Raw genomic sequence first — 57,671 nt, forward strand, 5'->3', positions numbered from 1 at the left:
GACTACAGTAAAAAGGTGAAAAATGCAGCCAGAAACTTTTCGGTGGCAACAAAGATGGCACTTACCATACTAAAGAATGAAAAAACAACAAAAGGAAGCATGAATCTGAAAAGACTAAAAGCCGGATGGGATGAAAAATATTTGTCACAACTTTTACAGGAAAATAATTTTTAATGCGTCTGCCCTGTAGTAATTAATCCATTAATAACAGAATATGAGTGCTTTATATGACTTATTTGAAAATCCACCGTCACCTGACGGAGAGAAACAACCGCTACATGCCCGTATTGTCTCCAAAGGAACCGTAGATAAAGAAGAGTTTCTGGATCGTGTCCACAAATTTACCGGTATCAGCAGAAGTTTATTGGCAGGAGCCATGGAAGCCTTTGCCAATGAAGCACGGGATTTACTAGCCGACGGCTGGAATGTAGAAATGGGAAACTTCGGATTCTTCTCTACATCGTTGCAATGTCCGCCGGTTAAAGATAAAAAAGAAATTCGGGCAGCGTCTGTTCAAATGAAAAATATTAATTTCCGCGCAAGTCGTCCATTCAAGAAAGAAGTAGGCGACAAAATGAGGCTGCAACGAGGAGAATCTATCACACGCCCTAAGAAAAATAGTATCTCCCGTGAGACGTGTCGCGAGCGCCTCAACACATATTTGGAAAATCACCTATTCATCAGCCGGACAGATTATAGCCATCTGACAGGACGAAATAAAAAAGTAGCTATTGAAGAATTAAATTCCTTTATCACTGACGGAATAATACGGAAAGAAGGGGTTGGAAAGTTGACTGTATATATAAAGGTATAAACTCTTGGAACACAGAATTAAGAGCCACAACAAGATTATTGCTGTTGTAACTCAAGTATGATTTCATCAGTGATGTAGGCATCACTCAACGTTATAAGCGGATATTGTTTATTAAGAAGCAATGCATATACCTTACTATTATAGAACAAGTGCAATGCTTTTTCGGGAGAAATATTCAAACGCTCCGCTAATTGCATCACCACACGAGTGTATTTATTCCATACTAATACATCTATCATAAACGCAGGTTATTTTATTGTTATATATTCTTTGAAAGAGAGACACTCGTCAATGAGACGTTGATTGAGAATCCTTTACCAAAGTCGAGGTTTTCGCGTCCGACACCGACCAAAGGATACTCTACGGCCTGCGTACTACCATGATAGACCTTCATACAGATTCTCCTTTTTCTTTATAATGGGCTTCCCAGTTTTCAAGAGCTTCTACCAACGTATCGGCTATGTACTCACGACTCTGGGTGTGAAGCATGTCATATCCACTTATCAGGTATTGACGGATAAGATTCAGTTTTTCCAAACGGTTATAGAGAGTAGGAGCCGGAATACCCAACTTCTGGGCGGCACTCTCAATGGCAAAAATCACAAACTCCATGACTTTGCCATCAACAACGGGGGCTGATTGGCTTGAATGTAGCATACTATACCTCTATTATCTTAGTGTAATATGTACAAATATAGTGTTTATTCTTGCAACGTTCATCGTTTTTCGGCATATTTTATGATTATCAAGAACATTTGAGTATCGTGAAACTGATTGAAATACTCCCTATTTGGAAATGGCTATTAAAGTAGAACATCTAAGAATCTATAAATCAGAATCATACAAACAAAATAAATAAAAGTGAATCAAAGTACGTACATCTAGGATCGTTAAAGCACCTCCCCGGAAAGTGCCCATAGTATCTTTGCATCGTGATCACAAAGAGAATTGATAAGTAAAGTAACTAATTAAAAAAAACAAAAAACTATGGCACTTAGATACGTCATTAAAAAAAGAACATTCGGCTTTGATAAAACTAAAGCTGAAAAGTATGTAGCACAAAATGTAATCACCAATACGGTGGATTTCAGAGATTTGTGCGAGGAAATCACCAAAGTAGGAATGGTCCCCAGTGGAGCGGTAAAATTTGTACTTGATGCTTTGATCGATACATTGAATCTCAACCTTAGAAAAGGCATCTCTGTTCAATTAGGAGATTTCGGATGCTTCCGTCCAGGTATGAATTGCGAAAGTCAGGATGCTGAAAAAGATGTAGATAGCGATACGATACGCAGAGTGAAAATCATTTTCACTCCGGGCTACAAATTCAAAGAGATGCTAAGTAAAGTCAGTGTTCAAAAAGCGGTGGCTTCCGATGATGGTTCCATCAGCCCGGAGCAACCGGATCCCAACCCGAATCCAAACCCGGATGACGGCAAAGGAGAAGCACCGGACCCGGCAGCATAAGACTAATCATCAGCCTTTAAAAGCAGGAAAACAGTACCCGCCTACGGGCGGATACTGTTTCCCAAAGTATTCCTGTAAAAGACTTGACAACGCCTTTTTTATTTTGTATCTTTACAACATCTTAAAACATTAAAATATCAACATGAAAGAATTGCCATCAGAAGAGGAAGAAATTCCGTTTCGCATTAAAACTTATAAGAAAAAGGAATTGGCTTGTATGTACAATCCGAACATTACACCCCGTTGCGCCATACGCATATTCACCAAATGGATTAAAATAAATAAAGAACTGCTCCGGTTATTGACTGCCACAGGTTATCATCCGCGTACACGAACTTTTACTCCCCGACAGGTACAAATCATCACCAGTATTCTGGACATTCCATAAGGATGTCCAGAATACTGGTTTTATCATTGCAGTTGTCCCGCCGCTTTCAAATAAGCCACATAATTCACATACAATTGGAAATGGGCATCCACTTTCGTCTGATAAGCCTGCTGCCAAAGCACTTGTGCTTCCAGATAATCCGAAAGAGTTTCCAGTCCCACTTCATATTGCTTACCACTGACTTTCATATTCTCCTCTGCCTGTTCCAGCGAACGTTCGGAAAGCTCCGTTTCCAACCGGGCCTCATCCAGATTATTGGCAGCTTGCATCAACTCCAGCAACATCTTTTCATTGACATTTTCCTGTTCAAGACGAGCTTGTTCCAACTTCACTTTGGCAGACTTTACTTTATTGGTACGTTCGCCAAAATGAAACAGAGGGACAGAGACATTCAGGAATACGGAAAAAGCACCCTTTTTCATCAAAGTTTCATCATTGACTTCCAATCCGTGAAGATAATCATAACTACCTCTGACGCCGATACGCGGTAACAGTTCACTACGATTCAGCTTTACCTCCTGCTCGGCAATGGCTATTTGTTTGTTCAAGATTCCATATTCGGGACGGGCAGTTATGTCAGAGACCTGCACTTTCCACTCCTGCTCCACTTCCGGAAAATCATCGGATATATCAATCTGTGCTGTCAAAGGGCGGCCGATGTAATGACAAAGATTCATACTTGCAAGACGGAGGGCGTTATCAGCCTTTCGCAAAGAAAGTTCACTCTCGTTGAGCTTCACTTGCACTTTCAGTACATCATTTTGCGGTTTCATGCCATGCCGATGAGCACTCTTTACATTTTTGGAAAGTTCCGTCAGTAAGGCGTGATATTTTTCCGCTACTTTTTTCATCTCCTTGGCTTTCACTAACTGCACGTATGCTTTATCTGTATTCAGAATAACTTCCGAAGTAGTTAAAGCTTCGTTCAAATGTGCCATTTCCTTTCCCAATAGTGACATTTTATAGGCGGCACGGATTTTTCCTCCCATATAAAGAGGTTGCTCCACTTGTACACCGCCCGAGTAAACAGTTCCGACCTTATAGTCCAGATTCAGTCCGGGAAAATAAGCGAAACCGCTCGATACCAGTTCTCCGGTAGCAGGATTGGGCAAGAAAACCGGAAGGTTTCCTCCCGGAACTCCGAGACTTCCGTCCGCTGTGCTATAAATACCCGTTCCGTTGACTGTAAAATTAGGGAAGAAATTGGCTTTATAACTAAGAGACATCAATCGGGCTGCTTCCGTCTGCTTATTAGCGGCAGCCATATCCTTATTATATTTCAGTGCCATTTCACGGCATTGCGCCAGACTTAGTTTTTCTTGCGCGGCAAGAGAAACCGACAGGCCGAACAATACACCCGCTACACTAATGGCTACAAGAATTTCTTTTTTCATTTGTCTGTCTTTTTTATATGAAAGAATAATGCATACAAAATCGGGATAAAAAGCAACGTTATCAACGTGCCGAACAGCAACCCACCCATAATAGAAGCCGCCAACGAACCGAACATGGCATCCGGCAACAATGGAATCATTCCCAAAATCGTAGTCAGCGAAGCCATCATCACGGGACGGAGACGACTTTGCGAACTATCTATCAATGCCGTCACAGGTTCTACTCCCTGATTAATCTGCAAAGTGATCTCATCCATCAATACAATACCATTCTTAATAATCATGCCGATCAATCCCAATGTACCGACGATAGCCACAAAGTTGAATGTCTTCCCGGTAAGCAGCATTACAGTAACAACACCGACAAATACCAGCGGAATAGTACAGAAGATGATAACCGGTTTCCGGTAATCTTTGAACAGCATGATTAGAATGGATATCATCAGAATGATAGCAAACGGGAAATTCTTGAACAGATATTGCATAGACTTTGTGCTGGCGTTCCTCTCGCCTTGCCATTGAAGCCGATATCCGTCAGGCAGCGGAATCTGTTCAATCTGCGTGGCAATGGATTGCCGCGCCTTCTCCGTTTCTACCCCCGGAACAGGAGAACATTGCACCCGTTGGCTACGCTGCCCGTTATAACGGGGAACCACCGGATCTTCCCACTTCACATCAATCCGCTTACTGATTTGTTTTAACGGAGTTGTTCCCATCAACGTTTCCACCAGTTCTTCTTTTGATAGTGTTCCTGTCTTCAGTTTCATCATCATTTCCTGTGTCAGCAAACCGTTCAGAGAAGGAAGAGACGAGAATATCTGCGTATTGCCCAGGTTTTCAATCGGATTTCCGTGTTCGTCCAGACAACGCAAGTAGATATTATCTTTGTGAATACCTTCGTAGAAAGACCCGATAGGGATGCCGCTGGTAGCGGTCAGTAGAGATAGGCTTACATCATTACGGCTCAATCCGATAGCACGTGCCGCAGGCTGGTCATATTCAATAGTCAGTACCGGAATTTGCGGTTCCCAGTCCGTGGTAATCAGGTAAACATCCGGGCAATTCTCCATAATCTTGCGGGCACTGTCTGCCAACTGATGCAAAACAGCAGGATCAGGACCGGTAAATTGCACTTCAATAGGATATTTTTTGAACATCAGATTGTAGCGGTTCATCTTTACGTAAGCATCCGGATAATGTTGTGAAAGATATTGTTGAATTTCCGCCATGTTATCCACCAAATCGTCCGGAGAGGTGAAGTCGATAATCAGTTCACCGTAAGATAAGGAAGGATTGGCTACGTTACGCACCAAGTTATAACGAGCAGGTGTACCACCGATAGAAGTAGTGACGTGTGTAACTTCCGGACGCTTTTTCAGGTAAACTTCGATTTCTTCCAAGTCACGTGCTACACGAGTGGAGTTAGTCCCTTCCGGCAATTTATATTCCATGTAAAGCTGATCGTAGACCATATCCGGGAAAAAGCCCTGCTTCATAAACCGATAACTGAAAGCCGAAAGCAATACCAAAGCAATCATTGTAAACACAAAACTCCAACGATGTGCCAGACTGAATTTCAATAATGAACGGAGCACAGCATAAATCTTTCCTTCATACACACGTTTTCCGGCAGCAGTAGTTGCCGCAGAGATTTCCGGATGCAAAATCCGGTCAGCCATCAACGGGACGTGCACCAAAGCCAGCACCCAACTAAGCAATAAGGAAACAGCGAGTACGATAAACAAATCGCGCGTATAAACGCCTGCCGTATCAGGAGACATAAAGATAGGAAGAAAAGCGATGATGGCAATCAGAGTAGCTCCCAGCAAAGGCATCGCTGTCTGCCGTCCGATGGCAGTCATTGCCTCCATCCGACTCTTTCCGGCTTTCAAATCTACCAAAATACCGTCGATGATAACAATCGCATTATCCACCAGCATCCCCATCGCAAGCACGAACGAGGCCAATGAAACACGCTGCATCGTACCGTTCATAAAATAAAGGAACAGAAAGGAACCGAATACCGTCACTACCAAACTGATACCGATAATCACCCCGCTCTTAAATCCCATAGCAATCATCAGAATAACAACTACGATAATCACAGATTCTATCAGATTAAGAATGAACGTCCCCAACGAACTGCCTACACGTTCCGGCTGATAGAAAACTTTATGGCACTCTACCCCCGCTGGAAGGCGTTCGACTTTCAGTTGCTCCAATTTCTTTTCCACTTGATGCCCCACTTTGATAATGTCGGCATCCGAAGAAGCGGCCACCATTATTCCTATCGCACGCTGACGGTCATAAAACAATTCGTTGCGGGTAGGATCTTCATAATCTTTCTCAATACGGGCTATATCACTCAACCGCAACTGATCGGCATCATGTCCCTGAATCAGCATACGACCGATATCCTCCACCGTCTTAAACTTGTCACTGACTGTCACCCGGATACGATTATCGCCATTATCATAGTAACCAGTATAAGTCGTTTGGTTCTGTCCGTTCAATGTGGCTAGCACTTCGGCGGGTTTCACACCCAAGTTAGCCATCCGGTCTTGCAAAAGAGAGATATTAATACATTCGGGACGTTTACCGTATAAGTCGACGCGTTCCACCCCATCCAGTTCGCTGACTTCACGTTTCACCAGTTCTGAATAATCAGACAGTTCCCTGTCGGAAAGTCCGTCACCCGTCAAAGCGAAAAACATTCCGTAAACATTTCCAAAATCATCTTTTACAATAGAAGGACTGGCACCTTCGGGAAGTTCTGCCTGTGCGTTCGCCACTTTACGACGCAACAGATCCCAGCATTGTTCTACGTCCGTCTCTTTGACAGTCGTTTTCAGTTCTACCTGAATCAGGGAGAGATCGTTGTAGGAATAACTTTCCACATTATCTATATTCCCCATGGAGCGAATATTCTTCTCCAGTACATCCGTCACCTCTAATTCTACCTGATGCGCAGACGCACCGGGATAGGTGGTGACTACCATGGCAAGCTTTACCGTTATTTCTGGGTCTTCCAGTTTACTCATTTCATAACTGGAATAAGCTCCTCCTACAATCAGTACGGCAATCAGGAAGTAGATTAACTTCTTGTTCTCAAATGCCCATTTACTAATATCAATCATAGCAGTCCTCCCACATTGGTTTCAGCAGCCGGAAGAAGCGGTTCCACCTGTTCTCCCTCTTTTACATGATGCACCCCCGAAGCGACAACCAAATCACCGGGATTCGCTCCGTCTGAAGTAATCAGGCATCTGCCGTCGCTAAGCAGACGGGTGACGGTCACATCACAACGGCGAATAGCGTGACTGGAAGCATCATAAAGAAAGATACTCGTACGCCCGTTCTCACGAAGAATCGCTCCACCGGGAACCGACAGGTTACGCACATCTCCTTCACTACATTCGATAGTTACCATTGTATTCATGCCGGGCGATGGAACTGCCTGTTTATCTTCTTTCTTCAGTTGAAGCCGCATGGTGTACAACTGATTGGCATTTGCCTTAGGGGTGACACTAATCAGTTCCAAAGCATATCTTTGATGAGGATAAATATCGAATGTACAATAGTAGCGGGTAAACTGCTGTCGACGAATATATTCCACTGCCGGAAGATTAATCTCTACCTCCGGGCTTCCCTCACTGATGATGGAAACGACGGGCATACCGGCAGCTACCGTCTCATGGGAATCAAAAAGACGTTTCTGCACATATCCGCTAAAAGGAGCATACAAACGGGTGTATGCCAACTGATCTTTAGCATGGTTATATTTGGCGGTAATCTGTCTCAATCCGTACACGGCCTTATCGTTAGCATCCGGTGTTGTCACATTTTCCTTATAAAGTGCCATCACCCGTTCCGCCTCCGCTTTCACACTTTGATATTCTGCTTCTGCCGCATCCAGCTGAATCTGATAGTCTGTCGGATCTAATTCTGCCAGTAATTGCCCTTTACGCACATAGGCACCGTCATTTACATGCATATACTGAATAGTACCACTCACCCGGAAAGACAGACTTATGTCCTGTGCCGCTTTCACCCGTCCCGGAAACTGCAAAGCTATTTGTCTGTCGGCAGAAAGTACGGTATCAATCTTCACTGCCGGCTTACTGTCTGTGTTTTGTACACGTTGCCCACACGAAGTCAACAGAACTGCTAAAAATCCTGTTAATAAGAAGTCTAATCGTCTCATATTTTCACTTATTAGTTAGTTGTCACAAAAGTATCCCAAGCAAACATGAGGAGAAAGGTTGATTTAGACGAAACATTGTTCTATTTGTACGTTAGCTAAGATAAAAAGCCGAAATAGTTTGCTATTTGTATTTATTTGTTTGTTACTTTGTAAGGAAATTCATTTCAACGAAAAGGAATATGGAACCACTGATGCCATTCAAGTATGTTATAATATCTCCGGAAGATACTTCCATGAAAGAAGGATGCATTATTTCCGAATTCAACCAATGCGGACTTTTCCTCTGCCAGAAAGGACAGGCGGAAATCCTGCTGGGAGGTAGACCATATCAGATTAACAAAAGGAATCTTTTCATATATACTGCAGCCAACCTTCTACAGATACGCCAAAGAAGCGCAGACCTGAAAGGAATCATGATAGAGGTCGATCTGGATTATGTCATACCGATAGTAAACAAAGTAGCCAACTCGGAAAACTTGCTTTATTTGCGGGAAAATCCCTGTCTGTCGCTTTCCGAAGAGCAATATACATTTGTAGAGAACTTGCTCAAATCTGTAGAAAAACGAATTAACAGGGAGAATATCTGTAACAGTTCCCGACAGAAACAACATTTAATTTCTGAATTAATCAAATCCTGGGGACAAGTGATATGCTATGAGTTATTAAACATCTATTTCAACAACGAACCGCAAACACCACTACCACAGGATAAAAAGGATAAGATTTTCCAAAATTTCATGATTACCCTCTATCGATATTATCATCAGGAACGGGATGTTACTTTCTATGCAAACAAGCAATGTCTGTCCGCCCGATATTTTTCTTCTGTCATCAAGGAGAAATCAGGGAGTAGTGCTTTGCAGTGGATTATACAGAATGTCATTACAGAAGCCAAATATCTGCTCGATAATACCGATTTAAGTATTAAGGAAATAGCGACCAAGCTCAACTTCCCCACACAATCATTCTTCGGGAAATATTTCAAGCAGTATGTCGGTATATCTCCTAAAGAATATCGGAACAAACTTATCAAACAGTAACTTTCTTAAACTGCCGGAACTGCCACCACAACATACCTCCGGATATAAGACTAGCCGCCAAATCTGCCACAGGCATACTGGCCCAAACACCCATTTGTCCATAATAATGAGGTAGAATCAATAAACAGGGCACTAAGAATAACATCTGTCGGGTCAGCGACAAAAAAATGGCTTTACTTGCCATTCCGATACTCTGGAAGAAATTGGAAGCTACCATCTGAAAACCTACAATCGGATAGAAGAACACCACTACACGAAATCCTTTAGAAGCGATACTGATTAATTCTGCGTCCGAAGTAAAAATGGAAGATACGATTTCCGGAATGAACATACCTATCAGGAAACCAATCGTTGTCACTACAGTTGCACAATAAATGGTTACTTTCAGTACTTCCGTCACACGAGGATAGAGCTTCGCACCAAAATTATATCCCGCAATGGGCTGCATCCCCTGGTTCAGTCCCAATACAATCATAATAAAGACAAAAACAATACGATTAACAATACCGAATGCACCGATCGCCAAATCACCTCCATGCTCTTTTAATCCCTGATTAATCAGAATCACAATAAAGCAAGACGCCATATTCATCAGGAAGGGAGACATACCGATAGCCAATGAATCCAACACGATCTTCCGTTTCAAACGGAAAATACCTTTTTTCAATCGTATCAGTTCGTCTTTGCGACAGAACAGATGAAGCTGCCAGACCAAGGCGATCAACTGCGCACAAACCGTAGCTGTGGCCGCCCCGCGAATTCCCCAGTCGAATACAAAAATAAACAAAGGTGCAAGTAATACATTGATTAACACGGTCGTGATGGTTGCCACCATCGCTTTTTGCGGATGTCCCGAGGCACGAAGCACTGCATTCAGTCCCCAATATAAATGAGTTACCACATTTCCCAGCAGAATAACCTGCATAAATTCGCGGGCATATTTGACAGTCTCATCACTTCCGCCGAAAAAATAAAGTATCGGATCAAGAAAAGGCAGAACGACCAGCGTAAAAGAGATACTATAATAAGGTTTAATACAAACACATTTCCCAAAACCCGCTGTGCGGTATCATAATCTTTCTGGCCCAACTTCACAGAAATCAATGTAGCTGCACCTACCCCCACCAAAGAGCCAAAAGCCGCGGCAAGATTCATTAGCGGAAAGGTTAATGCTAACCCGGAGATAGCCATCGCCCCTACTCCATGACCGATGAAAATACTATCTACCATATTATAAAGAGAAGACGCCGTCATGGCGATAATTGCCGGAATGGCATACTGCATTAAAAGCTTTCCAATCTTTTCCGTACCCAACGCAGTGGGTGTCTTTTGTCCTGTCATACCTATTAGTTTGAGGGTGCAAAGATACAAAAAAGAGACGGATTACAGGATATATGAGAAAAGTTTCGTATTTTTGCCCACAAAATTGAGTTAATACGTAACGAAATGAATATATTAGAACTAAGTGAACAGGAAATTATTCGACGTAACAGTCTGAATGAGCTTCGTGCAATGGGTATTGATCCATACCCTGCTGCAGAGTATGTAACCAATGCTTTCTCTACAGATATTAAAGCTGAATTTAAAGACGACGAAGAACCACGCCAGGTTTCCGTAGCCGGCCGTATCATGAGCCGCCGCGTGATGGGTAAAGCCTCTTTCGTTGAATTGCAGGACTCTAAAGGTCGCATCCAGGTGTACATCACCCGCGATGATATCTGTCCGGGAGAAGACAAAGAACTGTACAACGCTGTATTCAAACGCCTGCTCGACTTAGGTGACTTTATCGGTATCGAAGGTTTCGTGTTCCGCACACAAATGGGTGAAATCAGTATCCATGCTAAGAAACTGACTGTACTTGCAAAGTCTATCAAACCGTTGCCTATCGTTAAATACAAAGACGGGGTAGCTTATGACTCTTTTGAAGATCCCGAACTCCGTTATCGCCAACGCTATGTGGACCTGGTAGTGAACGACGGTATCAAAGAAACATTCCTGAAACGTGCCACTGTTGTGAAAACATTGCGCAATGCTTTGGACGAAGCCGGTTACACGGAAGTGGAAACTCCCATCCTGCAATCTATTGCCGGTGGAGCAAGCGCACGACCGTTCATCACTCACCATAACTCACTGGACATGGATCTTTACCTGCGTATCGCAACAGAACTTTATCTGAAGCGACTGATCGTAGGTGGTTTTGAAGGTGTATATGAAATAGGTAAGAACTTCCGTAACGAGGGTATGGACAAAACCCATAACCCGGAGTTCACTTGTATGGAACTCTACGTACAATATAAGGATTACAACTGGATGATGAATTTCACCGAAAAGTTGTTGGAACGTATTTGTATCGCAGTAAACGGTAGCACAGAAACAGTGGTTGACGGAAAAACCATCAACTTCAAAGCTCCTTACCGCCGTCTGCCTATTCTGGACGCTATCAAAGAAAAGACAGGATATGACCTGAACGGCAAGAGCGAAGAGGAAATCCGCCAAGTCTGCAAGGAACTGAAGATGGAAGAAATCGACGAGACGATGGGTAAAGGCAAGCTGATTGATGAAATCTTCGGAGAATTCTGCGAAGGTACATATATCCAGCCGACTTTCATCACCGATTATCCGGTTGAAATGTCTCCGCTGACCAAGATGCACCGCTCTAAACCGGGACTGACCGAACGTTTCGAACTGATGGTGAACGGTAAAGAGCTGGCTAATGCCTACTCGGAATTGAACGATCCGCTGGATCAGGAAGAACGTTTCAAAGAACAAATGCGTTTGGCCGACAAGGGAGACGACGAAGCGATGATTATCGATCAGGACTTCCTGCGCGCTTTACAATATGGTATGCCTCCTACATCGGGTATCGGTATCGGTATCGACCGTCTGGTGATGTTAATGACCGGACAGACTACCATTCAGGAAGTATTGTTCTTCCCGCAAATGCGCCCGGAAAAAGTAGTGAAAAAAGACGCTGCTGCCAAATACATGGAATTGGGAATTGCAGAAGACTGGGTTCCGGTGATTCAAAAAGCCGGTTACAACACAGTTGCCGACATGAAAGATGTCAATCCGCAGAAGCTGCACCAGGACATCTGCGGCATTAACAAGAAATATAAATTAGAACTGACCAATCCGTCGGTAAACGACGTAACTGAGTGGATACAGAAAATTTAATAAGTTCTTCATCCAAATCCATACAAATGAAATTACCCGGCAAGATAGCGATAATGGGCGGAGGAAGTTGGGCTACAGCCATCGCAAAGATGTGTCTGGCCCAAGAGGACTCTATCAATTGGTACATGCGGCGAGACGACCGCATTGCCGATTTTAAACGATTAGGGCACAATCCGGCTTATCTGACAGGAGTGAAATTTGATACGAGACGCATCACTTTCAGTTCCAACATCAACGATGTTGTGAAAGAATCGGATACACTGATCTTCGTCACTCCCTCTCCTTATCTGAAAGCACATCTGAAAAAGCTGAAAACCAAGATAAAAGATAAGTTTATCATCACCGCTATCAAAGGAATCGTACCCGATGACAACGTTATTGTATCGGAATACTTCACAAAAGAATATGGTGTGCCACCAGAAAACATAGCAGTCCTTGCAGGTCCCTGCCACGCAGAAGAAGTAGCTTTGGAGCGACTCTCCTACCTGACTATCGCCTGCCCTGATAAAGACAAGGCACGTATCTTCGCACGCCGTCTGGGAAGCAGTTTTATCAAAACATCTGTCAGTGATGACGTGGCGGGTATCGAATACAGTTCGGTGCTCAAAAACGTGTATGCCATTGCTGCCGGTATCTGTAGCGGACTGAAATATGGCGACAACTTCCAGGCTGTATTGATCTCTAACGCCATTCAGGAAATGAATCGTTTCCTGAACACGGTGCATCCGTTGAACAGAAACGTGGATGAATCTGTTTATCTGGGGGATTTATTGGTGACCGGCTACTCCAACTTTAGTCGTAACCGTACTTTCGGAACGATGATAGGTAAAGGGTATTCCGTGAAGAGTGCGCAAATTGAAATGGAAATGATTGCAGAAGGGTACTATGGTACGAAATGTATCAAAGAAATCAATAAGCATCATCATGTCAATATGCCGATACTAGACGCTGTGTATAACATCCTATACGAACGTATCTCACCAATGATCGAGATTAAATTGCTGACTGACTCTTTTAGATAATCTTTAAACAAGAACGATATGATTAGTTTAAACATTGAAAAGACATTTGGATTTATCTCCAAAGAAAAGGTTTTTGCTTACGAAGCTGAAGTAAAAGCCGCACAGGAAATGCTTGAAAAAGGTACAGGCAAAGGTAATGACTTTTTAGGATGGTTGCATTTGCCTTCTTCTATCACTAAAGAACACTTAGCCGACCTGAACGCTACAGCAAAAGTATTAAGAGATAACTGTGAAGTAGTAATCGTTGCCGGTATCGGTGGCAGCTATCTGGGTGCCCGTGCCGTAATCGAAGCTTTGTCTAACAGCTTCACTTGGCTGCAGGAAAAGAAAACGGCTCCTGTCATGATCTATGCAGGACACAATATCAGCGAAGATTATCTGTATGAACTAACTGAATATCTGAAAGATAAGAAATTCGGTGTCATCAATATTTCTAAATCAGGAACTACCACCGAAACTGCTCTTGCTTTCCGTTTGCTGAAAAAACAATGCGAAGATCAGCGCGGCAAAGAAACAGCAAAGAAAGTAATCGTTGCTGTGACGGACGCTAAAAAAGGTGCTGCCCGTGTTACAGCTGACAAAGAAGGATATAAAACATTTATCATTCCTGACAACGTAGGCGGACGTTTCTCTGTACTGACTCCGGTTGGTTTGCTGCCTATCGCAGTAGCCGGATTTGATATTGACAAACTGGTTGCCGGTGCTGCCGATATGGAAAAAGTATGCGGATCGGACGTTGCATTTACTGAAAACCCGGCTGCTATTTATGCTGCTACCCGCAATGAGTTGTACAGAAATGGCAAGAAGATCGAAATCCTCGTTAACTTCTGCCCGAAACTGCACTATGTAAGCGAATGGTGGAAACAGCTTTACGGAGAATCGGAAGGAAAAGACAATAAGGGTATCTTCCCTGCATCGGTAGATTTCTCTACAGACCTTCATTCTATGGGTCAATGGATTCAGGAAGGCGAACGTTCTATCTTCGAAACTGTGATTTCAGTAGAGAAAGTTAACCACAAACTGGAAGTTCCTTCTGACGAAGCAAATCTGGACGGCTTGAACTTCTTAGCCGGCAAGCGTGTGGACGAAGTGAACAAGATGGCCGAACTGGGAACGCAGCTGGCTCACGTAGACGGTGGCGTACCTAATATGCGCATCGTACTTCCGGAATTGAGCGAATACAACATTGGTGGTCTGCTCTATTTCTTCGAAAAGGCTTGTGGTATCAGCGGTTATTTGTTGGGCGTGAACCCATTCAACCAACCGGGTGTGGAAGCATACAAAAAGAATATGTTTGCCTTGCTGGACAAACCGGGTTATGAAGAAGAATCCAAAGCAATCCGTGCAAAACTATAAATCAAGAACGTTTTATAAACGGTAAACTATAAACAATGAACGGTGAACAACTATGCTATATACATGGATTTGTTCACCGTTCATTATTATATTCAATTGATTGCAGTTTCCGATTGTACCGCTTATTGCCCGTTGTACCGTTTACTGCTCACCACTTCTACTTCTCATCTTCCACTTTCGTCTTCAAACCGATTTCTTCCTGTGCTCCTTCACATTCGGCTTTGGAAGAAAGATAGAACTCTAATTTCACATCACCGTTCTTATCTACCTGTTTAATGGTCGCAATCACCATAATTTTGGCTTTTGACACCCCATCCTTAAAACGAAGCTGTCCTTTTTCCACATCTGTCAGATTTCCCTCTGTAGATACTTCTGTTTGCTCATAAAAGAGTTTGGTATCCACTTCATCGTCATTCTGAAGTTTAAAGGTTTTCAGTTCTGCCCCATTTCCATCCAAAAGCAGAAAGGCTTTCACTTCATCTCCCACTTTCAAGGCGGGCAGTTCCTCCCTCTGATTCGCATAGTCTTTTTCATCGGAACTGGTATTTTCACCGTCCGATTCGATCTTCGCATAAAGCTTTTCTATCTTGATAACAGGACTTTCCCCACTATCAGAGCAGGCGCCTAAAAACAATGGTAGCAACAATAATACTCTCTTTTTCATGCTATCGTCGAGTTTATAACGTTACAAAAATACACATATTCTTCTAAACAGCAAATAATTATGTAGTTAATCGCTTGGGAGCGTCATTTGCAACTATCTTCCCTTTCTAACTTATCTCTCATTTTTTATCGTTATCTTTGCCTCGTATACAGTTGTAGATGAAGCGAATCAAACTTAAAAAACAAATAGAATGGCAGGAAATTTATTAAAGAAGTCCAGTGGACTCATGCTACTATGTAGCGTATCATTGCTAATGATAGTCATGACCGGTTGTCAGGAAGCCAAACTCAAAACTGTAATCGGGATAGCCAACAAACAGTGTCCGCTGGACATGGGAGAAGTCGGCAATATTACCAGTATCATCTACGACGGGGATAACGTAGTGTACACTCTCAACATGAACGAGGAAATTACCAATATTAAGATTTTGAAAGATAATCCGGAAAGCATGAAATCATCTATCAAAATGATGTTTCAGAATCCGGCTGCTGATGTAAAGGAAATGCTGAAGTTGATGGCTAAGTGTAATTCCGGATTACACATGATATTTGTAGGGAATAAGTCGGGCGAACAAGCGGTTTGCGAACTTACTGCCGAAGAATTGAAAGAGGTTATCAATACAAATGCCGACCCGGCACAAAGCGGACAGACAAAGCTTGAAGCGCAACTGAAAATGGCGAATCTGCAATTTCCAATGCAGGCCAGTGAAGAAGTCGTTGTCGAAAAAATCGAAATCATAGGTGAATCGGTTGTTTATATATGCAGTGTGGACGAAGAGTTGTGTCCTATCAGCCAGATTGAAGAAAACGCAGCTGAAGTGAAAGAGGGTATTGTGTCAACGCTAGCAAGTCAGACCGATCCTGCCACCCAGATATTCATAAAAACCTGCGTGGAGAACAATAAAAATATTACCTACAGATATATCGGCAAGGATTCCGGGAAACAATACGATGTAGTTATTCCCATGTCTGATCTGAAGAAAATGCTCATAAAAAAATAAAATATCATCTTAAAAAGATTCCGCAACGTACAAAGTATGAAAAAGAAACTGAAAGCCGTCCTGTTTGACATGGACGGCGTACTCTTTGACTCTATGCCTTATCATTCGGAAGCCTGGCATAAAGTAATGAAATCTCATGGGCTCACTCTTAGTCGCGAAGAAGCATATATGCATGAAGGACGGACAGGAGCCTCTACAATCAATATTGTTTTTCAACGTGAATTGGGTAGAGAAGCCACACAGGAGGAGATAGAAAGTATCTATCAGGAGAAAAGTGTTTTGTTCAATTCATATCCCGAAGCAAAGCCTATGCCCGGTGCATGGGAGTTACTGCAAAAAGTGAAGAAGGACGGGCTGATTCCGATGGTGGTCACCGGCTCCGGTCAGTTATCTCTGCTCGAACGGCTGGAACACAACTATCCGGGAATGTTTCACAAAGAACTGATGGTTACAGCGTTCGATGTGAAATATGGCAAACCCAATCCCGAGCCATATTTGATGGCTTTGAAAAAAGGAGGGATCAAAGCGGATGAAGCGGTTGTAGTAGAAAACGCTCCGTTAGGAGTGGAAGCCGGACACAACGCGGGTATTTTCACCATAGCAGTCAATACGGGTCCTTTGAACGGGCAAGTGTTGCTGGATGCCGGGGCTGATTTATTATTTCCATCCATGCAGGCACTTAATGACACCTGGGACATGATGACTGAAAATGACATCTAAAAGCTGAAAAGAAAATTTATTCTTCAAAACAGAAGAAAAATATTGAAAAGCAGGAATATAAATAGTATTTTTACGGGAGTTTAATTCGCTTAGATTCTATCTAAGCCAACGCAGATTCTACTATGCAAAAGTTATTATCTTTACCACCCAATTTGATCCATTGCTTCCACGAACTGGAAGAAGTTAACCATACCGATTGGTTTTGTACATCAGACCCCATAGGGAGCAAACTAGGCTCCGGCGGCGGAACCACATGGTTATTGCAAGCTTGCCATCAGGCATTCGCTCCACAAGAGTCTTTCAGCAACTGGATAGGACACGAAAAAAAAATATTGCTCCATGCAGGCGGACAAAGCCGTCGGCTACCCAGCTACGGCCCTTCCGGCAAAATATTAACTCCTATCCCGATCTTCAGTTGGGAAAGAGGACAAAAGCTGGGACAGAATCTGTTATCATTGCAGCTCCCGCTCTATGAAAGGATTATGAATCAGGCTCCGGCCGGTCTGAATACGCTGATTGCTAGCGGAGACGTATATATCCGTTCGGAAAAACCGCTTCAGGATATTCCGAACGCAGATGTAGTATGCTACGGGCTGTGGGTGAATCCTTCATTGGCAACTCATCATGGCGTGTTTGTTTCCGACCGGAAAAAACCGGAGGTGCTCGATTTCATGTTGCAGAAACCTTCTTTGGAAGAGTTGGAAGGATTGTCGAAAACTCATCTTTTCCTGATGGATATCGGCATCTGGATTTTGAGTGACCGCGCCATAGAAGTATTGATGAAACGGTCATTGAAAGAAGGTACGAAGGATATTACTTATTATGACTTATACTCGGACTATGGTTTGGCTTTGGGAGAGCATCCTAAAACGAAAGATGAAGAAATCAATCAGTTATCCGTAGCTATATTGCCGTTGCCAGGTGGAGAATTCTACCATTACGGCACAAGTCACGAACTGATTTCTTCTACTTTAGCCATACAGGACAAGGTACGGGACCAAAGAAGAATCATGCACCGGAAAGTAAAGCCAAATCCGGCTATCTTTATACAGAATTCCATCACACAAGTTTCTCTTTCTGCCGACAACGCCAATTTATGGATTGAGAATAGCCATGTGGGAAAAGAATGGAAATTAGGTTCCCGCCAGATTATTACAGGAGTTCCTGAAAACCAGTGGAGCATCAATTTGCCGGATGGGGTTTGCATCGACATTATTCCTATCGGTGAGAATGAGTTTGTTGCGCGTCCGTATGGATTGGATGATGTATTCAAAGGAGCGTTGGACAAAATAACGACTACTTACCTTAATGTTCCTTTTACCCGTTGGATGGAAGATAGAGGAATTACCTGGGAGGATATAAAAGGGCGTACAGATGATTTACAATCGGCATCCATCTTCCCCAAAGTGGCTTCTGTGGAAGATTTAGGCATATTAGTACGCTGGATGACCTCGGAGCCACAACTGGAAGAAGGGAAAAAACTTTGGTTGAAAGCAGAAAAAGTTTCTGCAGACGAAATATCCGCAAACGCCAACCTCAAGCGTCTTTACGAACAGCGCAATGCTTTCCGCAAGGAGAACTGGAAAGGATTGGCGGCCAATTATGAGAAGAGCGTATTCTATCAACTCGATTTGCTGGATGCCGCAAATGAATTTGTACGTTTCAATCTGGGCATGCCTGACGTCTTGAAAGAAGATGCTGCCCCCATGTTACGGATACACAACCGGATGCTTCGTGCACGTATCATGAAACTACATGAAGACAAGGATTGTGCCAAAGAGGAACAGGCAGCCTTTCAACTGCTTCGCGACGGTTTATTGGGGGTAATGAGCGAACGAAAGAGCCATCCCATACTCAACGTTTATTCCGATCAAATCGTATGGGGACGCAGTCCTGTGCGTATTGATGTGGCCGGAGGGTGGACGGACACACCTCCCTACTCTCTTTATTCAGGGGGAAGTGTTGTAAATCTTGCTATCGAACTAAACGGTCAACCACCGCTACAAGTATATGTGAAACCATGCAAGGAATATCACATCACTCTTCGCTCTATCGACATGGGTGCAATGGAAGTGATAAGGAATTACGAGGAACTGCAAGATTATAAAAAGGTAGGTTCTCCATTCTCTATTCCGAAAGCCGCCCTTACATTGGCGGGCTTTGCACCGGCATTCTCTACGGAATCTTATCCTTCTTTAGCTAAACAGCTGGAAGATTTCGGTTCAGGAATCGAAATTACTCTGCTGGCTGCTATTCCTGCGGGCTCTGGCTTGGGAACCAGTTCCATACTGGCATCTACCGTGCTCGGAGCAATCAATGATTTCTGCGGATTGGCTTGGGATAAAAATGATATATGTAGTTACACATTAGTATTAGAACAGCTCCTGACCACTGGAGGAGGTTGGCAAGATCAATATGGCGGTGTCTTTTCCGGTATTAAGTTGCTTCAATCCGAAGCTGGTTTCGAACAGAATCCATTAGTACGCTGGTTACCCGATCAGTTCTTTGTTCATCCTGATTACCGCGACTGTCATCTGTTATATTATACGGGAATTACTCGTACTGCTAAAAGTATTTTGGCAGAGATCGTCAGTTCCATGTTCCTCAATTCCGGTCCGCATCTAAGCTTGCTGGCCGAAATGAAAGCTCATGCAATGGATATGAGTGAAGCCATTTTACGAAGTAATTTCGAGAGTTTCGGTCGTTTGGTCGGCAAAACCTGGATACAGAACCAGGCATTAGACTGCGGAACCAATCCACCGGCAGTAGCAGCCATTATCGAAAAAATCAAGGATTACACCCTGGGATACAAACTCCCCGGTGCAGGTGGCGGAGGCTATTTATATATGGTAGCCAAAGACCCGCAAGCAGCCGGACAAATCCGACGGATACTGACGGAACAAGCCCCCAATCCTCGTGCTCGTTTTGTAGAAATGACTCTTTCTGATAAGGGACTTCAGGTTTCAAGAAGCTAAAGAGAAAGCGTTACCATATTGCCGGTCAATCATCCGGAACCATAAAAAACAAGCTTGGACAGATTCAAACGAAATGTCCAAGCTTTAATTTTTCAACGCCATAATGATCTGTTTTACATGTTGAGACTTGAAATAACTGTAAAGTAAATCATAATAATGATAAAAGCAATAGCTCCGATAATCAGCGCAACACTACCCCATTTCTTTTTTCTAGCTTCTTCCATTCTTATTTATATTTATTGGGATTAATATAATTTATCGTCAAATGTCTACATCTGGAAAGCTATGAACATACTACTACAGAATATCATTCCTTACTTTTTCATATCTACAAAGTTAGCATTTCTCACGAGAATCCTTTTATTTAAATCAACTTTTTCATTCTATTTAGGCTAAATTATGCAACTACATACAATAATAACTAACTAGGTTTGAGAAAATGCAAAGCAAAATACATGACTGACTATCTAAGGATTATGAATGTAAATATCAAGAATATGAAACACATTTATTTTACTCATTACCGCTTTTATATCACACAAAAACTGTACATTTGCACTATAAATAATATACTAGACTAAAAAAAGGATCAAAAACAAATAAAATATAAAGATGAAATTACTTAAACTATTATTCTTATCCGCCATCTTGCTATCCGCATGCAACAATGACTCGACAGACACTCCGGAAACAGGAGAGCCCAAACAGATTATCGTAGAAATGGCCTCCAATGATTTTACAGATGTCTCCGGCACATATACTCTTGAGAACAATAAAGAATACTGTACTCGGGAAGACGGAAAATATAAGATATTATTGGTCAAGAGTACATATATAAATAAGGAGGGAAAGGAAAAGGATATTCTTACCTATGGCATTCTGGATGTAGCAAATAAAAAATACATCTGCTATACAGCCAACATAGATGTAGCCCAAAGACTTGAAAGAGACTGGGAATTTTATAATCAAATAACTAATCCGGATTTTCCAGATGACCCAAATAGACGATTAGTTTGTAATTCTTATACAAAGAAAGACTAATAATAGAACCTCTTACGAGATAAAAGAAAGATTTCACTTTGATAGTCAACATATAACATTGGTTTCTTGGGAACAACAATAGACCAACAAAAATCAATTACAAGGGCTAAATCCTGCATTTAGTTTTAGTTATCCAAGGTATAAGAAAACAGAAATCCCTCAATAATCAACTGATTATCAAGGGATTTTTCTGTGACCCCGGTGCGATTCAAACGCACGACCTTCAGAACCGGAATCTGACGCTCTATTCACTAAGCTACGGGGCCATTCTTTCTAAATGCGAGGACAAAAGTATAAAAAATCTTCTCATCTTCCTAATGATTCTCCTTTTTTTATAGTTCTTAAGGTACTTCCCTATATTAGAAGACTGTTATTTTGAAATGCTTTAGAGCATTTACTTTATCAAATTGACAATCTTTTAGAGAATATCCATTACATATATCAATTTTATTCCTATCTTTGCCGACAATTAACATTTAACAAACCTATGAGTTACTTGATAAAACCTAAGAACTATAATCCGCTACTCGACCTCAAACAGACCGAGCTGGGAATCAAGCAAATAAAAGAGTTCTTCCAATTAAACTTGTCATCCGAGCTACGCCTTAGACGTGTAACTGCCCCCCTTTTCGTATTGAAAGGAATGGGTATCAATGACGATTTGAACGGAATAGAACGACCCGTTTCTTTCCCTATTAAAGATCTGGGCGATGCACAAGCCGAAGTGGTTCATTCATTGGCTAAATGGAAAAGGTTGACCTTAGCTGACTATCATATCGAACCCGGATATGGTATTTATACGGATATGAACGCAATCCGTTCAGACGAAGAACTGGGCAACCTGCATTCTCTCTACGTAGACCAGTGGGACTGGGAACGTGTCATCACCAATGAAGACCGGAACGTAAACTTCCTGAAAGAGATCGTCAACCGTATTTATGCGGCTATGATCCGTACAGAATATATGGTATACGAAATGTATCCACAAATCAAGCCGTGCCTGCCACAAAAGCTACATTTCATCCATTCAGAAGAATTGCGCCAACTTTATCCGGATCTGGAACCCAAATGTCGCGAACATGCCATTTGCCAGAAATACGGAGCTGTGTTTATCATAGGCATAGGCTGCAAACTTAGCGACGGCAAGAAGCACGACGGACGCGCACCGGACTATGACGACTACACAACCAAAGGATTGAACGACTTGCCCGGACTAAACGGCGACCTCCTTCTGTGGGACAATGTACTGCAACGCTCCATCGAATTATCATCTATGGGAATCCGTGTTGACAAAGAAGCCTTGCAACGTCAGTTGAAAGAAGAAAAAGAAGAAAAAAGACTGGAACTTTATTTCCACAAGCGATTGATGAATGACACCCTTCCCCTGTCTATCGGAGGAGGTATCGGACAATCCCGCTTGTGTATGTTCTACCTTCGCAAAGCTCACATCGGAGAAATACAAGCCAGCATCTGGCCCGAAGATATGCGCAAGGAATGTGAAGAACTTGAAATACACCTTATATAACAAACTATGAATGTACAAATTGAAGAAAGCTGGAAAGCACATTTAGAACCCGAATTCGAAAAAGACTACTTTCGCACACTGACCGATTTCGTCAAAAGCGAATATAGCCAGTATCAGATCTTCCCTCCGGGAAAACTGATCTTCAATGCTTTCAACCTTTGTCCTTTCGACAAAGTGAAAGTTGTAATTATAGGACAAGATCCTTACCATGGACCGGGACAAGCGCATGGTCTCTGTTTCTCTGTAAACGACGGAGTGCCTTTTCCCCCTTCATTAGTGAATATATTCAAAGAAATCAAAGCCGACATCGGCACAGATGCCCCTGCTACGGGAAATCTGACTCGCTGGGCAGAACAGGGAGTATTGTTGCTCAACGCTACGCTGACCGTACGTGCTCACCAAGCTGGTTCACACCAGAACCGTGGCTGGGAAACATTTACTGATGCTGCAATCCGTGCCCTGGCAGAAGAAAAAGAAAACCTGGTATTTATCCTGTGGGGATCATACGCTCAAAAGAAAGGAGCGTTTATCGACCGCAACAAACACTTGGTACTCACTTCCGCCCATCCCTCTCCTCTTTCTGCTTACAACGGCTTCTTCGGAAACAAACATTTCAGCCGTACAAACGACTACCTGAAAACCCATGGAAAAACAGAAATCGCATGGTAGTTGGAGAAGTTGAGAATGGAGAGTTGAGAGTTAAGAATAAAGAATAAAGAGTAAAGAGTAAAAAAAATGGCTGCACTATTCGTCGAATGATAGCGCAGCCATTTTTCTTTTCTATATTGTAGCAAAACAATTACACGTCCGAATTTCCACTCTCAACTCTCCACTCTCAACTTATCCTAGTACCACTGAATGTTACTTTGCGTTTGGCTTCTCTGCTCATACTTCAAGTCTTGCAGGATGCTTGCATTCGCACGGATGGTAACATTGTAATATTTCCAGCGTCCGAAAGGAGAAAGACTGGCGGACAGGTTGAAACAGTGCAAGTCACGGGAGATTGTACAAGAAGTCTGCGTAATCTCTTTTGCCTGAAAATCATAGCCCGAGTTGAACGAGAGCGACCAGTTGTTAGAAATCTTTATATTTCCGTTTGCATTGATGTTATGCGTATACGTATAAGGATATCGCATAGAATAGCGGTTAATAGGCTTAGACCTATCTTCACGGATATTGAACGAATAGCTAAGGCTCAACGACCAAGGCATCTTAAACACTTGATAACCATCCGGGTCTGCCTGTGCTTTCTCTACTTTCTTAGGTGTAGTACCATCTCCTTCCGTTCCGTCAGATTCTTCATCGTCACTATCCTCCGACTTCTTATCTTTTCCTTTTTCATCCTCCTCTTTCGGACCGAACCATTTCTTCCATGTGTCATTATTAAAGGTATAGTTGAAAGAAGAACCATATCCTTGGAAACGCCCAAAACGACCATACGACCATTCTGTACGGTTACTGGTCACTACATTACCGCTTTTATCGAATGTATAAGCATACGTAGCGAATTGGGCATTCATATTGAAAGTATAATTCTTGGTCAGTTTCAGACGGAGGTTCATACTTAAGTCACTCCACGGTCTTTCCTTTGCCGCCATATTATAGGACATATTGGCACTCAAATCATCAATAAGGCTAACTTTCTTAACTGTATCATTCTTTGCGTCATAATACTTCATCTCCAAGTTATTAGCTATCGAGAAACTAACCGTTCCCGACCCCTCACGAGAAGGCACGCCATAAGGCTGATTGGTAAAAGGAGAATAATATTGTGTATTACCATTATAATCGGTATATTCTTCCCAGTACTTGCCAAATCCCGGAGCACCACTCAAACTCACCTGCGGTGTGAATACGTGACGAATCTGTATCTCCTTCTTCTTCGCAAAGATCGGTTTATACATACCATACAATTTCGTACTTAGAGCCAAACTAGCCGAGTAATTGGATACACGATAAAAGCCGTTAAGAGAATCGCCCGGCAATGATTCCAGCCTGTGAGTATCTTCGTTATAATGCTGATTGATTTTACGGGTGTACCATCGTTCTGTATAATTCACAGAAGGATTGACCTGCAAATATTTGAACAGCGTAAAAGTAGCACTGATAGGAATGTTATGGTTCATCGCATTCTCCCATGAGCTTAGTCCGGCTTTGAACAAATGGTCATCTTTAGTACGGATACTGTTTGTCAGACGTCCCGTATAACCAATGGAAATCTTTTCGTACCAACGTTCGGCTCCTGCCGCTTTCTTGCGCTTGAACGGAAACAGACGGCTCAACGTAATATTCAAGTCAGGCAAAGTGACCGCAATAGAAGAGTCACGCATTGTCTGTGCGATATTGGTAGTTCCGGATAAGGTCAGACCGATATCGGGAAAACTACGAGAATAACTAATACTTGATGTTTTGGTATTTTGAGTCAACAACTGCGAATTATAAAGGTTGTTGATATTAGAACGTTCATAACTACTGGTCGAGAAGTTCACACTGGCAGAGAATGTAGTGTTCGGACTGGCTTTAGCATCCTGTCGATGGTTCCATACCACCTTAAAGTCCTTAGCAACTGTATAGTCCGGCATCCCTTTATCTCCAGTCTTGGTGACCTGATAGTCCGCTTGCAGCGTACCGGAATATTTATAGCGTTTATTATAGTTTGTCAATCCAGACAATCTCCATGAACCTTTCGTGAAGATATCTCCCGTTATTTTCAAGTCCATGATATCACTCATGGCAAAGTAATATCCTCCTTCTGCCAAACCGAAACCACGACTGGAGTCATCCATATAAGTCGGCATAATGAAACCGGAAGAGTAACTGCTGGAGAATGGGAAGAAGAAGAACGGCACAGCCAACGGCAGAGGCACATCTTCCACAACCAGATAGGCAGGTCCTGTCACTACATTCTTTTTAGGGCGCACTTTAGCTCTCGTCAGCTGCATATAGAAGTGGGGATGATCGTGATGATCGCAGGTTGTATAACGCCCATGCTCCATGAAAATTTCATCATTGGCCCCTTTCTTCGCCTTGCTTCCGGTCACATATCCTTCTCCCTGCTGGGTGACGATATCAGTAATTCCTGCTTTCTTGGTTTTGAAGTTGTATCGGATTGTTTCCGTATCATACGAGGTATCACCTTCTTTAAATACCGGTTTACCTTTTTCCACTCCGGTAGTATCCTTGATACCATAAGCATGCACAGTACTACTATCCAGATTCATCGAAATAACTTCCGCAGCCAGTTCGATGTTCTGATAATTCACTTTTCCGCTACCATAAAGTGTAGCGGCTCCTCCCAAAGTAAAGACAGTGGAGTCGTTAGATTCATAAACAACCGGTGCATCGAGTGGTTGTTTCTTCTTTACCGGTGCGATAGAATCAATGCGTACCGTTACCGTATCTGCTTTCAACGAATCATTTCCCTGAAGGGAATCCGTTTTCGCGGTATTGGAGGCAATCATTCCTCTTCTTCGACGTTGAGACGTAGCCTCATCGGGAAGCATCAGTAAGACAATCAGCAGTATGAATGATATAAGTATTTTTGCTTTCAATGGCGCCATTAACTAATAGTTTACGCTTGAAGTGGCAAAAGTACACAATCTTCACCAAATATGAGTTAGAATCTTCGTTATTTAATTATTTTTTAGTGCTATAAAAAGAGAGAACACCATCTATCAAAGCGGCTTAGACCTTCTTCACCATATTTTGCAATACTTTGCCGTGCTTTCTCCACTGTTTTCTCTTCATCCAGATGAGTTTTAGAAAAGAATTTATCCGCAAAGCAAATCAATTGTTCTTCCAGGGTGATGGGCAGCATCTCGCGATGAGGAACGGGAAGTTGCTGGGCAATGACATCTTCCAACGAAAGCCCTGCTCCCGTATGGCGTTCGCACACCAATGCGTGTTGGGGAAAACCTTCCGCCCGCAAGATTTCGGCTCCCAAATATCCGTGAGCGATATAAGGATGAGTGCCAAAGCACTGAATGGTTGGAGCGTCGGTCTGAAAAATACCAATATCATGCAACAGAGCGGCTTCTTTTACAAAACTCCGGTTTAAACGCAATTCGGGATGAGCATCCAGCATTTTCATTGCTTTTCCGGACACTGCCAGACTATGTATTACTAATATTTGTCTCTGCTGGGTATTCTCCGGATAATACTTATCAATGATTTCGTATGGATTCATGTGCTTTATTTTTTGCTCTCTTGATGAGAAATTAATATTTTTGTGCAATATTACAAAAAAATTACCGATATGCAAACTAGAGTTTCCTTCATTCTTATATTTTTGTTCATTATGTTGTTGCCAATGCGTGTAAACAGTCAAATTGTCACGGGAGCAGAACAGATGGATCAATATCTGCCGTTGCTGAAAGGAAAACGCATCGGAATGGTGGTCAATCACACTTCTGTTGTAGGAAGAAAGCAGGTTCATCTTCTCGATACCTTATTAAAGAGAGACGTCCGGGTGGTCAAGGTATTTGCTCCCGAACATGGTTTCCGTGGTAACGCAGATGCGGGTGAAACAGTGAAAGACGGAAAAGATTCCCGCACCGACATTCCTATCGTATCGCTTTATGGTGACAACAAAAAGCCGTCTGCCGCCCAACTAAAAAATGTCGATGTGATTGTATTCGACATTCAGGATGTAGGAGCACGCTTTTATACCTATATAAGCACGATGTATTATGTGATGGAAGCTTGCGCAGAGAACAAGAAAGAAATGGTTGTACTGGATCGCCCCAATCCGTGCGATTATGTGGATGGTCCGATACTCAAACCTGCCTACCGGAGTTTTGTCGGCATGTTACCTCTTCCGGTTCTCCACGGATGTACCATCGGCGAACTGGCACAGATGATAAACGGGGAAGGATGGATTGCCAACAAGAAAAATCCTTGTTCATTAAAGGTAATTCCAATGACCGGATGGAAACACGGAGCACCTTATTCACTTCCCATCAAACCGTCGCCCAACCTCCCGAACGACCAGTCTATCCGATTGTATGCCTCACTTTGTCCTTTTGAAGCCACTCGCGTCAGCGTGGGACGGGGGACAACTTTCCCTTTCCAGGTATTAGGCGCACCTAATAAGAAATACGGAAGTTTCACTTTTACTCCCCGCTCCTTACCCGGTTTTGACAAAAATCCGATGCACAAAGGTATCACCTGTTATGGGGAAGATCTCCGGAATGTAACCGATGTAAATGGATTTACGCTTCGCTACTTCTTGAACTTTTATCGCTTATCCGGCGAAAACGCAGCTTTCTTCTCCCGTGCCCGATGGTTTGATTTGCTGATGGGAACTGACAGCGTACGCAAAGCTATCCTCAAAGGAGAATCGGAAGAGGCTATCCGGAATAGTTGGCAAAAGGAATTACAGGATTACAAGGAGATCAGAAAAAAATATCTTCTCTATGAGTAAAAAAACTAGTATCATACTCTCATTCATTTTCATAAACCACTTATAATTAAAAGAATAAGTATGATAGATAACTATTATTTCCGGCATCTATCATACTTAGACCATCAAAAACGGGGTATCTATCATACTTGATTAATCCACGCTCTCTCCTGAAGTTTCATTTTTTTCCCGTTCATCACCAACTTGCAATGCACTTTTTGCATTAAGTGGAGATATAACAGGGCGTTTTAGCTGACTTTCCAATTGCTTGCGAGCAACTCTTGCCACATTTCCCCCATCTTTTGCCACTTCGGCATTTTCAGCAAAACCGGATGGGTTTCTCTCTTTGGACAAATCCGTAGTAGCCGTTTCAGCAAGCATATTAAGGATCAGTTCAGTGTTCGTCATATTGTCACGGAGATTTTCTTTCTTCAATCCTTTAAACTGCTTATATTCTTTTGCCGACTTTTCAGCCCATGTCTGATAAATTATATCCGTTAATGCAGCAAACTGAACGCCCTCTTGCATCCCATTTCTTTTCCATTCATCAGTAAGTTCCTTCCGTACTTCAATTGATTTCAATCGTTGATTAATCCAATTGTCCGAGTAACCTAAAGATTTATATTCCATCATCGCCCGATTTATAGTCAGTTCGGGGTCCTGCATTTCATCCAGACGCTCTTTGGCGACTTGAGCCATCCACATCTTAAAGGGTTCCGCTTTGGGCGAGGGAATAGACTGAATTAGACGGAAAAGTTGTTGGGTTGTAGCTACATCTGTCTTATACAGTTTGCCGTCAGAAGAGGGTAATTTCAGTTGTCCGATTTCTTCGGACAACTGACTTCCTTCTGTTTTCAACTTCTTTTTTAAATCCCCCCAATACTTACGAGGACGCTCACTGTCTGTTAATACTTCAATCACATCCACAATGGAAAAATACCATTCCTCCTTTTGGTCATCCCAAACAGCACGGATCTTTTTATCTTCAAATACTTTTATAGCATCTTTTTTAGTCATAGCATTATATATATGATGTAAATAATAAATAAATAACAAATTCTATTCTACCTCCAAAGGTACAACATGATAATACGTACCATACGTTTTCCGTTTAGATTTCACTCCGAGCCGCTGCAAGATACGCCCGAAATAAGATGCCTGCCTGGCGGAAAATGTCATCTTACTCGCTTTCTGAATCCGGCGCAAAATATCAATAGCCAGTAGCCATTCTCCTTCTTCCTCTTCTTCCGCCCTACGATAATAAACCATAAATAACTGTTCGATGGCAGGAGATTGTTCAAACTCCCGGTTGTTTTCCGTCATGATAGCCTCTTCTTCGGAGTCAAACCAATAACGTTCGTTGTGATAAAGCAACTCCAACGCCTGTGCATAAAGCTGTTCATAATCAATAGGACGCGACACATCTATAGCTCCCGTCATGTAAATACCGATGAAACGACGGCTACCGGAAGTATCCGTCAACAAATCCCGATGATTGCTCGTGGCAATGAACGATGCATACCGGCGAAGCTCTTCCACTGCCGAAGCATTCGGACGACGTGTGTTCACCACCGGCTTTTGCAGAATATGTTTCAGAAAAGCCTGTTGGGTAGGGCTAATCTGGTCGAATTCATCCATATTGATAAGCAGAAAGCGATTCAGATACAACTCCGCGTCCCGTTTCCGACTGAAATCAATGCTATCCGTATAGTACGCCTGTAAAGCAGGAGGAAGAAGCATTCTGCAAAAAGTCGATTTCCGATATGCCTGCGGGCCAATCAGCAAAGGTGACGTACTGTTGGCGTGTTTCTTATCCATTCCCCTCCAATGGGCAACCATATTCAAAAACCACCGACGGAACAACGGCGCCCAATGCGGATTATCACAGGGAACACGGTTGGCCAGTTCCAAAATCCGGTCTTTACCATCCCAGTGAGGCAGATGATACAAAAAATCCTCCACCGGCTGATAAACAGGCACATGGTCGGAATCCAAATAGCGGATTACGTCCCTATCCCACATTTTCACCCCTTCATACATCGCATTCATCGTGATACTCGCCAGCACCCGCTTGTCCACCGGACGAAAATAGAAATTAAAACTATTCCGTTCGCGATATTCCACTTCCGTGGTCAGCGTATTGTATCGAAATTCATAACGGCGCTTCATAAATTCGTCCATCTGCATGGCGAAAAGCTGTTCGGCCGTCAGACTGCTCTTCTTGCCGAATCCCTTGGCGGAACGGTAGACACTTTTCACAGTTTCGCGAATCAGTAACTCGTCCGAAGGGAGCCGGTAGTGCGCCTTTGTCCACCGCACAGTATCTTCTTCGGGGATACCTGCCCGAAAACAATGCTCCGCCAAACACACTAGTAGCGGTTGCAGATCGTCTCCCTCCCGATATCCGTCCAGTTCTTCGAGCGCCCTGTTGAATGCAGCGGAGAAAAGCACCGACAATGCTTCATAATTTTCATATCCGGGCGCCATTCGCTGCAAAGGAGAATCGGTTTCCCGCGTTCGTTTGATAAAAGTCGTTTCGGACGGAAGACTGACGGGCTGCTTCATATAAATGGGCATTGCTTTCGGATTGAAATAAAGTTCAGGATCATACGTCAGCCGGCAATATTGTTCGAGCGACGGTTCTTTCAGTTCGATATCAAAAGGCAGTTGTGGCTGATAATATTTCACAGCCGTCTGATAAGCATGCGCGTGAAAAAGTTCCGCTTGCTCGCGTAAAGTCGGCAAGCGGTCGTCCGAATAGGTGAACCGTACCCATATCTTTACTGATTTGCCGGAAGATCCGGTAAAAGCAAGGTATGTTTGCGGAAGCTCTTTGACCAGTTCCTTTATTTCGTCGGCTTCCGCCCTCCCTGAAAGATTGTTGACTTCCATCATCACTATGCCGTTATATTCATTCAGGGTCATTACCCCTTCTTTACGGACAAAAGCTGCGGCAGGCATCACTTTGGGAACTTTACGCACCTCTTCAATCGAATTTCCCGGAAGAGTATACCGCAAGACTTCCCTCATCTTTGAGACGGGCTGCGCCTTGACTTCCGTTTTCATCTGCTCCAAAAGGAGCTCCATTTTCAACGTCCGTAAGGTTTTTACCTTGCCATCGTCTCTGACTAATGTTATTTTCATCTTTTTTTATTATTATTTCCAGTAAAAGGAAAGCTGCACTACAGCCATACAAAGATACAACATGCTCTTCGCCCAAACAAATTTCACCGCTTTTATTTGCTACGCCACACGACTTTATTTTATAGAAATAATGCTTACTAAATTTGCGAATAAAGGCAGGATAATGTATCTTTGCAGGCAGTAAGACTTCAGCCCGCATAAGTGTGCCGTACAGCCCACCTATGCGGGCTGTATAGTTTACATTCGTGGGCTGTAGAGCCCACAAATGTGTGCCCAAGAAAAGCCACTGATTCCAGTTGATTATCCAGGTTGCAATTGTAGGTTATCTTACTGCAGAACAATCATTAAAATGCCTGTTAAAAGGCGTTTTAGCCACATTAACCCATAATAGAAAAGACATGTACGCAAAGTATGATTTTCGCAAAAAACCGTCTTCGAAAGAAGACGAAGACGAACAGCCGTTGTATCCCCGCATCGTATCGAACGGAACCATCGACTTTCAACAAATTGTAAAAGAGATCGCTCAAGCTTCCAGTTTTACACCGGCAGACATTGAAGGAGTTCAACTGGCTATTGAAAATAAAATATCCGAATATTTAGTCAGCGGACATCACGTTCAGTTGGGAAACATTGGATATTTTTCAGCCAAGCTGAAAGCACGTCCGGTGATGGATGCCAAAGAGATACATGCACAGTCCATTTATTTCGATAATGTAAATTTTCGTCCATCATCTTCTTTCCGAAAGAAGGTTCGCGGATTTGTGGAAAAAGCGAAGTCAGGATTTGCACATTCCGCCGAAGTTCCGGTGGAAGAACGTCGCCGCAGGTTGGAGAAGTTTCTGGATGAACGACCGATGATACGACGCAAAGAGTATACGCAACTGACGGGACTACTAAAGAACAAAGCGCTGAATGAATTGAACGGATGGGTAAAGGAAGGAGTACTTGACACCATTGGAAGCGGCAGTCATAAAATTTATGTGCGAGTTAATACCATGAAAGATTAAACAGTAAAAACAGTGGAATAAGAATGATAGATACCCATATTTCATGAAGAAAGTATGATAGATACAAAATTTCAGAGACATCTATCATTCTTATTCATCAGATTATAACTATATTAGCAAAAAGAATGAGAGTTATGATAGTTATTTTCTACTCTAAGAACAATCAGTTAATAACAAAACAATGAAAGATAAAACACAAAAAAGCTTCAGGGGAATAGCCCGGACATTACTTCTTGTTTTCTGTTATGCCTTTGGTAGTCATACTTTTGCATTGGCTTTAGAGCACGAACAAACAGTAGAAACTTATAAAGTAACAGATGTCCCCAATCCGCGTAATGAAAGCTCTTCCAATTGGGTTAGCAATCCGAATCAGATATTGGATGAAAGTTATGTGTGGGAGATAAATAATATGTTGTCACAGTTAGAAGATTCATTGAGTATTGAAGTGGCGATTGTTGCGCTCTCTTCTATCGGAGAAGATATTCCGGCAGAGTTTGCCCACAAGCTTTTTGAGCACTGGGGCATCGGAAAGAAAGCGGACGACAACGGATTACTGATTCTTTTAGTACTCGATCAACGTAAAGTCACTTTCGCAACCGGATACGGTTTAGAAGGAGTACTTCCCGACGCTTTATGCTTTCGCATTCAACAGAATGAAATGGTTCCGTGGTTTAGAAAAAACGACTTTGACAGAGGAATGACAGAGGGAGTCCGGGCTGTAACATTGGTGCTTTATGGAAGCGACTATGAACCAGTTTCTCAAAGCACTTCTGATAATTACTGGAAAAGTGCCAGTAATACGTTGTGGAATTTTCTGGCAAATCAGTCGCCTATGCTTTGGATATTCTTGATACTGGTAAATGTTCTCACTTATCGCATGAAGGTAAATAAAGCTCGCCCCAAAGACGGTTCAGCATTAGCAGCAATCAAAGTCCTGACACTTTACAGCCCACTTGGATGTCTTGTGTTGTTTTTTCCGGTCTGGCCTGCACTTATTGCGGCATCCTTATGGTATAAGTTCTACCAAAAACAACGTGTTATTTTGCAGAGTAAGACCTGCGACTCTTGCAAAGCTGTGGCTTTACAACTTTTATCCAATGAGCTTGCAACCCCTTTATTATCTGCTTCCGAACAAATGGAACACAAACTAGGTTCTGCCATCCACCGTATTTATCAATGTACTTCCTGCGGCTGGATATTGCGGTATAAATCTGTCGTCGGAAGCGAATATAAGATGTGTAATCAATGCCATACCATTGCTTCCAAGCGTATCAGTCCGTGGAAAACAGTTAAAGAAGCCACATATTCCGATGCCGGATTGGAGGTTGCCGACTATCTTTGCCTAATGTGCGGAGATAAAAAGCAGGCAACACAGAAGATTCCCCGCAAGACACCCCCAAATAGTGACAGTCCTAGTAATAGTCACAGTAGCAGTAGCAGCAGTAGTAGTAGCGGCAGCAGTAGCAGTAGCGGCAGTTTTGGTGGTGGACGTAGCGGTGGTGGTGGAGCGTCAAGTAGTTTTTAAGATCGGCTATTCATTTGAAGAAGTCGACTAACCAAACAAAGACGTGGAAACACATCTCACCTGAATATTTTCATAGAAAAATGGTTATCCACTCCTTTATTCTAACTATTTTTGCATAGATAACCGAACATAAAAAAGTGAAATGAATATTGAAGAATTTAGAGAATACTGCCTGTCTTTTAAGGGAGTCCATGAAAAGATGCCGTTTCCCAATGTGCCCGACAAATATAGCCGTGACGTTCTATGCTTTTATGTAGCGGACAAATGGTTCTGTTTCGTTAACATTGAGATTTTCGATTTTTGTTGTATCAAATGCAACCCTGACGAATCCGGAGAACTGCAGACTGAATATACCGGCATAAGACCAGGATGGCACATGAACAAGAAATATTGGATCAGTGTTTATTTCAACCAAGATGTACCTGATGAGAAAATCAAAGAGCTTGTAAGCAACTCCTACGATATTGTAGTTAAAAGTTTGACAAAGAAAGAACGGGAAATGCTATAAATAAAGGGAGGATTCAAAAACCTCCCAAATGTAAATCTTGTATTTTGTTTTCTTTCCAAAAAACAGTGAAATTATAATTTACACCACTATTCCTGTAAAACACAATCTCCCAACTATCACTATATAGTACAGCCGGCACGATCGTATAGGGATAAAATTCATCCTGCCAGGATCCGTATATTTTTTCTTTATGTTTCTGCTGGCTTTTGCTGGACAGCATGCTATCTAGTTGTTCGGCCATAGGTACCCAATTCTGCAATAGCACCTGTAATTCCAATAATTGCCTGGAGAACGGAGCAGAAGCGTCCCCTTCTATCAAAACAAGAGTTTCTACCGAGTAAAAAGGCAATTGCACTGCACCACTCCAAAGGTAACATTTATCTCGCCACCAATCACAAACCTTACAGGTAAAGATGCCCAAACCTTCCACTTTATACTCTCTCTTAGTTCCAAACAACTCGTTTATCAGTGTCTTGAATACTTTCATTACTTTTCCCATCGTTTTCTTTTTTTTTAGTATGCACTAACAATGTTACTATGATTTCTGGAATCTTACCGCTTGCTATGTGGGTGTGTTTGTGTGCATATTGTTCAATTTTAAGTTTTTATTCTTCGTAATAAGTAAAGATACGCTCGACATAAGGTTTTAATATACGACCGAGCCCCGTGCCAAAATCAACATAATCTTTGAAATTCTTTGTTTCAATCCAGTTACCATTCGCATCACAGCCGTAGTCTTGGAAGTCTTTGTAGAGTATTTCAAATCCTGGCCGCTCGTCAATCGGCCGTCCTTGTTCATCGTATTTCTCTTGCACGATACTATTACGAACAACGGTTTTCAGTTTACCGTTCGGATAATATTCACGTTTACACCAGGACTCTAACTCTTTATTACCTTCATCGTCAATCCTATATTTTTTCACAACGCGATTACTATCACTGTATTCATAGATGAAATGCGTTTCCGGCCTATCACGACTCAGCAAATCATACACTTGGGTCTGCGCCAACAAGCCATTTGTATCATACTCATAGACTGTTTTTCCCGATAATTCCCCTATATTATAATATTCCCTCTTCTCTACCAACAAATCATGTTCGTTATAATCATATTCGGTCATAGCCGGTTTGTCAATCGTGCCGTCAATCTGTTTGGTTCGAATAAGATTTCCCCTGACGTCATAAGTATTTATCTCCCCATGGGAATCACTATACACAATTTCCAACAGTTTCCCGTCAGTATTATACTTACTGACAATCGTACTGTTAGTTTTCGGAAAGCTAAGTGTAGATGTATGTCCCCAAGTCTCATAGGTATAATCGGTCTTTCGGATAATATTTTCTTGTTTGTCGTACTCGTTGCATTGAGCAAGATTGCCGTCGATATTGAAATGAAAATGGTAGTGATGTATTCCGTCCTCTTCCCATTTCTCGCCTTTTTTGAATTTCGTCGAAAAGAAAGACGATGTATTTTCCGGACGATAATAATAGATATCCAACGTTTTGACTTTTCCGTTCAACCCCATCCTGCTTTTGTCGTTATTAACAGAATCTATTGTCGGAGGAATGTATTTCAAAGGAGATTGTTGGCAACCTGCAAACATCGATATAATCAAACTTCCTAAAATAACAAGGACTACAACGGCTTTATTTTTCATGTTTTCTTTGTGTGTTACAATGTTTCGACGCAAAGATAACAAAAAAGAACCAGTTCTAAAATATAACTGACGTAAAAGATTACTTTCGTGTTATTATAATATCATCAAAGCAGAGTTCCAATGACTGATTATCGGGTTTATACTCTGTCCAATCTTTCGGATCGCCACTTTCGTTGTCTATCATTAAATGATAATAAGAGAAGCCAGAGCGTGGATCAGGCAATCTATGAATCTTATAGCTCCCTACAGTTGCCAACTCATTATCTTCAACGACTTTCAGCCAGCCTAAAGCCTTGTCTAACTGTTGAAGATGAGATAACTTATCCTGCTCGCCTTGTTTTAAAGCGTCAACTGTTTTTGTTCTTTCGTTTTGTAATAACTCTATTATATCTTTCATGCTTTCCACTCGGTTAGTATTGAATTAAAATCTTCAAGCATCAAGTCGAAGTCATAATCCAGCTTCTTCTTTTTTAGCTTGTCAGTTACGTGGTTTAAAGCAAACAGAATATATTCACTTAGCTTTAACCTCTGTTCGGAATGACTTAATTCGCTGAATTCTTTTTCAAGGTTTAGTCCGATTCTAATTTTCCCGGTATCTGCCCTGAATGGTCCAAATTCAAAACGATTGCGAAGGAAATATCCGTTCTTCTCTATTTCTTGCCTGGTAAACATAGTGAGCAGTGTCCGATAGAAATCTTTTTGTTTCAATTTCAACTTTTCATCGGCTATGATATAGTTTGTTTTACAATGGTCGTGGTCATAATAACTATACGAACAATTAATTATAATTCGATTAATAGCACGTCCGTATATTTCGGGGCGCATCCTTCTATCCAACTCTGGTTTCAGTTCTTTGTCAACGCTCTCGATTACTACCTTGGAGTTTTCATAGCAGTTACCAATTGTCCGCTTTATCCAAACCGGATTTTTAGGAATCCAGTTTCTCTGGCTTTCAAGCCTTATATCCTGTATATCTTCCTTTATCTCATATTCCCAAAATACGGATTGCTTTTGATTCGGGTCGTCAGGACTGAAACAATAACTTGTCCTTCCCTGCTCCATAGTAAAACCGTTGACTCTTTTCGACCAAATGGCATCGACAAAACGAGTTTCTCCAAATTTATTTTGAAAACAAGTCGCGGGATTTCCATTAAAGAATTGTCCTCTCAATGCTTCGACGGGTTCGTGATTTCCCCAGCCGATAATAGCCAGACTCTCGCAAAGGCGAACGGCTTTATTCCATTCTCCGGCATTTTTATAATCCGCATATTTCAGAAACTCGGCAAACAAGCGTTCGCGCAACTGTTCTATTTCTGATTGAGACTGCAAAAATTCTTCCAGTTCTTTTAAGTCTTCTATTTCAAATATCTTTTGCTCCACCACATTTGCCCTTAATTTCAATCTCAGTTTTTTAGTATTATGCAGAAATCTCAGCCTCTTTCTTTCTCTTTTTCCACAACTGCCACGAATTAATAATATTCTGCCACAACACATACGAACCGGGAGCCACAGAAGACAATGGATTCAAATAAGTATGTGCCATCCAAATAGCCAAAATCGTATTCTTTTGTCCCAACGCCTGCCCGCCACTGATACGGTCATTATAAATTGAGCCGATTATCTTCCCCAAAAAGAACTGCAAACAGCAAGCAATCAGTGCTCCGACAGCAATCATGATTTCCGTAAAACCATCCGCTGGGTCATTGAGCAAGGAATACAACGTCTGCGCTGTTACGATAGCTAAAGATACAGCCCACAAATAAAAAGCAAGTTCATGATAGCCCAATAACTTCTGATGCACCTTTGGCAAACACTTACTCAACAACCAGGCAGCCAAAAAAGGACAAATCAACAACGGAAATACCTTACCTAAAATAACAAGAAACGCCTCCCAAAAAGTGACATCAGGATGCACCTCCACCAAAGGAAAAAGAATAGGCACAGCAATAGCCGCACCGATATTTGCTATCAATGTATAAGTGGTCAGACTGGCTGCACTCCCACCCAACTTGGAAGTAATCACCGCAGCAGCCGTAGCCGTAGGACAAATAATACAAACCATCACTCCCTCTGCTACTATTTTATCAAAGCGATAAAGCAACAAATAAGCAGCCAACGCTCCGCCAATCTGAATCAATAACAACCACAAATGGAGAGGTTTAGGCTTCAAATCACGAGGAGATACCTTACAGAAGGTCAATAGCAACATCGTAAAAATAAGATAGGGAGTCAGAAAAGAAAGGCTGATAAACAGCGGATAACCTATAGCACCTACCAGCATAGCAATAGGTAACGTCCAATTCTTCAAAAACTTAAGCATCGTCGTACATTTTAACTTCGAAGCACAAAGTAACGGAGATTTCAGGAAAAAAGCTACCATTAAACCGAAAAAAACACAAAACTTAATGGCAAATAATGAGTTTTCTACAAATTTCTACTACATTTGCACCGTATTATAGATATGAAACTGAATAGACCGTACATATTATACATATTCATTTGCCTCTGGCTACTTTTTCTACCCTCATGTACTAACCACTTATGGGGGAAGGATTTTGTAGTAGTTATCGACGCAGGACATGGCGGACATGATCCGGGCGCCATCGGCAAAATCTCGAAAGAGAAAAATATCAATCTGAACGTTGCCCTGAAAGTGGGAAATCTGATTAAAAGGAATTGCGACGACGTCAAAGTGATTTACACTCGTAGCAAAGATGTATTCATCCCTTTAGACCGACGCGCAGAAATCGCGAACAACGCGAAGGCTGATCTCTTCATTTCCATTCACACCAACGCACTGGCTAACAACCGTACCGCAAAAGGTGCTTCAACCTGGACACTGGGTTTAGCCAAATCAGACGCTAATCTGGAAGTTGCCAAGCGAGAGAACTCCGTAATCCTCTACGAAAGTGACTACAAAACAAGATATGCCGGTTTCAACCCGAACTCTGCCGAGTCATATATTATATTTGAATTCATGCAAGATAAATACATGGAGCAGAGTGTACACCTGGCTTCGCTGATGCAGAAACAATTTCGCCAAACTTGTAGAAGGGCAGACCGTGGAGTGCATCAAGCCGGATTCCTTGTCTTAAAAGCGAGTGCCATGCCGAGCATTCTGATAGAACTAGGATTTATTTCTACGCCCGAAGAGGAACGCTATCTGAATACCGAAGAAGGGGCCGGCACCATGGCAAAAGGCATCTACCGTGCTTTCTTAAATTATAAGAGAGAACATGAACTGCGCCTAACGGGAGTCAGCAAAACGATCGTCCCAACCGAACAGGAAGAAGACAATGCCCCGGCAATTGCCCAAAAGGATACCGAAAGTGTGAACACAGCTCCCCAACAGGAAAAGCTATTGGCCGAAGCAAAAACAAAACCTGCCGCGACAGCAAAAACAGCACCGAAACGCCCAATTGTAGTAGAGAGTACAACCAATGACAGTGAAATTACGTTTAAGATACAGATACTTACTTCTTCCAAACCTCTCGCCAAAAACGACAAACGGCTGAAAGGACTGAAAGATGTAGACTATTATAAGGAAGGGGGAATATACAAATATACGTATGGAGCCTCCGCCGATTATAACAAGGTGTTGCGTACGAAGCGCACCATTACGGCACAATTCAAAGACGCCTTTATCATCGCTTTCCGGAACGGCGAGAAAATGAACGTCAATGAAGCGATTGCCGAATTCAAGAAAAGAAGAAATAAATAAAAAGATAAAATGAAGTACATTACAAAAGAAGTCAGAATAGGTATTGCAGGTATCGTTGCACTATGTGTGCTTATATACGGAATTAACTGGCTGAAAGGTATACACATGTTTCAACCTTCCAGCTATTTCTATGCCAAATTTGAAAATGTAAACGGACTCACCAAATCAAGCCCGGTATTTGCCGACGGTGTTCGTGTAGGTATCGTGCGTGACATCTATTATGATTATGCCAAACCCGGAAATGTAATTGTCGAAGTGGAACTGGACACGGAACTGCGGATTCCCAAAGGAAGTAGTGCCGAGCTTGTATCCGAACTTATGGGAGGCGTACGCATGAATATTCTTCTGGCAAACAACCCGCGCGAAAAATATGCCGTAGGAGATACGATCCCCGGCACACTGAACAACGGAATGATGGAAAGCGCGGCGAAACTGATCCCAAAGGTAGAAGAAATGCTTCCGAAACTGGATTCTATCCTCATCTCTCTGAACAATATATTAGGAGACAAGAGCATCCCTGCCACCCTGCACTCGATAGAGAAGACAACCGCCAACCTGGCAGTAGTCAGTTCGCAGGTAAAAGGGCTGATGAGTAATGACATACCTCAACTCACCAGTAAACTGAACACCATCGGAGACAACTTCGTTGTCATCAGCGGAAATTTGAAAGAAGTAGACTATGCAGCCACTTTCAAAAAAATAGACGAAACGCTGGCTAACGTAAAAATACTTACAGAAAAATTAAACAGCAAAGATAACACTATCGGACTGCTCTTCAACGACCCGACTTTATACAATAATCTGAATGCAACAACTGAAAATGCAGCCAGCTTATTAGAAGACCTGAAAGAGCATCCGAAACGGTACGTTCACTTCTCATTATTCGGCAAGAAAGACAAGTAGCAAATTATCGTTATATAGATTTTATCTAAATAACGAAGGGCTTTCAAAAGAAAGTAGATTGCTCTTCAAATGTCTATCTACAAACCGAAATAATATTCCCGTACAAACGTACAAAAGTGAGAAAAAAGGCTAAAATTATATATATAAGACATTAACATACAGATACTTACAAAACTGCAAGAGAGGGTAAACAGAGTGTGTCCGACAACAAACGCATAAGTCATTGAAAGTAAACACATTATTGTTAGCATGAAAAAAACAAGAAAAAATAGATTTGTTTTTTCCGAATAAGATTCCCAATTTTGCAAACGTAGAAGTTTTGCTTAATTAATAAATGTATTAAAAGTTACTATGATTGAATCAAATCATGTCGTACTTTGGAACCGCTGTCTCGACGTTATTAAAGACAATGTTCCCGAGACGACATATAATACTTGGTTTGCCCCTATTGTTCCGTTGAAATATGAGGACAAAACGTTGATCTTACAGATCCCGAGCCAGTTTTTCTATGAAATACTGGAAGAGAGATTCGTAGATCTTATACGTAAGACATTATATAAGGTCATTGGCGAAGGAACCAAGTTGATGTACAATGTCATGGTGGACAAGACTTCGATTCCGAATCAAACCGTGAATCTCGAAGCAAGCAATCGTTCTACGGCTGTTACTCCCAAAAGCATAATCGGAGGAAACAAAGCTCCCAGCTTCCTACAGGCTCCTGCCGTTCAGGATTTGGACCCGCATTTGAATCCCAATTATAATTTTGAGAACTTCATTGAAGGATACAGCAATAAACTTTCAAGAAGTGTGGCGGAAGCCGTAGCGCAAAAACCGGGAGGGACTGCTTTCAACCCGTTATTCCTTTATGGAGCATCCGGAGTAGGAAAGACGCACCTGGCAAACGCAATAGGCACGAAAATCAAAGAAATTTATCCAGAGAAAAGAGTATTGTACGTTTCGGCACATTTGTTCCAGGTACAATATACGGATTCTGTACGCAATAACACGACCAACGACTTTATTAACTTTTATCAGACGATTGATGTATTAATCATTGATGATATTCAGGAGTTTGCCGGTGTCACCAAGACTCAAAACAACTTCTTCCATATCTTCAATCATTTACACCAGAACGGCAAACAGCTCATATTAACTTCAGACCGTGCTCCTGTATTGTTGCAAGGTATTGAAGAACGCCTCCTGACCCGTTTCAAATGGGGTATGGTAGCCGAGCTTGAAAAGCCGACAGTAGAACTTCGCAAAAACATTCTACGCAACAAGATACACCGCGACGGGTTACAATTCCCTCCGGAAGTGATTGATTATATTGCCGAAAATGTGAATGAAAGTGTACGCGATCTGGAAGGTATCGTCATTGCTATCATGGCTCGTTCCACTATTTTCAACAAAGAAATAGATTTGGATTTGGCACAACACATTGTACATGGCGTGGTTCATAACGAAACGAAAGCGGTTACCATCGATGATATCCTCAAAGTGGTATGCAAACATTTTGATCTGGAACCGTCTGCCATACATACAAAATCCAGAAAAAGGGAAGTCGTTCAAGCACGACAGATCGCCATGTATCTAGCTAAAAACCACACAGACTTTTCAACTTCTAAGATAGGTAAGTTTATCGGTAACAAAGACCATGCAACGGTACTTCACGCCTGCAAAACCGTAAAAGGACAATTGGAGGTGGACAAAAGCTTTAGTGCAGAAGTACAGGAAATAGAATCGTTACTGAAAAAGAGAAACTGAAATTAAGTATAAAGTATTAAGTATTATCCATGCGGACAGGCTTTATTATGCGGTTTCGCACCAGGGTAATACTTAATACTTTATACTTGAAAAATACTTAATACTTATTTCAAGAATCCTTGCTGGCGAAGTACTTTCAATAGGTTTTCGGACATAAATTCGTTATCTTTCTTTGTGTAACGCACGTCCGTAAAGACTTGAGCCAATGTTTCTTTTTTATTTTCTTCGATAAACTGCTTGTTTTCCGGCAACGATTCTTTGTAGGCATAGAGTTTATCTATTTCTTCCGGTGTATAGTCGTGATATTTTTCATCGTGCACGGCAGCTTCCAAAGGCAAACGATCTACTTGTGCGGGAATACCATCCGGATAACCTACCGTTATTGTGGTAAGAGGGAATACCAGTTCGGGGAGTTGGAGGGTATCAATAATCATTTGAGGATTATAAGTGGTAGTTCCCAAATAACAAATGCCGAGTCCTGCTTCTTCCGCCAGCGTACAAAAAGTCTGCGCAACAAGCAAAGTATCCATAGACGCATTCATAAAAGACATTAAATTATCGTAGCCCGGCACAGCTTTCCGCTGTTCACACCATTTGCTGAAACGACGGAAATCAGCACAAAAAGTCAGTACGACCGGAGCATTTTTTACCATCGGCTGATTGAAATGAGCAGGCGAAAGTTTCTCTTTCATTTCCGCATCGCGAGTCACAATCACACTATAAAGTTGCATCCCACCCATCGTAGAAGCACGGAAAGAGGTTTCAAGCAAATCATTTAACAAAATCGGATTTATATCTTTAGGCAGATATTTCCGGATAGTTCTTCTGTTCTTTACGGTTTCAAACATATCTTTTTTTTGCAAAGATATAAAAAGAAAAAAATAATCCACCACACTAGTGGAATAGAATAGTTTTCTTTTTGGAGAACTTTAACCTTTGAACAAAATTCAATTCTAACTGTTTATCAAACACTTAGCATAAACAAATGGAAAACTTGCAACCTGTTAATAAATTAATTCATTTTTATTTTGATAGATGAAAAAACATTCTTAGCTTTGCGCCTACATTTGTTAACGATAAGTAAACTTCTACATATTACTTATTAAAAACGAGATTTAACACAAATTGAATCGTGGAAAAACAGATTTATTCTTACGACGAAGCCTATGAAGAATCTTTACGATATTTTCAAGGCGACGAGCTTGCTGCAAGGGTTTGGGTAAACAAATACGCAGTAAAGGATTCTTTCGGTAATATCTATGAAAAATCCCCGGAAGACATGCATTGGAGAATTGCAAATGAAGTGGCACGCGTAGAATCGAAGTATCCGAATGCGTTGACAGCAAAAGAACTGTATGATTTACTGGATCACTTCAAGTACATCGTCCCCCAAGGTAGCCCGATGACAGGAATCGGTAACGACTACCAGGTTGCTTCACTATCCAACTGCTTCGTTATCGGAGTGGACGGTGCAGCCGACTCTTATGGCGCTATTATCAAAATCGACGAAGAACAGGTACAACTAATGAAAAGACGCGGTGGTGTAGGTCATGACTTATCACACATCCGTCCGAAAGGTTCTCCCGTTAAAAACTCGGCGTTGACTTCTACCGGTCTTGTTCCGTTCATGGAACGATATTCGAATTCCACTCGTGAAGTAGCTCAAGACGGACGTCGCGGTGCATTGATGTTGAGCGTGTCTATCAAGCATCCGGATTCGGAAGCATTCATTGATGCCAAGATGACCGAAGGTAAAGTGACCGGAGCAAACGTTTCTGTCAAGTTGGACGACGCTTTCATGCAGGCTGCCGTAGACGAAAAGCCGTATGTACAGCAATATCCTATCGACTCTGCCCAACCTACATTCACCAAGGAAATCGACGCTTCTACCTTGTGGAAGAAAATCGTTCACAATGCATGGAAATCGGCAGAACCGGGTGTTTTGTTCTGGGATACGATTATCCGTGAATCTGTGCCTGATTGCTATGCAGACCTGGGTTACAGAACGGTATCTACCAACCCATGCGGAGAAATTCCTCTATGTCCTTACGATTCTTGCCGCTTACTGGCTATCAATCTATATTCTTATGTGGTAAATCCGTTCAAACCGGATGCTTATTTTGATTTCGACCTGTTCCAAAAACACGTGGCTCTCGCTCAACGGATCATGGACGATATTATCGACCTCGAACTAGAGAAGATCGAACGTATCATGACCAAGATTGACGAAGATCCGGAAAACGAAGAAGTGAAACATGCGGAACGTGCACTTTGGGAGAAAATCTACAAGAAGAGCGGACAAGGTCGCCGTACCGGCGTAGGGATCACTGCAGAAGGTGATATGCTTGCTGCATTAGGATTGCGCTACGGAACGGAAGAAGCAACGGAATTCTCTGAAAAAGTACACAAGACAGTAGCTCTCGGTGCCTATCGTTCTTCAGTGGAAATGGCCAAAGAACGCGGTGCCTTCGAAATATACAATAGCGAACGTGAACAGAACAATCCGTTCATCCAACGCTTGGCAGCAGCCGACCCGAAACTGTATGAGGACATGAAGAAATACGGTCGCCGCAACATTGCCTGCCTGACGATTGCTCCAACCGGAACGACCAGTTTGATGACGCAGACCACCTCGGGTATCGAGCCTGTATTCCTGCCTGTTTACAAACGTAGAAGAAAGGTAAACCCGAACGATACGAATGTGCATGTAGACTTTGTAGACGAAACAGGGGACGCATTCGAAGAATACATCGTATTCCATCATAAATTTGTTACTTGGATGGAAGCTAACGGATACGATCCGGCCAGACGTTACACCCAGGAAGAGATTGACGAACTGGTTGCCAAATCTCCTTATTACAAAGCGACTTCTAACGATGTCGACTGGTTGATGAAGGTGAAGATGCAGGGAAGAATCCAGAAATGGGTAGACCACTCTATCAGCGTAACCATCAATCTGCCGAACGATGTGGACGAAGATTTAGTAAACCGCCTGTATGTAGAGGCATGGAAATCCGGCTGCAAAGGTTGTACCGTATATCGTGACGGTTCACGCTCCGGAGTGCTGATCTCTACGAAATCGGATAAAGACAAAAAAGAAGGACTTCCTCCTTGCAAACCGCCTACGGTTGTAGAGGTACGTCCGAGAATATTGGAAGCAGACGTTGTCCGTTTCCAGAACAACAAGGAAAAATGGGTAGCTTTTGTCGGATTATTGGACGGACACCCTTATGAAATATTCACTGGTTTGCAAGATGACGACGAAGGTATCTTGCTGCCTAAGAGCGTAACTTGCGGACGTATCATCAAAAATGTGGATGAAGACGGTACCAAACGTTACGACTTCCAATTCGAGAACAAACGCGGATATAAGACGACCATTGAAGGATTGTCAGAGAAGTTCAACAAGGAATACTGGAACTATGCAAAATTGATTTCCGGCGTGCTTCGCTACCGGATGCCGATTGAACAGGTTATCAAACTGGTTGGCTCTCTGCAATTGAACAGTGAAAGTATCAACACTTGGAAAAACGGTGTAGAACGTGCATTGAAGAAGTATATTCAGGATGGAACGGAAGCCAAAGGTAAGAAGTGCCCGAACTGTGGCAACGAGACATTGGTTTATCAGGAAGGCTGTCTGATTTGTACTACTTGCGGCGCTTCCAGATGTGGATAATAGTCCTACGTATGTTAATTAATATATAAACAAAAGATTAAAAGGAGTCCGGTGCGGCTCCTTTTATTTTTTATTCAAAAAAATGTCTTATACTTGCAGTGTCTTACATATACAATCAAAATCTAATATATATGATTCTATCATTTAATATTGAATACCGCACCAATTGGGGAGAAGAAGTAAGGATTTCCGGCTTATTTCCGGAATCAATTCCTTTACACACCACCGATGGTATCTATTGGACGGCAGAACTTGAGCTTGAAGTCCCTCAAGAAGGGATGACCATCAATTATAGCTATCAGATAGAGCAAAACGGAATAGTTATCCGCAAGGAATGGGACAGTTTTTCGAGATCTATTTTCTTATCAGGCAGTTCCAGGAAGATATACAGAATCAATGATTGCTGGAAAAATATCCCGGAACAACTGTATCTTTATAGTTCTGCTTTTACAGAAGCCTTACTAGCACATCCTGAAAAAGAGAATATCCCGCAAAGTTATAAGAAGGGACTGGTTATCAAGGCCTACGCCCCACGTATCAACAAAGATTATTGCCTGGCAATTTGTGGCAACCAGAAATCATTAGGTCACTGGGACCCGGAGAAAGCGGTGTTGATGAGTGATACCAATTTCCCGGAATGGCAGGTAGAGCTGGACGCCAGCAAACTAAAATATCCGCTGGAATATAAATTCATCCTCTACAACAAACAGGAAAAGAAAGCAGACTGCTGGGAGAAAAACCCTAACCGCTATCTGGCAGACCCGGAACTGAAGACCAACGAAACGCTCGTGATTTCCGACCGATATGTTTATTTCGACATTCCCGCATGGAAAGGGGCAGGAATCGCTATACCCGTATTTTCTTTAAAATCAGAGAAAAGTTTCGGAGTAGGTGATTTCGGCGATTTGAAACGTATGGTCGACTGGGCAGTAAATACTCGCCAGAAAGTTATTCAGATTTTACCGGTCAACGACACCACCATGACTCATGCATGGACGGACTCTTATCCTTATAACAGCATTTCTATTTATGCTTTCCATCCGATGTATGCGGATATCAGGCAAATGGGAACTCTGAAAGATAAAGAAGCGGCATCGAAATTCAGCAAGAAACAAAAGGAACTGAACAGCCTCCCTGCTATTGACTACGAAGCGGTCAACCAAACTAAATGGGAGTTTTTTAACTTACTGTTCCGACAGGAAGGAGAAAAGGTATTGACTTCCAAAGGTTTCAAAGATTTCTTTGAAACGAACAAGGAATGGCTGCAACCTTATGCAGTCTTTAGTTATCTGCGCGATGCCTACAAAACGCCCAATTTCCGCCAATGGCCGCGACACTCTGTTTACCAAGCGGAAGATATAGAAAAAATGTGCCAACCGGGAACGGCAGATTATCCGCACATCTCGTTGTATTATTATATCCAGTATCATTTGCACCTGCAGTTGTTGTCTGCAACCGAATATGCCCGCCAACACGGTGTCGTATTAAAGGGGGATATTCCGATTGGCATCAGCCGCAACAGCGTGGAAGCCTGGACAGAACCCCATTACTTCAATCTCGACGGACAAGCGGGTGCTCCGCCCGATGATTTCTCGATCAACGGGCAAAACTGGGGATTCCCCACATACAACTGGGATGTCATGGAAAAAGACGGATACCGCTGGTGGATGAAGCGTTTTCAGAAAATGGCGGAATACTTCGATGCTTACCGGATCGATCATATCCTCGGTTTCTTCCGTATTTGGGAAATACCAATGCACGCTGTACACGGATTGTTAGGTCAGTTTGATCCTTCTTTACCGATGAGCCGGGAAGAAATCGAAAGTTATGGTCTAACGTTCCGGGATGAATATCTGCTACCATTCATCCATGAATCTTTCCTCGGACAGTTGTTCGGACCGCATACCCATTTAGTCAAACAGGACTTTCTTCAATTGGTTGATGACTCCGGACTTTATCGGATGAAACCGGGATTCGAAACACAACGGGAGGTAGAACAATTCTTTGCCGGTAGAAATGATGAAGATAGTGTATGGATTCGGGAAGGGCTTTATTCATTAATCAGTAACGTCTTATTTGTTGCGGATAAGAAAGAAGAAGGTAAATACCACCCGCGCATCGGTGTGCAACGAGATTTCGTATTCCGGTCGCTGAACGAAGAAGATAAAAATGCGTTTAACAAACTATACGACCAGTATTATTATCATCGGCACAACGAGTTCTGGTATCAACAAGCAATGAAGAAGTTACCTCAACTGACACAGTCAACCCGCATGTTGGTTTGTGGAGAAGATTTGGGGATGATTCCTGCTTGTGTGTCGTCGGTGATGAATGATCTCCGGATTCTTAGTCTGGAAATTCAGCGAATGCCTAAGAATCCAATGCATGAATTCGGGCATTTAAATGAGTATCCGTACCGGTCTGTCTGCACAATCTCCACTCACGATATGTCTACGTTGCGTGGCTGGTGGGAAGAAGATTATCAACAGACCCAACGTTACTATAATGCAACGTTAGGACATTACGGAGTTGCACCGACAACTGCCACCCCGGAGTTGTGCGAGGAAATCGTACGCAACCATCTCAACAGTAATTCCATTCTCTGTATCTTGTCTTTCCAGGATTGGTTATCGATAGACGGGAAATGGAGAAATCCGAATGTGACGGAAGAGCGAATTAATGTTCCATCCAATCCACGAAACTACTGGAGATACCGGATGCATCTCACTCTGGAACAGTTGATGAAAGCAAAAACACTTAATGATAAGATTAGCGAATTGATTAAATACACAGGAAGAGATCCGAATAAATAGAATAAAAGATACAAGTAACTTTCAAAAAGGATATTTTCCGGACACTACCGACGCGGATAACACTAGATTAAGAACGCTAAAAATCTATGTGATCCGCGTCATTCGTTTTTCAAGGATATATTGATAACAGAGGTAAAATAAGGAGTTTCAAAACATAGTCAACCGTTTTTTTCGCAATAATATCATTACTATATATCATACTTTTTCGCTTTTCGCATCATTCGTTTATTTTTTCAATGTTCCTCTTTTTATTCCGATTTATAAAGTATCTTTGCGCCGAAAAAGAGAAATTAAAAGAGATAATGGAAGGCAACCAGAGCAGACGTATTGATTTTGTGGACTTAACCAAAGGAGTCTGCATTATCCTTGTGGTAATGGCACACGTTGGAGGGGCCTTCGAACAACTGGATACGAATTCGATGTTATCCTGTTTCCGCATGCCGCTTTACTTCTTTATCTCGGGAGTGTTTTTCAAATCATACGAAGGCCTGCTCGGATTCATCCTACGAAAAATAAACAAATTGATTATTCCTTTTCTTTTCTTCTATCTAAGTGCATTTCTAATGAAATACATTGTTTGGAAGATTGCTCCGGGGGTGTTTCAACTGCCTGTGTCGTGGAATGAACTCTTGGTTGTATTTCATGGACACGACCTTATCAAGTTCAATCCACCGATCTGGTTTCTACTCGCATTATTCAATTGCAACATCCTATTTTATCTAATTCACTTTCTGCGCGAAAAGCATCTGCCTGTCATGTTCGCTGTGACAATCCTGATTGGTTGCGCAGGATTTTATCTCGGAAAATTACAGATAGAGTTACCCCTGTATATAGATGTTTCTATGACTGCCCTCCCCTTCTATGTGGCCGGTTTCTGGATCCGACGGTATAATTTCTTTCTATATCCCAGCCATCGTTTCGACAAACTGATACCGGTTTTTATTGTATTGGCACTGGTGGTAATGTACTTTACCGCTACCACATTGGGTATGCGTACCAACAATTATACGGGAAATATTTTTCAAGTATATATCGCTGCGTTTGCAGGAATATTTATGATTATGTTACTTTGCAAAAAAGTGAAAAAGATAAAGGTTGTTTCTTACTTGGGACGATATTCAATCATCACCTTGAGTATTCATGGACCGATACTTCATTTTTTAGGTCCATTAGTCAGCCGTTATATTCACAATAGTTGGGCACAAGCAAGCGCACTTCTGCTTATAACATTAAGCATCTGCCTTCTGCTCACACCCGTCTTTCTTAAAGTGATTCCACAAATGGTTGCACAGAAAGACCTGTTAAAAGTCAAACAAGATCACACTAAAAAGACAGTATATGAAGATAAATAGTAGCTATATCCTTTTGAAAGAAATTCGTTGTTACGCCTATCATGGAGTCGCACCGCAAGAAAATCTGATTGGGAATGAATATCTCATTGACCTGAAACTGAAAGTAGATATCAGCAAAGCTGCCCAGACAGATGAAGTTACCGACACCGTCAACTATGCCGAAGTACATCAAGTGATAAAAAATGAAATGGCTGTTCCCTCGAAATTGCTGGAACACGTTAGCGGACGGATTATACAAAAACTCTTTGACCAATTCCCCTGTATTGAAGAAATCGAACTCCGGCTTTCCAAACGAAACCCACCGATGGGAGCAGATATAGAGTCCGCAGGAATTGAGCTACACTGCAGCAAGAAATAAGATAATCACAGCTAGAAATGAAACATAAATGACGAAATGCAGATAATACGATATTAATAAAGTAATCCGTATCATCTGCATTCCTTTTTTAAGCAAGATCTGCTTCTATTTTCACAGCCGTAAACTACCGGCTTATTTTCTCTTCTTTTTTCTTCTATTTACCGATTCGACAGCTTCCGTCACCACAGGTTTATCCTGGAAACGTTTTGTATAGCTGGAATAGTCCGGATGAATGCGTTCGTAATCAGGATCCATAAATAACGGACTGGAAATTATATGGTCCGCCGTAGAACGGTTACAACAAAAAACAATATTTTCTACACCGGCCAAACGGGTTAATGCTTTTACATCCGTATCATGCGGTTGCAATGTCATAGGGTCCGTGAAGAAGAAGAGATAATCAATCTGCCCATCCACAATACGTGATCCCATCTGTTGGTCACCACCTAACGGACCTGATTTTAAAATCGTAAAATCCCACTCTTCATCAGGATGTTTCTCCTTCAATGCTTCCAATATCAAAGTACCCGTAGTACCTGTACAGTAGAATTTATTACCCATCAACAGTTCCGAGTTCCACAGTACCCATTCGATGAGGTCTTTTTTCATTGCATCATGCGCTACCAGCCCGATGCCTCTTCTAACCTTTGATTTCATTTGCTATCCTTTTAAATCCGACAATTGAGAGAATCGTTTGCATCCCCTCGCATAAAACTGCCACAAGATACTACTTTTTGTCCGTTCAGGTATCGGATTCAAAGTTTTTTTTCTCATATTCTCTTCACGGGATAAAGAAAACGACGGACATAATCGTTTATACTCTTTCCGCGCACGCATCACAGCACTAGCATTATCCCAGTGCCCTTGCAACAAGAAATTGAACGCCGCCAGATAATCGAGACAGGTCCGGATACGCATCACTTTATTTAACTCCTCCTGTGGAAGATTCTTATAGAGCATGACAAGATTATTACGGAAATTAAGAAAAGTCTTATGAGGATTCTCTTTTTTAAGAGTAGCTCCCCCCACATGATAGACAATGCTTTGAGGTACACAGACAATCTCACGATTCCGCGAACGGAGTCGCCAGCACAAATCTATTTCTTCCATGTGAGCAAAGAAACGTCCATCCAATCCTCCGACATTCACATAATCAGTGCGCCGGATAAACAACGCTGCCCCCGTGGCCCAGAAAACAGGAATTACCGTATCATACTGACCTTCGTCTTTCTCCACAACTCCCATAATACGCCCCCTACAAAAAGGATAACCGTATTTATCAATAAAGCCACCGGCTGCTCCGGCATATTCAAAATATTCTTTTTGCCGCTGGCTTCGTATCTTCGGCTGACAAGCAGCTACCTCCGGATGCTTATCAAGATAAGCAATCATTGGTTCCAACCAATGCTCCGTCACCTCGACATCCGAATTCAAAAGAACTACATATTCTGCGTCGACCTGCTGCAATGCTAAATTATATCCATCCGCAAAGCCATAATTCTGATCGAGAACAATCGTTCTGACAGAAGGAAATTCCTGTTGAAGCAAAGTAACGGAAGCGTCCGTAGAACCATTGTCAGCCACACAGACCTCGATCCCCTCCCCTTCCGAATACCGGACGACGGACGGAAGAAAAGTACGGAGCATATCACATCCGTTCCAATTTAAAATTACAACTGAAACTTTCATTGTTATTCCTTCTTCTTGTTCAATTCTTTCTCTTCTAATCGGTCAGCTTCTTCACGAGTCATTTTCCAACGTTTATGAGACCACAACCAATATGCCGGTTCTTTACGAATCGTCTGTTCTAATCTATGAGCAAACATTTCCGTGATTTCTCCTTCTCTTGTTTCTTTCGGTGTTTCCGTCATTAACTTGAACTCCGCTTCACAGTATCCTCTGCGCTTCTTACTAAGCTCACAATAGAAAACAGGGAAATTCATCATTTTGGCAATTCGCTCCGCACCATTCAGAAAAGCAGTTTCCTGTCCTAAAAAGGTAGTCCAATATTTATCATATCCACTGGGCCATTGATCAGTAATCAAACCGACTACCATCTTTTTTCCATCATGTTTGAGCTTAATAATTTCACGGGCTGTAGAATGTTTCGGAATATTATACCCCCCGAAACGAGAACGAATACGTTTAAACAACTCATCCAAATATTTATCCCTCAACGGTTTATAAACCTGTACGGGAACATCCCCCGGTTTCATGATTGCTCCCATGCCTATCAACCACTCATAATTGGCATAATGAGGAATCATTACTATAATACCTCCATACTTTTCTGTCAGTTCAAGATATTGTTCCGTATTCTTATAAGTCATTCTCTCACAAAGTTCTTCGGCAGACATATGCAACAATTTCAAATCTTCAAGCATATAATCCGACAAATAGCGATAAAACTTGCGTTCTATCTGTAATCTCTCCGCATCAGTTTTTTCCGGAAATGATCTCAATAGATTTCCCCGAACTACTTTCCGACGATATTTTCCAACACGATACATCAGCAGATAATTAAAATCCGAAAGCATATATAAAACCCGGAACGGAAGAGCTGAAAACAGCCACATTCCACTGTATACCAACCAATAGATAAGTTTTGATCTCATACTTATATCAAAATTGTACCTTTAAGTGCTGTCATCTCCTCATTAAACTCTCCCAGACGTACATTAATTACCTGATTATCCAGCGAGTCATCACTTTCCACCTCTACACGAATATAATTCTCCGTAAATCCATGCATCGGAGCACCAGCTTTCGATTTTTCCATCAATACCGGCATTGTCTGCCCGATATGACGTGCATAAAAAGCCTGTGTCTTTTGATCCGATAGTGCCAACAGACGCTGACTACGCTGATGCTTCTCTTCCGGAGAAACCACATATTCTATTTTTAAGGCTTGCGTTCCAGGACGTTCGGAATAGCTAAACACATGCAACTGCGTCACATCCAGACCATCAATAAACTGATAAGCCTGTTCAAAGTATTCGGGTGTTTCTCCACGAGTTCCCACAATCACGTCCACTCCGATAAAAGCATCCGGCATCACCTCTTTTATCTTCTTCACTTTCGAAGCAAAAAGAGCAGTGTCGTAACGACGGCGCATTAACTGCAAAACTTCATCGCAACCGGATTGCAAAGGGATATGAAAATGAGGCATAAAACTACGGGAATGAGACACAAACTCGATAATCTCATCAGTCAACAGATTGGGTTCTATGGAAGAAATACGATAACGTTCGATTCCCTCTACCTGATCCAATGCTTTTACCAGATCAAAGAAACTCTCTCCTGTTGTTTTACCAAAATCTCCGATATTCACTCCGGTCAGAACGATTTCTTTTCCGCCTTCAGCAGCTGCCTGCCCGGCCTGCTCAACCATGGAAGCAATAGTCCCGTTACGACTTCGCCCGCGGGCAAAAGGAATCGTGCAATATGAACAGAAGTAATCGCATCCATCCTGCACCTTCAAGAAGAAACGAGTACGGTCTCCCCGTGAACACGAGGGAGAAAACGAACGGATATCTTTGGTTGTAGTAGTGATAGCCTCTCCTTTTTCATGCTTTTGGAGGTCGCCCAGATATTGAAGTAACTCTCCCTTCTGTTCCGCTCCCAGCACTACATCTACTCCATCTATCTTTGCCACGTCGCCAGGCTTCAATTGCGCATAACATCCGGTCACTACCACAAAAGCACCGGGATGCTGCTTTACCAAGCGGTGGATGGCTTGCCGGCATTTCTTATCCGCCATCTCTGTCACCGAACAGGTATTTACCACACAGATATCTGCTTTCTCTCCTTTGCGCGCAGTCCGGACTCCTGCCTCACGCAGGATTTTACCGATAGTTGAAGTCTCTGAAAAATTTAATTTGCAGCCTAAAGTATAATAAACGGCTGTCTTATTTTGAAATACAGTGGTATCTATCATAAGCTGTTATAAACACATTAACTTTGCAAAGTTACACATTATTATCAGTAAAACACTTTAGGATACGAAAGTTTATTCCTATTTTTGCACAATTCACTAAAAAACGTGCAATGATTAAAGAGAATTTCATTAAACTATACGAAAATAGTTTTCGTGAGAATTGGGATCTGCCTTGTTATACTGATTATGGAGAAGATACCCAATACACATACGGTGAGGTAGCTGAAAAAATCGCCCGTTTACATCTGTTATTCAAACATTGTAGCCTTCGCAGAGGAGATAAGATTTCAGTTATCGGCAAAAATAACGCTCATTGGTGCATCGCCTATATGGCAACGATCACATACGGAGCGATCATTGTCCCTATCCTTCAAGATTTTACGCCTAATGACGTTCATCATATCGTCAATCATTCCGAATCTGTATTCCTGTTCACCAGCGACAGCATTTGGGAGAATTTGGAAGAGGAAAAATTAACGGGACTACGGGGAGTATTCTCATTGACTGATTTCCGGTGTCTTTATCAACGTGACGGGGAAACCATACAGAAGTTTCTGAAAAATACCGATAAAGAGATGCATGCTTTGTATCCGAAAGGATTTACCCGTGAAGATGTTCAGTACACCACTTTATCCAATGACAAAGTGATGCTGTTAAATTACACTTCCGGAACCACCGGTTTCAGTAAGGGTGTGATGCTGACAGGAAACAATCTTGCCGGCAATGTCACTTTCGGTATTCGTACCGAACTCCTTAAAAAAGGGGATAAAGTGCTTTCTTTCCTTCCCCTCGCCCACGCATACGGTTGCGCATTCGACTTTCTGACAGCAACGGCTGTCGGCACCCATGTCACTTTGCTTGGAAAAACGCCTTCTCCTAAAATTATAATGAAAGCTTTTGAGGAAGTGAAACCTAACCTTATTATTACTGTCCCGCTAGTGATTGAAAAGATATATAAGAATATTATCCAGCCACTCATTAATAAAAAAGGTATGAAGTGGGCACTCAATATCCCTCTGCTCGACACCCAAATCTACAACCAGATACGTAAAAGACTGATTGATGCACTGGGAGGACGGTTTAAAGAGATCATTATCGGTGGCGCCGCTATGGATAAGGAAGTAGAAGAATTCTTCTACAAAATCAAATTCCCTTTTACCATCGGTTATGGAATGACAGAATGCGGTCCGCTTATCAGCTACGCCCCCTGGGATGAATTTGTACTAGGTTCTTCCGGAAAGATTCTAGATATAATGGAAGCACGTATCTATAAGGAAACCCCGGAAGCAGAAACCGGAGAAATCCAGGTTCGGGGAGAAAATGTGATGGTGGGCTACTACAAGAACCAGGAAGCAACACAGGAAGTATTCACGCAGGACGGCTGGCTACGTACCGGTGACCTCGGTTCCATGGACAGCAACGGAAATATTTTCATCCGGGGACGACTCAAAACTATGATCTTAAGTTCTAGCGGACAGAATATCTTCCCCGAAGAGTTGGAAACCAAACTGAATAACCTGCCTTTCATTCTCGAAAGTCTTGTTATCGAACGCAATAAAAAATTAGTGGCACTTGTTTATGCCGATTACGAAGCGTTGGATTCTCTCGGATTAAATAATCCGGATAACCTGAAAACAATCATGGATGAAAATCTTAAGAACCTGAACAGCAACGTAGCCGCTTATGAGAAAATCAGCAAGATCCAACTCTACCCTACTGAATTTGAAAAAACGCCCAAAAGAAGCATAAAAAGATACTTATATAACAGTATTGCTGTCGATTAGCATGTTCTAAAACATATAAAAAGGGGAGAAAAGTGGCCAGTTACAAAAAAAAATATAAAAAAAGTTGGCGTTTCGAGAACAACATATTGAAAAAGTACATACCTTTGCATCGTTTTAATAAAGCAATTGATTGTATTACGTTTTTAAAAAGCAAAGAAAATGAAAAAATTAGTTTTGATGGCCGTAGCTATCGTAGCAGTATCATTCGCATCATGTGGTAACAAAGCAGCTGACGCAGCAAAAGCAACTGCAGATTCTATCCGTATCGCTGACTCAATCGCAGCAGTAGAAGCAGCAGCTCTTGAAGCTGAACAAGCAGCAGCCGCAGCAGCAGATTCTTTGAATGCTGATAGCACTGCAACTGAAACTGTAGCTGAATAATTCAGAAACAGCTAGAGAGAATTGAAAGTCTGCCATGCGAAAGCATGCACAGACTTTTTTTTATGCCTTTATTTTAGCAAGCCACACGTTATTTAGCGTATGAACTTTTCACAAAGGGAGCGTTCAATAAATAATCCAGACTTTCTTCTACACTTTCCTCTACCGGAACACTATACTTTTCGATTTCAGCAACGAGATAATTAACGCCTGCAGTTTTTGCATTCTTAAAGATAGCATCAAAACCGACCATTCCACTTTGTCCAATCTCTCTGTGATCTTTCACATGGAATATCTGGAAGCGACCGGGATATTTATTAAAATAATCAACAGGACTGTTTTGTCCGCGAACTACCCAATAAAGGTCCATCTGGAAGAAAACATATTCAGGATTCGTATGTTCTAACATATAATCATACATCACTTTATCTTCTACCTTCTGAAATTCATGAGCGTGATTGTGATATCCGAACGACAAACCTTGTTGTTTGCAACGCTTGCCTATTTCATTATAATATGCACAATATGTTTCTAAATCCTTGAGTGTCTTAGGTACATCCATCCACGGAGCTACAATATATTTCATACCGGCAGCTTTGTGATCGGCAATACATTGATCCCACCATTCAAGTGACTTTGAATAGTCGCCGGAAGCCAATTCTTCTTTAGACAATTGTCTTGTACAATGTGAAGACAAGACTTTTAATCCTGCCGATTCGACATCTTTCTTAAATTGTTGGGGAGTACGGTCATAAAATTTACCGTTGTTATAATTGGCTGCTTCAACACCGGTATATCCCATGTTTGCCAATTTCTTCAGAAGAGCAGTATAAGTGGGGTCACACTTACCATTTTTGTTGTCTACCTTGTTTAATATATCTCTGACAGAATAGAGCTGAATTGCTACTTCTTTTTTAGCTTTTTTCTTGGTTTGTGCCGTTACTGCCAGTGGAATCAT

Annotated in this window: 49 protein-coding genes, 1 tRNA gene and 1 pseudogene (1 of these 51 running past the window's edge); 26 read left to right on the top strand and 25 right to left on the bottom strand. The window is 42.1% G+C overall.

The genetic code is table 11. The annotated features are described in order from the left end of the window. The first annotated feature begins 214 nt into the window (after positions 1-214). Positions 215-814 (top strand): DsbA family protein, encoded by a 600-nt coding sequence (locus LPH68_RS05180; RefSeq protein WP_120081040.1) that lies wholly within the window; start codon positions 215-217, stop codon positions 812-814. A 35-nt stretch (positions 815-849) separates the two neighbouring features. Here the strand turns inward: LPH68_RS05180 and LPH68_RS05185 are convergent, their stop codons facing one another. Genes LPH68_RS05185 through LPH68_RS05195 form a run of 3 tightly spaced genes read right to left on the bottom strand, consistent with a single transcriptional unit; the run spans position 850 to position 1,471 of the window. Beyond that, a complete protein-coding gene (locus tag LPH68_RS05185) occupies positions 850-1,053 on the bottom strand; it encodes a DUF3791 domain-containing protein (RefSeq protein WP_004299389.1) in 204 nt (67 codons plus the stop codon). Positions 1,054-1,073: 20 nt separating this feature from the next. Continuing rightward, positions 1,074-1,208, bottom strand: a complete 135-nt coding sequence (locus tag LPH68_RS05190) for a DUF3990 domain-containing protein (protein ID WP_004326183.1) — start codon at positions 1,206-1,208, stop codon at positions 1,074-1,076. Continuing rightward, positions 1,205-1,471, bottom strand: coding sequence for a DUF3791 domain-containing protein (locus tag LPH68_RS05195; protein ID WP_004299387.1), 267 nt, complete (start codon positions 1,469-1,471; stop codon positions 1,205-1,207). The genes LPH68_RS05190 and LPH68_RS05195 overlap by 4 nt, the downstream gene beginning before the upstream one ends. 330 nt (positions 1,472-1,801) lie before the next feature. On the opposite strand from LPH68_RS05195, the gene LPH68_RS05200 reads away from it, so the two are divergent. Both LPH68_RS05200 and LPH68_RS05205 read left to right on the top strand, forming a co-directional pair. Next, entirely contained in the window at positions 1,802-2,281 is a 480-nt protein-coding gene (locus LPH68_RS05200; protein WP_004299386.1) for an HU family DNA-binding protein, read from the top strand. Positions 2,282-2,423: 142 nt separating this feature from the next. After that, a complete protein-coding gene (locus LPH68_RS05205) occupies positions 2,424-2,669 on the top strand; it encodes a DUF4248 domain-containing protein (RefSeq protein WP_004299385.1) in 246 nt (81 codons plus the stop codon). A gap of 23 nt (positions 2,670-2,692) precedes the next feature. Here the strand turns inward: LPH68_RS05205 and LPH68_RS05210 are convergent, their stop codons facing one another. Genes LPH68_RS05210 through LPH68_RS05220 form a run of 3 tightly spaced genes read right to left on the bottom strand, consistent with a single transcriptional unit; the run spans position 2,693 to position 8,267 of the window. Further along, positions 2,693-4,063 carry a TolC family protein gene (locus LPH68_RS05210; protein ID WP_008650184.1) on the bottom strand — a complete coding sequence of 457 codons (1,371 nt, stop codon included), beginning with the start codon at positions 4,061-4,063 and terminating at the stop codon, positions 2,693-2,695. After that, entirely contained in the window at positions 4,060-7,200 is a 3,141-nt protein-coding gene (locus tag LPH68_RS05215; protein ID WP_151923020.1) for an efflux RND transporter permease subunit, read from the bottom strand. Before LPH68_RS05215 ends, LPH68_RS05210 begins: the two co-directional genes overlap by 4 nt. Then, the gene (locus LPH68_RS05220) at positions 7,197-8,267 is read right to left on the bottom strand and encodes an efflux RND transporter periplasmic adaptor subunit (RefSeq protein ID WP_007751831.1); all 1,071 of its coding nucleotides are present in this window, start codon (positions 8,265-8,267) and stop codon (positions 7,197-7,199) included. Before LPH68_RS05220 ends, LPH68_RS05215 begins: the two co-directional genes overlap by 4 nt. A gap of 179 nt (positions 8,268-8,446) precedes the next feature. Here LPH68_RS05220 and LPH68_RS05225 point away from each other — a divergent pair, with 179 nt between their 5' ends. Continuing rightward, positions 8,447-9,307, top strand: a complete 861-nt coding sequence (locus LPH68_RS05225; protein WP_117683260.1) for a helix-turn-helix domain-containing protein — start codon at positions 8,447-8,449, stop codon at positions 9,305-9,307. On the opposite strand, the gene LPH68_RS05230 is transcribed toward LPH68_RS05225, so the two are convergent. Both LPH68_RS05230 and LPH68_RS05235 read right to left on the bottom strand, forming a co-directional pair. Beyond that, positions 9,297-10,313 (bottom strand): MATE family efflux transporter, encoded by a 1,017-nt coding sequence (locus tag LPH68_RS05230; protein ID WP_370638794.1) that lies wholly within the window; start codon positions 10,311-10,313, stop codon positions 9,297-9,299. The two genes, LPH68_RS05225 and LPH68_RS05230, sit on opposite strands and share 11 nt — an antisense overlap. After that, complete coding sequence (locus LPH68_RS05235; protein WP_230296871.1) at positions 10,202-10,648, bottom strand: MATE family efflux transporter; 447 nt, start codon at positions 10,646-10,648, stop codon at positions 10,202-10,204. The genes LPH68_RS05230 and LPH68_RS05235 overlap by 112 nt, the downstream gene beginning before the upstream one ends. Positions 10,649-10,753: 105 nt before the next feature. Between LPH68_RS05235 and lysS the strand changes: the two genes are divergently transcribed. Genes lysS through LPH68_RS05250 form a run of 3 tightly spaced genes read left to right on the top strand, consistent with a single transcriptional unit; the run spans position 10,754 to position 14,859 of the window. Continuing rightward, complete coding sequence (lysS, locus tag LPH68_RS05240) at positions 10,754-12,481, top strand: lysine--tRNA ligase (RefSeq protein WP_074559468.1); 1,728 nt, start codon at positions 10,754-10,756, stop codon at positions 12,479-12,481. A gap of 26 nt (positions 12,482-12,507) precedes the next feature. Then, a complete protein-coding gene (locus tag LPH68_RS05245) occupies positions 12,508-13,503 on the top strand; it encodes an NAD(P)H-dependent glycerol-3-phosphate dehydrogenase (protein ID WP_004299378.1) in 996 nt (331 codons plus the stop codon). 18 nt (positions 13,504-13,521) lie between these two features. Next, complete coding sequence (locus tag LPH68_RS05250) at positions 13,522-14,859, top strand: glucose-6-phosphate isomerase (RefSeq protein WP_008650174.1); 1,338 nt, start codon at positions 13,522-13,524, stop codon at positions 14,857-14,859. Between the two features lie 157 nt (positions 14,860-15,016). Here LPH68_RS05250 and LPH68_RS05255 read toward each other — a convergent pair whose 3' ends face one another. After that, positions 15,017-15,523 carry a DUF5035 domain-containing protein gene (locus LPH68_RS05255; protein ID WP_008650173.1) on the bottom strand — a complete coding sequence of 169 codons (507 nt, stop codon included), beginning with the start codon at positions 15,521-15,523 and terminating at the stop codon, positions 15,017-15,019. A gap of 190 nt (positions 15,524-15,713) precedes the next feature. Here LPH68_RS05255 and LPH68_RS05260 point away from each other — a divergent pair, with 190 nt between their 5' ends. The 4 genes and pseudogenes from LPH68_RS05260 to LPH68_RS05275 all read left to right on the top strand — a co-directional run bounded on the left by LPH68_RS05260 (position 15,714) and on the right by LPH68_RS05275 (position 21,259). Further along, positions 15,714-16,523 carry a hypothetical protein gene (locus tag LPH68_RS05260; RefSeq protein ID WP_115484948.1) on the top strand — a complete coding sequence of 270 codons (810 nt, stop codon included), beginning with the start codon at positions 15,714-15,716 and terminating at the stop codon, positions 16,521-16,523. A gap of 36 nt (positions 16,524-16,559) precedes the next feature. Next, positions 16,560-17,243, top strand: coding sequence for an HAD family hydrolase (locus LPH68_RS05265; RefSeq protein WP_115484947.1), 684 nt, complete (start codon positions 16,560-16,562; stop codon positions 17,241-17,243). Between the two features lie 119 nt (positions 17,244-17,362). Further along, positions 17,363-20,218, top strand: a pseudogene (locus tag LPH68_RS05270) (bifunctional fucokinase/fucose-1-phosphate guanylyltransferase); the annotation flags it as partial. Positions 20,219-20,830: 612 nt separating this feature from the next. After that, positions 20,831-21,259, top strand: coding sequence for a hypothetical protein (locus tag LPH68_RS05275; protein WP_004326194.1), 429 nt, complete (start codon positions 20,831-20,833; stop codon positions 21,257-21,259). 193 nt (positions 21,260-21,452) lie between these two features. Here LPH68_RS05275 and LPH68_RS05280 read toward each other — a convergent pair. Further along, positions 21,453-21,525, bottom strand: a tRNA-Arg gene (locus LPH68_RS05280). A gap of 221 nt (positions 21,526-21,746) precedes the next feature. Between LPH68_RS05280 and asnA the strand changes: the two genes are divergently transcribed. After that, positions 21,747-22,784, top strand: a complete 1,038-nt coding sequence (asnA, locus tag LPH68_RS05285) for an aspartate--ammonia ligase (protein WP_151923021.1) — start codon at positions 21,747-21,749, stop codon at positions 22,782-22,784. Positions 22,785-22,790: 6 nt separating this feature from the next. Next, a complete protein-coding gene (locus LPH68_RS05290; RefSeq protein ID WP_004312349.1) occupies positions 22,791-23,453 on the top strand; it encodes a uracil-DNA glycosylase in 663 nt (220 codons plus the stop codon). Positions 23,454-23,629: 176 nt separating this feature from the next. Here the strand turns inward: LPH68_RS05290 and LPH68_RS05295 are convergent, their stop codons facing one another. Beyond that, complete coding sequence (locus LPH68_RS05295; RefSeq protein ID WP_022199236.1) at positions 23,630-26,344, bottom strand: putative LPS assembly protein LptD; 2,715 nt, start codon at positions 26,342-26,344, stop codon at positions 23,630-23,632. 89 nt (positions 26,345-26,433) lie between these two features. Next, on the bottom strand, positions 26,434-26,970 hold the full coding sequence (locus LPH68_RS05300) for an HDIG domain-containing metalloprotein (protein ID WP_022199235.1): 537 nt from the start codon (positions 26,968-26,970) through the stop codon (positions 26,434-26,436). 69 nt (positions 26,971-27,039) lie between these two features. Here LPH68_RS05300 and LPH68_RS05305 point away from each other — a divergent pair, with 69 nt between their 5' ends. Further along, a complete protein-coding gene (locus tag LPH68_RS05305) occupies positions 27,040-28,206 on the top strand; it encodes an exo-beta-N-acetylmuramidase NamZ domain-containing protein (RefSeq protein WP_055235727.1) in 1,167 nt (388 codons plus the stop codon). Between the two features lie 132 nt (positions 28,207-28,338). On the opposite strand, the gene LPH68_RS05310 is transcribed toward LPH68_RS05305, so the two are convergent. Next, entirely contained in the window at positions 28,339-29,202 is an 864-nt protein-coding gene (locus LPH68_RS05310) for a Bro-N domain-containing protein (protein ID WP_004299365.1), read from the bottom strand. Between the two features lie 42 nt (positions 29,203-29,244). Beyond that, a complete protein-coding gene (locus LPH68_RS05315) occupies positions 29,245-31,329 on the bottom strand; it encodes a BT4734/BF3469 family protein (protein WP_022199232.1) in 2,085 nt (694 codons plus the stop codon). 398 nt (positions 31,330-31,727) lie between these two features. Here LPH68_RS05315 and LPH68_RS05320 point away from each other — a divergent pair, with 398 nt between their 5' ends. The 3 genes from LPH68_RS05320 to LPH68_RS05330 all read left to right on the top strand — a co-directional run bounded on the left by LPH68_RS05320 (position 31,728) and on the right by LPH68_RS05330 (position 34,369). Further along, complete coding sequence (locus LPH68_RS05320) at positions 31,728-32,336, top strand: HU family DNA-binding protein (protein ID WP_151923022.1); 609 nt, start codon at positions 31,728-31,730, stop codon at positions 32,334-32,336. Positions 32,337-32,517: 181 nt separating this feature from the next. Next, a complete protein-coding gene (locus tag LPH68_RS05325) occupies positions 32,518-33,861 on the top strand; it encodes a YgcG family protein (RefSeq protein ID WP_004316784.1) in 1,344 nt (447 codons plus the stop codon). Positions 33,862-34,003: 142 nt separating this feature from the next. Continuing rightward, positions 34,004-34,369: an MmcQ/YjbR family DNA-binding protein gene (locus tag LPH68_RS05330; protein WP_009038839.1), complete on the top strand. Its 366-nt coding sequence runs from the start codon at positions 34,004-34,006 to the stop codon at positions 34,367-34,369. A 13-nt stretch (positions 34,370-34,382) separates the two neighbouring features. Here the strand turns inward: LPH68_RS05330 and LPH68_RS05335 are convergent, their stop codons facing one another. The 5 genes from LPH68_RS05335 to LPH68_RS05355 form a co-directional block, all read right to left on the bottom strand. Beyond that, a complete protein-coding gene (locus LPH68_RS05335) occupies positions 34,383-34,868 on the bottom strand; it encodes a hypothetical protein (protein WP_008997281.1) in 486 nt (161 codons plus the stop codon). A gap of 106 nt (positions 34,869-34,974) precedes the next feature. Then, positions 34,975-36,027: a hypothetical protein gene (locus LPH68_RS05340; protein ID WP_151923023.1), complete on the bottom strand. Its 1,053-nt coding sequence runs from the start codon at positions 36,025-36,027 to the stop codon at positions 34,975-34,977. Between the two features lie 79 nt (positions 36,028-36,106). Further along, positions 36,107-36,424 (bottom strand): hypothetical protein, encoded by a 318-nt coding sequence (locus LPH68_RS05345; RefSeq protein ID WP_004316788.1) that lies wholly within the window; start codon positions 36,422-36,424, stop codon positions 36,107-36,109. Next, complete coding sequence (locus LPH68_RS05350) at positions 36,421-37,428, bottom strand: hypothetical protein (protein WP_008641035.1); 1,008 nt, start codon at positions 37,426-37,428, stop codon at positions 36,421-36,423. Before LPH68_RS05350 ends, LPH68_RS05345 begins: the two co-directional genes overlap by 4 nt. Positions 37,429-37,444: 16 nt before the next feature. Continuing rightward, entirely contained in the window at positions 37,445-38,407 is a 963-nt protein-coding gene (locus LPH68_RS05355; protein WP_070101908.1) for a bile acid:sodium symporter family protein, read from the bottom strand. Between the two features lie 81 nt (positions 38,408-38,488). On the opposite strand from LPH68_RS05355, the gene LPH68_RS05360 reads away from it, so the two are divergent. The 3 genes from LPH68_RS05360 to dnaA all read left to right on the top strand — a co-directional run bounded on the left by LPH68_RS05360 (position 38,489) and on the right by dnaA (position 42,415). Continuing rightward, complete coding sequence (locus tag LPH68_RS05360) at positions 38,489-39,748, top strand: N-acetylmuramoyl-L-alanine amidase (RefSeq protein WP_121960334.1); 1,260 nt, start codon at positions 38,489-38,491, stop codon at positions 39,746-39,748. Positions 39,749-39,757: 9 nt separating this feature from the next. Continuing rightward, a complete protein-coding gene (locus LPH68_RS05365) occupies positions 39,758-40,651 on the top strand; it encodes an MlaD family protein (protein ID WP_004299349.1) in 894 nt (297 codons plus the stop codon). Between the two features lie 351 nt (positions 40,652-41,002). Beyond that, positions 41,003-42,415 carry a chromosomal replication initiator protein DnaA gene (dnaA, locus tag LPH68_RS05370; RefSeq protein WP_004299347.1) on the top strand — a complete coding sequence of 471 codons (1,413 nt, stop codon included), beginning with the start codon at positions 41,003-41,005 and terminating at the stop codon, positions 42,413-42,415. A gap of 104 nt (positions 42,416-42,519) precedes the next feature. On the opposite strand, the gene LPH68_RS05375 is transcribed toward dnaA, so the two are convergent. Continuing rightward, the gene (locus LPH68_RS05375; RefSeq protein ID WP_128858778.1) at positions 42,520-43,263 is read right to left on the bottom strand and encodes an NADPH-dependent oxidoreductase; all 744 of its coding nucleotides are present in this window, start codon (positions 43,261-43,263) and stop codon (positions 42,520-42,522) included. A gap of 284 nt (positions 43,264-43,547) precedes the next feature. On the opposite strand from LPH68_RS05375, the gene LPH68_RS05380 reads away from it, so the two are divergent. The 4 genes from LPH68_RS05380 (at position 43,548) to folB (ending at position 50,614) form a co-directional block, all read left to right on the top strand. Continuing rightward, positions 43,548-46,091, top strand: a complete 2,544-nt coding sequence (locus LPH68_RS05380; protein WP_004299345.1) for an adenosylcobalamin-dependent ribonucleoside-diphosphate reductase — start codon at positions 43,548-43,550, stop codon at positions 46,089-46,091. Between the two features lie 131 nt (positions 46,092-46,222). After that, positions 46,223-48,904: a 4-alpha-glucanotransferase gene (locus LPH68_RS05385; protein WP_087320605.1), complete on the top strand. Its 2,682-nt coding sequence runs from the start codon at positions 46,223-46,225 to the stop codon at positions 48,902-48,904. A 302-nt stretch (positions 48,905-49,206) separates the two neighbouring features. After that, positions 49,207-50,256, top strand: a complete 1,050-nt coding sequence (locus LPH68_RS05390) for an acyltransferase family protein (protein ID WP_087320608.1) — start codon at positions 49,207-49,209, stop codon at positions 50,254-50,256. Next, on the top strand, positions 50,243-50,614 hold the full coding sequence (gene folB / locus LPH68_RS05395) for a dihydroneopterin aldolase (protein WP_087320610.1): 372 nt from the start codon (positions 50,243-50,245) through the stop codon (positions 50,612-50,614). Before LPH68_RS05390 ends, folB begins: the two co-directional genes overlap by 14 nt. Positions 50,615-50,746: 132 nt before the next feature. Here folB and LPH68_RS05400 read toward each other — a convergent pair whose 3' ends face one another. Genes LPH68_RS05400 through mtaB form a run of 4 tightly spaced genes read right to left on the bottom strand, consistent with a single transcriptional unit; the run spans position 50,747 to position 54,551 of the window. Next, positions 50,747-51,271, bottom strand: coding sequence for a methylglyoxal synthase (locus LPH68_RS05400; protein ID WP_004299341.1), 525 nt, complete (start codon positions 51,269-51,271; stop codon positions 50,747-50,749). A 3-nt stretch (positions 51,272-51,274) separates the two neighbouring features. Further along, positions 51,275-52,303 (bottom strand): glycosyltransferase family 2 protein, encoded by a 1,029-nt coding sequence (locus LPH68_RS05405; RefSeq protein WP_022199216.1) that lies wholly within the window; start codon positions 52,301-52,303, stop codon positions 51,275-51,277. A gap of 2 nt (positions 52,304-52,305) precedes the next feature. Further along, complete coding sequence (locus LPH68_RS05410) at positions 52,306-53,229, bottom strand: lysophospholipid acyltransferase family protein (RefSeq protein ID WP_032849559.1); 924 nt, start codon at positions 53,227-53,229, stop codon at positions 52,306-52,308. 2 nt (positions 53,230-53,231) lie between these two features. After that, on the bottom strand, positions 53,232-54,551 hold the full coding sequence (gene mtaB, locus LPH68_RS05415) for a tRNA (N(6)-L-threonylcarbamoyladenosine(37)-C(2))-methylthiotransferase MtaB (RefSeq protein WP_087320615.1): 1,320 nt from the start codon (positions 54,549-54,551) through the stop codon (positions 53,232-53,234). Between the two features lie 110 nt (positions 54,552-54,661). On the opposite strand from mtaB, the gene LPH68_RS05420 reads away from it, so the two are divergent. Then, complete coding sequence (locus LPH68_RS05420) at positions 54,662-56,335, top strand: long-chain fatty acid--CoA ligase (protein WP_004299337.1); 1,674 nt, start codon at positions 54,662-54,664, stop codon at positions 56,333-56,335. A gap of 159 nt (positions 56,336-56,494) precedes the next feature. After that, on the top strand, positions 56,495-56,716 hold the full coding sequence (locus LPH68_RS05425; RefSeq protein ID WP_004306615.1) for a hypothetical protein: 222 nt from the start codon (positions 56,495-56,497) through the stop codon (positions 56,714-56,716). A gap of 88 nt (positions 56,717-56,804) precedes the next feature. Here LPH68_RS05425 and LPH68_RS05430 read toward each other — a convergent pair whose 3' ends face one another. Further along, positions 56,805-57,671, bottom strand: the 3' portion of a protein-coding gene (locus tag LPH68_RS05430) for a sugar phosphate isomerase/epimerase (protein WP_008025008.1). The gene runs 42 nt beyond the window's last position; 867 of the gene's 909 nt are visible here — the last part of the coding sequence; the start codon falls outside the window, past its right edge; it ends in the stop codon at positions 56,805-56,807.

It is taken from the genome of Bacteroides sp. 1_1_30, from assembly GCF_020982715.1.
Classification (GTDB): Bacteria; Bacteroidota; Bacteroidia; order Bacteroidales; family Bacteroidaceae; genus Bacteroides; species Bacteroides xylanisolvens.

What these genes read in the sequence shown, in the direction of transcription:
- LPH68_RS05325 (WP_004316784.1), top strand. Translation starts at nt 32,518, where the DNA reads ATGAAAGATAAAACACAAAAAAGCTTCAGGGGAATAGCCCGGACATTA.
- LPH68_RS05200 (WP_004299386.1), top strand. Translation starts at nt 1,802, where the DNA reads ATGGCACTTAGATACGTCATTAAAAAAAGAACATTCGGCTTTGATAAA.
- LPH68_RS05330 (WP_009038839.1), top strand. Translation starts at nt 34,004, where the DNA reads ATGAATATTGAAGAATTTAGAGAATACTGCCTGTCTTTTAAGGGAGTC.
- LPH68_RS05405 (WP_022199216.1), bottom strand. Translation starts at nt 52,303, where the DNA reads ATGAAAGTTTCAGTTGTAATTTTAAATTGGAACGGATGTGATATGCTC.
- LPH68_RS05305 (WP_055235727.1), top strand. Translation starts at nt 27,040, where the DNA reads ATGCAAACTAGAGTTTCCTTCATTCTTATATTTTTGTTCATTATGTTG.
- LPH68_RS05360 (WP_121960334.1), top strand. Translation starts at nt 38,489, where the DNA reads ATGAAACTGAATAGACCGTACATATTATACATATTCATTTGCCTCTGG.
- LPH68_RS05300 (WP_022199235.1), bottom strand. Translation starts at nt 26,970, where the DNA reads ATGAATCCATACGAAATCATTGATAAGTATTATCCGGAGAATACCCAG.
- lysS (WP_074559468.1), top strand. Translation starts at nt 10,754, where the DNA reads ATGAATATATTAGAACTAAGTGAACAGGAAATTATTCGACGTAACAGT.
- LPH68_RS05190 (WP_004326183.1), bottom strand. Translation starts at nt 1,208, where the DNA reads ATGAAGGTCTATCATGGTAGTACGCAGGCCGTAGAGTATCCTTTGGTC.
- LPH68_RS05355 (WP_070101908.1), bottom strand. Translation starts at nt 38,407, where the DNA reads ATGGTAGCTTTTTTCCTGAAATCTCCGTTACTTTGTGCTTCGAAGTTA.
- LPH68_RS05235 (WP_230296871.1), bottom strand. Translation starts at nt 10,648, where the DNA reads ATGACAGGACAAAAGACACCCACTGCGTTGGGTACGGAAAAGATTGGA.
- LPH68_RS05225 (WP_117683260.1), top strand. Translation starts at nt 8,447, where the DNA reads ATGGAACCACTGATGCCATTCAAGTATGTTATAATATCTCCGGAAGAT.
- LPH68_RS05390 (WP_087320608.1), top strand. Translation starts at nt 49,207, where the DNA reads ATGGAAGGCAACCAGAGCAGACGTATTGATTTTGTGGACTTAACCAAA.
- LPH68_RS05295 (WP_022199236.1), bottom strand. Translation starts at nt 26,344, where the DNA reads ATGGCGCCATTGAAAGCAAAAATACTTATATCATTCATACTGCTGATT.
- LPH68_RS05335 (WP_008997281.1), bottom strand. Translation starts at nt 34,868, where the DNA reads ATGGGAAAAGTAATGAAAGTATTCAAGACACTGATAAACGAGTTGTTT.
- LPH68_RS05310 (WP_004299365.1), bottom strand. Translation starts at nt 29,202, where the DNA reads ATGACTAAAAAAGATGCTATAAAAGTATTTGAAGATAAAAAGATCCGT.
- LPH68_RS05365 (WP_004299349.1), top strand. Translation starts at nt 39,758, where the DNA reads ATGAAGTACATTACAAAAGAAGTCAGAATAGGTATTGCAGGTATCGTT.
- dnaA (WP_004299347.1), top strand. Translation starts at nt 41,003, where the DNA reads ATGATTGAATCAAATCATGTCGTACTTTGGAACCGCTGTCTCGACGTT.
- LPH68_RS05220 (WP_007751831.1), bottom strand. Translation starts at nt 8,267, where the DNA reads ATGAGACGATTAGACTTCTTATTAACAGGATTTTTAGCAGTTCTGTTG.
- LPH68_RS05255 (WP_008650173.1), bottom strand. Translation starts at nt 15,523, where the DNA reads ATGAAAAAGAGAGTATTATTGTTGCTACCATTGTTTTTAGGCGCCTGC.
- LPH68_RS05375 (WP_128858778.1), bottom strand. Translation starts at nt 43,263, where the DNA reads ATGTTTGAAACCGTAAAGAACAGAAGAACTATCCGGAAATATCTGCCT.
- LPH68_RS05275 (WP_004326194.1), top strand. Translation starts at nt 20,831, where the DNA reads ATGAAATTACTTAAACTATTATTCTTATCCGCCATCTTGCTATCCGCA.
- LPH68_RS05260 (WP_115484948.1), top strand. Translation starts at nt 15,714, where the DNA reads ATGGCAGGAAATTTATTAAAGAAGTCCAGTGGACTCATGCTACTATGT.
- LPH68_RS05215 (WP_151923020.1), bottom strand. Translation starts at nt 7,200, where the DNA reads ATGATTGATATTAGTAAATGGGCATTTGAGAACAAGAAGTTAATCTAC.
- LPH68_RS05320 (WP_151923022.1), top strand. Translation starts at nt 31,728, where the DNA reads ATGTACGCAAAGTATGATTTTCGCAAAAAACCGTCTTCGAAAGAAGAC.
- LPH68_RS05205 (WP_004299385.1), top strand. Translation starts at nt 2,424, where the DNA reads ATGAAAGAATTGCCATCAGAAGAGGAAGAAATTCCGTTTCGCATTAAA.
- LPH68_RS05290 (WP_004312349.1), top strand. Translation starts at nt 22,791, where the DNA reads ATGAATGTACAAATTGAAGAAAGCTGGAAAGCACATTTAGAACCCGAA.
- LPH68_RS05245 (WP_004299378.1), top strand. Translation starts at nt 12,508, where the DNA reads ATGAAATTACCCGGCAAGATAGCGATAATGGGCGGAGGAAGTTGGGCT.
- LPH68_RS05345 (WP_004316788.1), bottom strand. Translation starts at nt 36,424, where the DNA reads ATGAAAGATATAATAGAGTTATTACAAAACGAAAGAACAAAAACAGTT.
- LPH68_RS05180 (WP_120081040.1), top strand. Translation starts at nt 215, where the DNA reads ATGAGTGCTTTATATGACTTATTTGAAAATCCACCGTCACCTGACGGA.
- asnA (WP_151923021.1), top strand. Translation starts at nt 21,747, where the DNA reads ATGAGTTACTTGATAAAACCTAAGAACTATAATCCGCTACTCGACCTC.
- LPH68_RS05195 (WP_004299387.1), bottom strand. Translation starts at nt 1,471, where the DNA reads ATGCTACATTCAAGCCAATCAGCCCCCGTTGTTGATGGCAAAGTCATG.
- LPH68_RS05185 (WP_004299389.1), bottom strand. Translation starts at nt 1,053, where the DNA reads ATGATAGATGTATTAGTATGGAATAAATACACTCGTGTGGTGATGCAA.
- folB (WP_087320610.1), top strand. Translation starts at nt 50,243, where the DNA reads ATGAAGATAAATAGTAGCTATATCCTTTTGAAAGAAATTCGTTGTTAC.
- LPH68_RS05265 (WP_115484947.1), top strand. Translation starts at nt 16,560, where the DNA reads ATGAAAAAGAAACTGAAAGCCGTCCTGTTTGACATGGACGGCGTACTC.
- LPH68_RS05420 (WP_004299337.1), top strand. Translation starts at nt 54,662, where the DNA reads ATGATTAAAGAGAATTTCATTAAACTATACGAAAATAGTTTTCGTGAG.
- LPH68_RS05210 (WP_008650184.1), bottom strand. Translation starts at nt 4,063, where the DNA reads ATGAAAAAAGAAATTCTTGTAGCCATTAGTGTAGCGGGTGTATTGTTC.
- mtaB (WP_087320615.1), bottom strand. Translation starts at nt 54,551, where the DNA reads ATGATAGATACCACTGTATTTCAAAATAAGACAGCCGTTTATTATACT.
- LPH68_RS05385 (WP_087320605.1), top strand. Translation starts at nt 46,223, where the DNA reads ATGATTCTATCATTTAATATTGAATACCGCACCAATTGGGGAGAAGAA.
- LPH68_RS05425 (WP_004306615.1), top strand. Translation starts at nt 56,495, where the DNA reads ATGAAAAAATTAGTTTTGATGGCCGTAGCTATCGTAGCAGTATCATTC.
- LPH68_RS05410 (WP_032849559.1), bottom strand. Translation starts at nt 53,229, where the DNA reads ATGAGATCAAAACTTATCTATTGGTTGGTATACAGTGGAATGTGGCTG.
- LPH68_RS05315 (WP_022199232.1), bottom strand. Translation starts at nt 31,329, where the DNA reads ATGAAAATAACATTAGTCAGAGACGATGGCAAGGTAAAAACCTTACGG.
- LPH68_RS05400 (WP_004299341.1), bottom strand. Translation starts at nt 51,271, where the DNA reads ATGAAATCAAAGGTTAGAAGAGGCATCGGGCTGGTAGCGCATGATGCA.
- LPH68_RS05250 (WP_008650174.1), top strand. Translation starts at nt 13,522, where the DNA reads ATGATTAGTTTAAACATTGAAAAGACATTTGGATTTATCTCCAAAGAA.
- LPH68_RS05340 (WP_151923023.1), bottom strand. Translation starts at nt 36,027, where the DNA reads ATGAAAAATAAAGCCGTTGTAGTCCTTGTTATTTTAGGAAGTTTGATT.